Origin of the sequence: Salinisphaera shabanensis E1L3A (assembly GCF_000215955.2) — a bacterium.
Taxonomy (GTDB): domain Bacteria; phylum Pseudomonadota; class Gammaproteobacteria; order Nevskiales; family Salinisphaeraceae; genus Salinisphaera; species Salinisphaera shabanensis.
This window is the reverse complement of the sequence record NZ_AFNV02000013.1, coordinates 1-56,988: the sequence shown is the minus strand read 5'-3', so window position 1 is coordinate 56,988 and position 56,988 is coordinate 1. Positions and strand designations below refer to the sequence as shown.

The window sequence follows — 56,988 nt, the reverse complement described above, 5'->3', positions numbered from 1 at the left end:
AACAAGAACCTCGCGGTCGACTTCTATGTGAAGTGGCGGATCAACGATACCGTCGACTATTATCTGTCGACGCAGGGTCAGGAGCAGCGCACGCGCGACCTGCTGACTGAAATCGTCGAGAACGATCTGCTGGCTGAATTCTCCAAGCGCACGATTCGTCAGGCGGTGGGCGACGATCGCAACGAAATCGTCGCGGCGGTCCAGGTTCAGGCCAATCAGGACGCCAAGGAACTCGGCGTCGAGATCGAGGATGTACGCATCATGCGTCTCGATCTGCCGGAAGAAGTCAGCGAGTCCGTTTACGAGCGTATGCGCTCGGAGCGTCAGGAAGTCATTCGTACATTACGCGCCCAGGGTGACGCGGCGGCCCAGGAGATTCGTTCGGACGCCGAGCGCGAACGCACGATCATCCTGGCCGATGCCTACAGCCAGGGTCAGGTGATTCGTGGTGAGGGCGATGCACGTGCCGCAGAACTCTATGCCAATGCGTATCAGGCGAATCCGACGTTCTACAGCTTCTATCGGAGTCTGCAGCTCTATCGTGATGCGTTGGGCAGCGACGATCTGATGCTATTGCGTCCGGACGGCCAGCTGTTCCGCTACTTCAACCCGAGCGCGTCGAACGCCGCTTCGAGCCCGTAGCCGCTGGCATGTGGCCGGACTTGTTGCGCGCGCTGGCGCTGGTGCTGGTGATAGAAGGCTTGATGCCATTTCTCGCTCCCGAGCGCTGGCGTGAGATGATGTTGCGGCTGTCGGATGTCGACGGCCGCAGCCTGCGCGTGTTCGGCGGGGTGCTCATCGGTTTGGGCGCGGTGCTACTGCAATTCATTCACTGATTTAAAGACGTCGAAACGCGATGCAATCCAACCGCTGGCTTCTGCCCGAGGGCGTACAGGAAATGGTGCCGCCGGAGTCGTGGCGCCTCGAATCCGCCCGCCGACAACTCCTCGATCTGTACTGGCGCTGGGGCTACGACCTCATCCGGCCACCGCTGATCGAATATCTCGACTCGCTGCTGACCGGCGCAGGTCATGAGCTCGACCTGCAGACCTTCAAGCTCACCGATCAGCTCAATGGCCGCATGATGGGTGTCCGCTCGGACATGACCACGCAGGCCACGCGTATCGATGCGCATCGTCTGGCGGCGACGGGCCCGGCCCGCTACTGCTATATCGGCAGCATTCTGCGTACGCGCCCAGAAGAACCGGGCGGTTCGCGTCAGCCGCTGCAGGTCGGCGCAGAAAAATTCGGCGATGCGCATATCGACAGCGATCTGGAAATCGTGTCGCTCATGCTCGAAACGCTCGGCCTGATGGGTATCGATAATGCCTGCTTGGATCTGGGCCATGTCGCGATCTATCGACGCCTGGTCGCGCACGCAGAAATGCCGAGCGATCTCGAGCCCCAGCTTTTCGATGTGGTGCAGCGCAAGTCGCGGCCGGATCTTGATGCGCTGGCCGCGTCCGGCCGGCTCGACGCGCAGAGCCATGCACGTTTCAGTCATCTGATCGAGCTCAACGGCGCGCCCAGTGTCCTTGCCGACGCGCGGGATGCGCTTGCCGGAATTGACCCCGGTATCGACGCCGCGCTCGATCGGCTGGGCGAAATGATCGAACTGCTCGCCAACCATTATCCGCAGGTGCCGCTGTTTCTCGATCTGGCCGAGCTGCGTGGCTACCGGTACAAGACCGGTCTGCTATATGCCGCCTTTGCGCCGGGGCTCGGCCGCGAGCTGGCCCGCGGCGGGCGCTACGACAACGTCGGTACAGCCTTTGGCCGGCCACGGCCGGCCACCGGTTTTTCGGCCGACCTCAACCTGCTGGCGGCGCTCGGGCATTTCGACGGTGGCGTTCAGGGCGGTGCGATTCATGCGCCGGCCGGCAGCGATCCCGAACTGCTCGCCAGCGTGCGTCGCCTGCGCGCGACCGGCGAACGCGTCATTGTTGCCACCCCCGATACGGGCGATGCCATCGACGATGGCTGTGATCGCACACTCGAATATATCGACGGCCGCTGGGACGTGCGGCCGCTGTCTTCAACGACCTCCCCGAGCAAGGATTAGTCATGGGCAAACGTGTCATCGTCATCGGCAGCCAGTGGGGCGACGAAGGCAAGGGCAAGATCGTCGATCTGCTTACCGACCGCACGCGTCACGTGGTTCGCTTTCAAGGTGGGCATAACGCCGGTCACACGTTGGTAATCAACGGTGAGAAAACGGTGCTGCACCTGATTCCCTCAGGCATTCTGCATGACGGCGTCACCTGTCACATCGGCAACGGCGTGGTGCTTTCCCCTGAGGCCTTGATGGAGGAAATGGCCACGCTCGAGGCGCGCGGTGTGCCGGTGCGCAGCCGCTTGCGCATCAGCCCGGCCTGCCCGTTGATCCTGCCCAGCCATATTGCCCTGGACAAGGCGCGCGAAGCCGCGCGCGGCAAGACCGCGATCGGTACCACCGGGCGCGGTATCGGCCCGGCGTACGAAGATAAGGTGGCCCGGCGTGCCATCCGTGTGGGGGATCTGTTCCGGCGCGAGATGCTGGCCTCCAAGCTCGGCGAAGCGCTGGATTTCCACAACTTCGTGCTCAAGAACTACTTCAACGTGGCGCCGGTGGATTTTCAGGCCACGCTCGACGATTGCCTGCGCTTCGCCGAGGAAATGACACCGATGGTGGCCGACGTCGCCGAATTGCTGCGCCAAGCCTATGTGGCCGACGAATCGATCCTGTTCGAAGGTGCTCAGGGCGCGCTGCTCGATGTGGATCACGGCACTTATCCGTATGTCACGTCGTCGAACACCACCGCGGGCGGAGCGGCCACGGGCACCGGTGTGGGCCCGGTCTATTTCGACTATGTGATGGGCGTGGTCAAGGCGTACACCACGCGTGTGGGCTCTGGCCCGTTCCCGACCGAGCTCGACGATGCCAACGGTCGGCATCTTGCCTCCAAGGGCGCGGAGTTCGGTGCGACGACCGGCCGTGCACGCCGTTGCGGTTGGTTCGATGCCGTAGGCCTGCGCCGCGCAGCGTTTAATAACAGCCTGTCCGGTTTGTGCATCACCAAGCTGGATGTGCTCGATGGCCTGGACGCGATCCAGCTGTGTACCGGCTATCGCTGCGATGACCAAATCATCACGGTGCCGCCGCTGGGCGCCGATGCGCTCTCGCGCTGCGAACCGGTCTACGAGGAAATGCCGGGCTGGAAAGAGTCCACTGTGGGCGTGCGCGAGTACGACCAGCTGCCGCAAGCCGCCCGCAACTATCTTGACCGTCTGACCGAAATCGTCGGTACGCCGATAGACGTCGTTTCCACTGGTCCGGATCGTGCGGATACGATCGTGTTGCGCGATCCGTTCGCCAGCTAGGTATGGCTATTTGCTGCGGCTGCTGATGATGGCGGCCGCAGTATTAAAACGCATTTAAGCGCGCTGGTCTCAGCTGCACAACCTGAACAGGCATAAAAAAAGCCGCGCTCTCGAGCGCAGCTTTCGATCGATTCGCGGTCGGATATACCGTATCGCGAGTCTTTAATTCGAGCTTGGTGCCCAGGAGAGGACTTGAACCTCCACGACCTTTCGGTCACTAGCACCTGAAGCTAGCGCGTCTACCAATTCCGCCACCTGGGCCCGAAGAGCGCGCAATTTAGCGATTGCCCCGGCGCTTGTCAATCACCGTAATCAATCGTTGCTTGTGCATGCGCGCAGTTGCGGTATCGTGCGCGGATATGGAGCAAAATATTGAATAAGAAAACGAGCGGTAGCGCCGACTGGCGCGACCGCGATCCGCAGTTCAAACACGAAAAAGGCAGTTACGCCAAACCGGTGCCAAGCCGCCAGCTTGTGCTCGACGACCTGGCCGATGCCGGCCGGCCAATGACCTGGGCCGAGCTTACCGAGCTTTATGCGTTGACCGACGACGCCGCCGAGGCGTTCGAGCACCGCCTGCGCGCCATGTTGCGCGACGGCCAGTTGCTGGAAAATCGACGCGGCGCGCTGGGCCCGCTCGACAAGATGGATCTTGTCCGTGGGCGCGTACAGGGCCATCGGGACGGCTTCGGCTTTCTCATCCCCGATGACGGCGAGCAGGACGACGTCTTTCTCAACCCGCGTCAGATGCGCCTGCTCATGCACGGTGATCGTGCGGTCGTACGTATCGTCGGGCGCGACCATCGCGGTCGCCGCGAAGGCCGTATTGCCGAGGTGCTCGAGCGCGTCAACGAAAGCGTGGTCGGCCGGTTTGTCGAAGAGCGCGGCGTATGTCACGTCGTGCCCGATAACGCCCGTATCGCCCACGATATCCGTGTGCCGGACGCCGACCGCAACGGCGCCGAACATAATCAGATGGTGACCGTGCGTATCGTCGAGCCGCCGTCCAAGCGCGTGCAGCCGATTGGCGCGGTGGTGGAAGTGCTGGGCGATCGAATGGCGCCCGGCATGGAGATCGATATCGCCATGCGCTCGCACGCCATTCCGTATGAGTGGCCGAGCGAAGCGCTCTCGGAAGCCGAGGCATTCGGCGATGCCGTCGCCGAGGCCGACAAGAAAGGGCGCACCGACCTGCGTGATCTGCCGCTGGTCACCATCGACGGCGCCGATGCGCGTGATTTCGACGACGCGGTTTATGCGCGCAAGACGCCTCGCGGTTGGCGCCTGTGGGTCGCGATCGCCGATGTCTCCACCTACGTCAAGCCGGGCTCGGCCTTGGACGAAGAAGCCCAGCGCCGCGCGACGTCGGTCTATTTCCCCGATCATGTCGTGCCGATGCTGCCCGAGGCCTTGTCCAACGGGCTGTGTTCGCTCAACCCCGATGTCGACCGTTTGGCACTGGTCTGCGAGATGCGTCTCGACAAACAGGGCCGCATGCGCTCGAGCCGGTTTTATTCGGCGGTGATTCGTTCCCATGCGCGTTTGCTCTACGAGCAGGTGGCCGACTGGCTCGAAAACCCGGAGAACATGCCGGAACGCTATCGCGATCTGGCCAAGCCGCTGGCTAATCTGAATGGTCTCTATGAGGCGTTGCTCGCCGAGCGCCGCGAGCGGGGCGCGATCGAGTTCGAAACCACGGCGACACGCATCATTTTCAACGAGGATCGTAAGATCCAGCGCATCGTGCCGACCGAGCGCAATGTCGCGCACAAGATCATCGAGGAATGCATGATCGCGGCGAACGTCGCCACGGCCACGCATCTGTCGAAAAAACGCATGCCGCTACTTTACCGCGTGCATAGCGGCCCTGCTGCGGATGCGCTTGAAGACTTGCGTGCCTTTCTTGCCGAGCGCGGCTTGTCCTTGCCGGGCGGTAGCGATCCGCAGGCGGCCGACTACGCGACCTTGCTGGCCTCGGTAGCCGATCGCAGCGATGCGCACCTGATTCAGACGGTGATGCTGCGCAGCCTCTCGCGTGCGGTCTATACCCCGCATAACGATGGCCATTTCGGCCTGGCGCTGGAAAACTATGCCCATTTCACGTCGCCGATTCGTCGCTATCCGGATCTGCTGGCGCATCGGGCGATCAAACATCTGGAAGCGCGCGGCAAGCCCAAGACCTTTGACTACGACATCGGCGCCATGGAAAGTCTCGGCACCGTGTGTTCGGAAGCGGAAAAACGTGCCGACGATGCCACCCGCGATGTCGACGACTGGCTCAAGTGCGAATACATGAGCGACTCGTTGGGTCAGACGTTCGAGGGCACGGTCACTGGTGTGACCGCGTTCGGGTTGTTCGTCGAACTCGACGGCATCTACGCCACGGGCCTGGTGCATGTTTCCAGCTTGTCGAACGACTATTACCATTTCGATGCCCAGTCGCGCTGTCTGCGCGGTGAGCGTTCAGGCGTGGTACACCGATTGGCCGACAAAATGAAAGTCAAGGTTGCGCGAGTCGATCTCGACGAGCGCAAGATCGATTTCGAACTGGTCGAGCCGGATAGCGCGGCCAGCAAACGCGGCAAACCGGCGTCCAAGCCCAATGCCGGCAAGTCCGACAAGAGCAAGTCGTCTGGCAAGTCGCGCCGTCAAAGTAAGCGAGGTAAACGTTGATGAACCGGTCCATGACCCGAAAGAATTCCGCAATCATGTTGGTCGCACTGTTGTGCACGGCCCTGTTCGTGACCGCTTGTGCAGGCGATCCGAACCGCAAGACCAAGATTGGCGCCGGTGTGGGCGCTGTGCTGGGCGGAATCGCCGGCTCGCAGCTGGGTGACAAGTCCGGCACCAACGCCGCGATCGGCGCTGCGGTCGGTGCGCTGGCCGGCGGCGCGACCGGTCGGTATATGGATAACCAGAAAAAAGAACTCGACCAGAAGCTGTCGGCCGAGCAGGCACGCGACATGCTCGATGTCACCCGTCTCGATGGCGATGCGCTCAAGATCGGTGTGGCCAGCGATGCCTCGTTCGCGGTCGATAGCTCGACGTTGTCGGGCAATGCCCAGACGACGTTCAACAAGATCGCCGAAACCCTGAAAGACTATGACAAGACCGCGATTCACGTGGTGGGTCATACCGACAGCACCGGCAGCGAGCAGTACAACATGAAGCTCTCGCAGCAGCGCGCTCAGGCTGTGGCGCAGTTCCTGACCGGTCGCGGCGTCGATTCCCAGCGCGTGTTGACGTGGGGCCGCGGCGAATCGCAACCGATTGCGACCAACGACACCGAGGCCGGCCGTGCCGAGAATCGTCGTGTGGACGTCGTGATCAAGCCGATCGTGGAAGGCCAGGAATCGCAGGCCTTCTCCGAGCCGCCGTATCTGGGCTCGTAATCGAATCGGATTGGCTGGTGCCCGTGATTGAAGAAGCCCGGTACTGCCGGGCTTCTTCAGTTCTGGCCTGAGTTTGTTGAATCGTGACGAAGAGGGTGGCCGGATGACGGACGCGCAGGACCAGGGTTTGATCGGTGGCTTTCACGCGGTGATGAGCGCGCTCGAAAAAGAGCGCGCCTTGAAATGCATCTGGCTGGCCAGCGGGCGCCGGGACGGTCGCGCGGATGCATTGCGACAGGCTGCCGGTGCGCGTGGTGTGGCGATTGCAAGCGCCGACATGGGCAAGCTGGATGCGATGCTGCCAAACGTACGACATCAGGGCTGTATCGCCGAACAGGCGCTCGCACAGGAACAACGCGAATCCGATCTGCCGGCGCTGCTGGCCAGCGTCGAGCGCCCCTGGGTGCTCGCCCTCGACCAGGTTCAGGATCCGCACAACCTCGGCGCCTGTCTACGCAGCGCGGCCGCAGCCGGGGTCACTGCCGTGATTGCACCGCGCAAACGCGCAGCTGGATTGACCGCTGCGGTGCGCAAGGTCGCCGCCGGCGCGGCAGAGCGGGTCGCCTTCGTGCCGGTTACCAACCTCACGCGCGCGATCGCGCGTTTGCAGGAAGAGGGCTTCTGGGCTGTCGGCCTCGACGGCGAAGCCGACCATTCTCTTTATGACGAAGCGCTGCCGGAGCGCCTCGTGCTGGTGGCCGGCGGGGAAGAGAAAGGCATTCGCGAACTCACCGCCCGTCAGTGCGATGCTTTGGTTTCGATTCCCATGGCAGGGGATGTGGAAAGTCTGAACGTATCGGTGGCGACCGGCGTCGCCCTGTTCGAAGCGCTGCGCCAGCGCCGCGCCATATCAAAGGTCTGATATCCGCGAGGCCCCGCGTTGCGTTAGGCGGGCCAAGCCCTTAGACTACCGCGCCTCGCGGCGTTCTCGCCGCAGTCCTTGCTCCACGGCAGATCGAAGTCGATCGTACCGGGGGCTGCAACCCGAAAGGAAACACAATGCGACACTATGAAATCGTGTTTCTGGTTCATCCGGACCAGAGCGAACAAGTGCCGGCGATGGTTGAAAAATATCGCGGCATGATCGAAAACGATGGCGGTACGATTCATCGTCATGAAGACTGGGGCCGTCGTCAGCTGGCCTACCCGATCACCAAGATCCATAAGGCGCATTACGTTCTGATGAACGTCGAGTGCTCGCAGGCGGCCCGTGAGGAACTCGAAGACGCGTTCCGTTTCAACGACGCCGTGTTGCGTCATCTGGTGATCGCCCGTCATAAGGCCGATACCGACCCGTCACCGCTTGCCAAGAACGCCGAAGATCGCGGCGAACGCAAGCCTGCTGCCAACGCCAGCTAAGGAGTTTCGAACATGGCCCGTTTTTTCCGTCGCCGTCGCTTTTGTAAATTCACCGCCGAAGGCGTAGAGGAAATCGATTACAAGGATATCGAGACCCTCAAGCAGTACGTCACCGAAACCGGCAAGATCGTTCCCAGTCGTATCACCGGTACCGCAGCGCGCTATCAGCGCCAGCTGTCCACCGCGGTCAAGCGTGCGCGTTTCCTCGCGCTGCTGCCGTACACCGATCGGCATTCGTCCTAGGAGGCACCCGTGGAAGTCATTCTGCTACAGAAAGTCCGCAACCTCGGCGACCTGGGCGATACCGTCAGCGTTCGTCCGGGTTACGGCCGTAACTACCTGATGCCGCGTGGCATTGCGCTGCCGGCCACCAAGGCCAACCTGGCTGTCTTCGAAGAGCGTCGCTCCGAGTTGCAGGCCGCGTCCCAAGAGCGTGAAGACCGGGCCCAGGCGCGTGCCGATCAGCTCAAGGGCAAGGAATACGTCATTGCCATGCGTGCGAGTGACGAAGGCAAGCTCTTCGGCTCGGTTGGCCCGCAGGAAATCTCGGACGCCATCACGGAAGACGGCGTCGAGGTCAATCCGAAGGAAGTCACACTTACGGAAGGCACCATTCGTGTCGTCGGTGAGTACACGGCGCTTCTGCAGTTGCATGCCGAGGTCGAGGTCGAGGTCACCGTGATCGTCGCCCAGAAGACCGACATGGGCATCAACATGCCGCCGCGTCGTGCGGCTGATGAAGCCGCCGAAGATGCCGATCTGGATGCGAGCGCCGACGAAATGGAAGGCGAACGTGTTGAAGATGCCGGCGAGCCGGCTGACGAAACCGGTACCGAAGCCGATGCGCCGCTGGGCGAGCGCGAAGACTGATCGCAGCGATCAGTCGAGGCATTCTGTGCCTGATCGAAAACGCCGCCCTTGGGCGGCGTTTTTTTTGGTCGGTGCCTTGCGTAAACTCCAGCTTCACTCTCGCCGCGCGCGCGCCGGCGAGTCTTTCTTCGTTAGCGTAAACAGGCGATAAGCCATGGCCGAAGCCAAGCTGCCCCCGCATTCCATCGAGGCCGAACAATCGGTGATCGGCGGATTGTTGCTGTCCGAGCGCGCCTGGGACGAGGTCGCCGGGCGTATCAACGAAGAGGATTTCTATCGCGAAGACCATCGTCTGCTGTTTCGCGGCCTGGCAGACCTGGCCGATACCGGTCAGCCGCGCGATCTGGTCACGTTGACCGAATGGCTGCGTAGCCGTGGTCTGCTCGACAAGGCCGGTGGTGCGAGCTATCTCGGCAATCTCGCAGCGGATATCCCTGGGGCGGCCAATATCAGGGCGTACGCAGACATCGTTCGCGAACGATCGATCATGCGTCAGCTGATACGCGCCGGCGACATGATTACCGGTATGGGTTTTGATACCCAGGGGCTGACTGCGGCCGATCTGCTTGAGTCGGCCGAGAAGGAAATTTTCGCAATCGCCGAGCGAGGGCGTCGTGGCGGCGAAGGCCCCCAGGGTTTGAACTCGATTCTCACCAAGGCGGTCAATCGGATCGAGAAGCTTGTCGCCAACGAGGGCTCCTTCTCGGGGCTGCCGACCGGACTGCATAACTTCGACAAAATGACCAACGGCCTACAGCCCGCCGATCTGTTGATCCTGGCCGGGCGTCCATCGATGGGCAAGACCAGTTTCGCGATGAACATCGTCGAGAATGTGGCCATCAAGGAGAAGGTGCCGGTGGCCGTGTTTTCACTGGAAATGTCGGCCGAGCAGCTGGTGATTCGTATGATTTCGTCCTGGGGGCGTATCGATCAAACACGTCTGCGCTCGGGCCAGCTCACCGAAGACGACTGGCCCAAGATCACCTCGGCGATTGGCATCATGAACGAGAATGCGCGGCTGTTCATCGATGACACGCCGGCGTTGTCACCATCCGAGTTGCGCGCTCGCGCGCGGCGTCTCAAGCGTGAGCATGATATCGGCCTGGTCATGGTCGACTATCTGCAGCTCATGCAGGTGCCGGGCACGAGTGAAAACCGAACCAACGAAATCTCCGAGATCTCGCGCTCGCTCAAGGCGCTGGCCAAGGAGCTGGACGTACCGGTGATCGCGTTGTCTCAGCTCAACCGTCAGGTCGAGCAGCGCGACAACAAGCGTCCACGCATGTCGGATCTGCGTGAATCGGGTGGTATCGAGCAGGACGCCGACGTGATCATGTTCGTCTACCGCGACGAGGTCTACAACGAGGATACGGCCGACAAGGGTGTGGCGGAGATCATTATTGGCAAGCAGCGTAATGGCCCGCTGGGCACCGCGCGCACCGCATTCTTGTCGCACTTCACGCGCTTCGAGAACCTCCAGGAACACTACGACGACGATTTCATGGAATGATGATGCTTCTCGATTCGAACAAAGCCACGTCATGATTCGGGCCCGCGCGATAATCGATCGCGATGCGCTTGCGCACAACCTCTCGCGTGTACGTGCGCTCGCGCCGCACAGCCGCGTGTATGCCGCGGTCAAGGCCGACGGATACGGCCACGGCGCGGTGACCGTGGCCGGCGCGCTCGCGGCGGCAGACGGCTTTGCCGTATCCAGTCTCGATGAAGCGTTGCAGCTGCGCTGGGCCGGTATCGACAAGCCGGTGGCCATGCTCTCGCAGCAGCTCGATGCCACCGTCTGCGAGCAGGCGGGCGAATATGGCCTCGAGCCCGTCGTATTCCACGAAACCCAGATCGAAGCGCTGGAACGCTATGTCGGCCCGGCGCTCAAGATATGGGTGAAGCTCGATAGCGGCATGCATCGGCTGGGCTTTGCGCCGGACCGGGTGGATGCGATTGTGACCCGTCTGGCGGCGCTCGAACGTATCGAGATCAATGGCTGGCTGACTCATCTGGCCTGCGCCGATGATCCGTCGCGCCCCGAGACCCAGGCCCAGCTCGATGTGTTTGCGCAGGTCACCGCAGGCCGTCCCGGACTGCGCTCGATTGCCAATTCCGCCGGCGTACTGGGCTGGCCGGCTGCGCACGCGGATGTCGTGCGGCCCGGCATCATGCTCTACGGCAGTTCGCCGATGAGCGATCGCGATGCATCCAGCTACGACCTCAAACCGGCCATGCATTTGAGTGCGCCGCTAATCGCCCGCAACCCTATCGCTGCGGGGGAGACTATCGGTTACGGTGCGACCTGGCGTACGCCAGAGGCGATGGACATCGGCGTGATCGGCATTGGCTATGGTGATGGCTATCCGCGCCATGCGCCGTCGGGTACACCGGTGCTCATCGACGGTGTGCGTGTGCCGCTGGTCGGGCGTGTTTCGATGGATATGATCACCGTCGATCTGCGCAATGCGCCGAATGCCAAGGTCGGCGACCGGGCGACGCTCTGGGGCGGCGGCCTCGACCCGGACGAGGTCGCCCGGCATGCCGATACGATTGCCTATGAGCTGTTTTGTCGGCTGACGCCTCGGGTACGGTTTGAGGTGATTTGAGCTAGTCGGCTGCGGTGCTTGGCTATGAGGCATTTTTCGCATGTTGTGTGGCGAACCTCAGTACGAAACCCCAAGCCCAAATGAGCCTTAGCGTTTATCGAGCCTCCAGTTCCAAGGCCGCGAGGTTCGACGCTAGAGCGCTGCGCACGCCGCGACTATATCAACGCAAATCCCAAGCTACGGCTCAACGCAGACTAATCGGACTCCGACCGCGTTCTTCGCGTTTCGCCCGACCGCGTTCGCGGCGGCGTTGGTCGAGCGCTCCGGGCGTGAGATGTTCGTGGAAGAACGCGATCTGGTCGGCGCTGGACTGGCGAAAGCCGGCGCCGCGGTAGATATCGAAATGGCCGATCTTGTAATGGCGCTCGCGGCCGTAATCGCCGGCGTGCTGCACAGTCGCCTCGGCGGCCCAGGGCGGGGCCACGCTGTCCTCGTCGCAGATCTGGATCAGCGCCGGACAGGGAAGCCGATTGGCGCGTTTGCCGGGCCGATAGAATGCGAGCGTGAGTGCAAAACGTGCGGCGATTTCGTTGCGCCAGTCGTCCGGCGTGATCGCCATATAGCCGTCGTATGCGTCCGCGCTGCTCATGGCTGCCAGTGTGCCCGGCCGGCCGACGATCGGAATCATGTACGGATCGGCGCCGGCGAGGTTGTTGATTGCGTCGCGAATGCCGGCCCAGGTGAGCTTGAGCAGCTGCACGATGCCGGCATAGGACGCGAGGTTGGTCACAGCGGTCAGACCATCCATCATCGGCCCCTGGGCGGTAACCGCGGCCACTTGCCCGTCGCGCGCGGCCGCGGCGATGACGTGGCCGCCCGAAAACGAACTGCCCCATAGCGCGATGCGCTCGGGATCGACGTCTTCCTGACGTCGGGCAACGGCAATCGCAATCTTCCAGTCGTATAGCTGGCTACGCACCGAGAGCAGCTGCCGGGGCTCGCCGTCGCTGGCGCCAAAGTGGCGGTAGTCGAACAGGAATACGGCAAGACCGGCGCTCGCAAAGCGCTCGGCATAGGGTTCCAGCCCGGCGTCGCGGGTGCCGCCGAGACCGTGAGCCATCACGACACACGGCACGCCTTCCGCTGTTCGAAGGGCATCGGTACGCGCGGGATAGAACCAGGCACGGCAGGTGGTACTGCGGCTTATGAAATCGATATCCAGGCGTTCGTGCATCGAAACCTCTCTGCATGGCGCGCGCGAAGAACACAAACCGCTCGCGACGCGTGCATCCGTTGAAAGCAGGCCCTAGTATGCCGGTTTGTTTTCGGGCGTCGGAAGTCTGTTCAGACTTCGCGACAAGGGATTCGTGCGATTAAGCATCGCGCACCGCGCGGATCGGAACGCTTTACAAGCGCTTTTGCGTAGCCCGCGCCGCCACGATTTTCGAGGTATTAATGGCTCGCAACAAGACGGTTTTCATTTGTGAGTCCTGCGGGGCCAGCCATGCGAAGTGGGCAGGCCAGTGCAGCGATTGCGGCGCGTGGAACACGCTGGTGGAAAGCGTGGCGGCTGCCCCAGCCAAACCGGGCGCGAGCGCACCGACGAACTTCGGAAATGCTGCCCCCCAAGTCGAGCGCCTCAACGCGATTCGTCCCGCGGAAACCGCGCGTACACCCACGGGATTGTCCGAACTGGATCGCGTGCTCGGCGGCGGCCTCGTGCCAGGCTCGGTGATTCTGATTGGTGGCGACCCCGGTATCGGCAAATCGACCTTGTTGTTGCAAGTGCTCGCCCAGCTCTCGGCCGCGATTCCCGCCCTGTATGTCACAGGGGAGGAATCGCTGGAACAAGTACACCTGCGCGCCCAACGCCTGGGCGTGGATCAGGCGGAACTCGCGGTGCTGGCCGAAACCTGCGTCGAGCGTGTGCTGGCCCTGGCCAAGCCGCAGGCGCCCAGACTCGTGGTAATCGATTCGGTACAGACGGTATTTTCGCAGGCGGTGACGTCCGCGCCGGGCAGTGTGTCGCAAGTGCGCGAGTCGGCGTCCATGCTGGTGCGCTTTGCCAAAGCGACCGGCACGGCGCTGATTCTGGTCGGCCATGTGACCAAGGAAGGCACCATCGCCGGCCCGCGCGTGCTCGAGCATATGGTCGATACCGTGCTTTACTTTGAAGCCGAGGCGTCCAGCCGTTTTCGGGTGATTCGTGCGGTGAAGAATCGTTTCGGCGCCGTCAACGAGCTGGGCGTGTTCGCAATGTCCAGCGCCGGACTCAAACAGGTTACCAATCCAAGCGCGATCTTTTTGTCGCGTCATGAAACCGCCGTGCCGGGCAGCGCGGTGATGGTCACGCGTGAGGGGTCCAGGCCGATGCTTGTCGAGGTACAAGCGCTGGTAGACGAGTCACAGCTGCACAACCCACGCCGTGTCGCCCTGGGCCCGGATAGCCAGCGTTTGGCCATGCTGTTGGCTGTTTTGCATCGCCATGGCGGTATTCCACTGGGCGATCAGGATGTGTTCGTGAACGTGGTCGGCGGCATGCGCGTCACGGAGACCGCGGCTGATCTGGCCGTCGTTCTGGCAGCCTTGTCGAGTTTTCGCGACCGCGCGCTGGGCGAGCGGCTGGTCATCTTCGGTGAGATTGGCCTCGCCGGCGAAATCCGGCCGGTGCCGGGCGGCGAAGAGCGGCTGTCCGAAGCCGCGAAGCACGGCTTTACCCGCGCGATCGTGCCCAAGGCCAACATGCCGCGCAGCAAGCGTGTTGGGGATATGGAAGTCGTCGGCGTGGCGCGTTTGAGCGAGGCGATCGACGCGATCAGCTAGGGCCGGTTGCCGACTAACGCTCGGTGTCAGCTTTGCTGGCTTTGTCGTCTGAATTCAAATCCTCGCCCGGTGCGCGCCGCACACGGCGCTTGGGCGGTTTTACACGCACGGTCTGAACCAGATTTGCGCGCGTCTGTGCGATTTCGAGTATGTACTTGCCGACCTTGAGCTTGGTGCCGGGCTGAGGAATGGTTTCCAGATGCTCGGTGATCAGACCGTTCATCGTCTTCGGTCCGTCCACCGGCAGCTTCCAGCCCATGGCACGGTTGATCGAGCGCAGCGTGACCGTGCCATCGACCAGATAGCTGTCGTCACCGTCCATATAGACGTTTTTTACGCGCGTGGCAGGATCGGTCGTGAACTCGCCCACGATCTCTTCGAGGATATCCTCAAGCGTGACCAGGCCCTGGATATCGCCGTATTCGTCCACCACAAAACCAATTCGACGCTGCTGGTTCTGGAAATTCAGCAGCTGTTGATTGAGCGGCGTGCCTTCGGGCACGAAGTACGGTTCACGCGCGAGGCCAAGCAGGGCGTCCTTGTCGAGGTTGTCATCCGAGACCAATGCAAGCACACGGCGCATATGTACGATGCCAGCCAGCTCGTCGATGGAACCGTCGAAGATCGGCAGGCGCGTGTGCTGGTTGTGTACGAGTTGCTCGAGAATCTCCGGCCACGACTTGCTGATATCGATGCCCACAATTTCGTTGCGCGGCACCATGATGTCTTCGACCGTGGCGTTTTCCATGTCCAGGATCGACAACAGCATCTGCTGATGTCGGCGCGGAATCATTGCGCCTGCCTCGGTCACCACGGTGCGTAGTTCCTCGGAGGACAGGGAATGCGCGGCGGCATCGTCGGCCGAGACACCGAACAGGCGCAGGATGCCGTTGCCGGCCAGATTGATCACCATGACCAGCGGCCATGCCACACGCAGCAGGGGCGTGTAGACATACGAAGCCGGGTAGGCCACACGCTCGGGGTGCAATGCGGCCAGCGTTTTCGGCGTGACTTCGGAAAAGATCAGCACGAACACCGTGAGCGTGACGGTTGCTACGAGCACGCCCACGTTGCCGAACAAGCGGATGCCGATCACCGTAGCGACCGCGGATGCCGCAATATTGACCAGATTGTTGCCCAACAGGATCAGGCCGATGAGTCGGTCCGGCCGATCGAGCAAGTGTGCGGCCCGCGATGCGCCCCCATGGCCGGTTTTGGCCAGGTGCTTCATGCGGTAGCGGTTGAGCGTCATCAACCCGGTCTCGGAGCCCGAGAAAAAGGCCGATAACACAAGCATCAAGAGCAGTATGCCGAATAGCACCGGCAAGGAAATGGCGTCCAAGAAGTCAGCCCTGAATCAAATGAGTACGCGTGGTATTTCTAGACTATCGGCACGAGTGCCGCGCGCGTTACCAATGTTGGCCCAGAATCAGCTCCAGTACCAATTTGCTGCCGAAATAGGCCATAACTAGCAAGCCATAGCCGGCCAGTGCGCCGCGCACCGCCACACGCCCGCGCCAGCCATAGCGCCGGCGCCCGTATAACAGCACCGCGAAGAAGGCCCAGGCGAACAGTGACAGTACGGTCTTGTGTACCAGATGTTGCGCAAACAGGTCGTCGATGAACAGCGCGCCGGTAGCGATGGCGAGACTCAACAGGAAAAAACCCGCGCCAATCAGGCGAAACAGCAGCATCTCCATGGTTTGGAGTGCAGGCAGGCGCGTGAACAACCCCGACGGCGGCCGGCGGCGCAGTTGCCGGTGCTGTAAGGCGAGCACGATCGCTTGGACTGCGCCGAGGGTCAGCAGCCCGTAGGCAAGTATCGACAAGAGAATATGTAGCTGCAGTGGCCAGGCCAGTGCTTCTGTCGCGCTGTGCGCGTCCGGTACGAGCAGGGCGGTAATCGCACACAGGCCCGCGAACGGATAGATGACCAGCCCAAGTGCGCCGACCGACTCTCGCAGCGAGAACAGCCACAATAAAAGTGCCGCCTGCCAGGCGAACAGCGACAGCGCCGTGCCCAGCCCGATCACGAGCATGCCGGATTGCAGGCTCAGATGAACCAGCGAGCCGATCTGGGCGACAAGGCCCAGCCCGGCGAGTGCGGTCACATGCCAATAGGCCGCGCCTCGGGCCAGATGTCGCCATACGGCGGCAGTAGCACCGGCATAGGCCAGCGCCGTGAAGAGCACTTCAATTACGACCAGCGCCATTTATGATGCAAGGGACTCGAAAGCCATAACCGCCATTGTGCCGTATTTCGCGCGCCTGGCGAGCCGCGATAAGCCGTGTTGGGAATGCAGCGACGCGATGCGACGTTATACTGGGCGCCTTCACAGTTTCATCGATCGAGCGCCTGCATGTTCGACAGTCTGAGTGATCGGCTCAATCGCAGCTTCCAGACCATCCGCGGTCGTGGACGTCTGACCGAAGACAATATCAAGGCAACCCTGCGCGAAGTGCGCATGGCGCTGCTCGAGGCCGACGTGGCGCTGCCCGTGGTCAAGCAGTTCGTCGAGGATATTCGCGCCCGCGCGGTTGGTAACGAGGTGATGACCAGCCTCACGCCCGGGCAGGCGCTGATCAAGATCGTCAAGGATGAGCTCACAGCGCTGCTGGGCGAGGCCAATGAAAGTCTGGATCTGCGCGTCAAGCCGCCGGCCGTGGTGCTTATGGCCGGCCTGCAGGGCGCGGGTAAGACGACGTCCACCGGTAAACTGGCCCGCTACCTCAAGCAGCGCGAGAAGAAATCCGTGCTGGTGGTGTCCACCGACGTGTATCGGCCGGCGGCTATCGATCAGCTCGCCCGCGTGGCCAACGATGTCGGCGTAGATTTCCATCCGAGCCAGTCGAGCGACAAGCCGCTCAAGATTGCCCAGTCGGCCATGGACGCCGCGCGCAAGGGCTTCTACGACGTGCTCATTGTCGATACCGCCGGCCGTCTGGGCATCGATGAAAAGATGATGGCCGAAATCAGCGGCCTCAATGAAGCGCTCAAGCCTGCCGAGACGCTGTTCGTGGTCGACGCCATGACCGGCCAGGACGCGGCCAACACCGCCAAGGCCTTTGGCGACGCGCTGCCGCTGACCGGCGTTGTACTCACCAAGGTCGACGGCGACGCGCGCGGCGGTGCAGCGCTGTCCGTTCGCCAGATCACCGGTAAGCCGATCAAGTTTCTCGGCGTGGGTGAAAAACTTGAAGCGCTCGAGCCGTTTCATCCCGACCGCGTCGCCTCGCGCATTCTGGGTATGGGCGACGTGTTGTCGCTGGTCGAGGAGGCCGAGCAGAAGGTCGACCGGCAGAAGGCCGAGAAGCTGGCCAAGAAGCTGCAGAAGGGCAAGGGCTTCGATCTCAATGATCTGGCTGATCAACTGCGTCAAATGCAGGAGATGGGCGGCCTGGGCGCGCTGATGGAAAAAATGCCGGGCGGCGCACAGATGCCCAAAGGCATGGCCGCGGCAGCCGACGACACCCAGGTCAAGCGCATGCTCGCGATCGTCGACTCCATGACGCCGCAGGAACGGGCGTTTCCGGATGTCATCAAGGCCTCGCGCAAGCGCCGGATCGCCGGTGGCTCGGGGACCCAGGTTCAGGATATCAACCGCCTGCTCAAGCAGCATCTGCAGATGCGCAAGATGATGAAGAAGTTCAAGGGCGGCGGTATGAAGAAGATGATGCGCGCCATGCAAGGCATGGGCGGCGGTGGTGGCGGTATGCCCCCCGGCATGGGCGGTGGCGGCACGTTGCCGCCGGGCATGGGGCGCTAGGCGAGGATCGATTCCGCCGGCGCCGGCGAAGTCTGGCGGTTTCGGTGCTTTCCTTTTTCAGCTATTGGCGTACAATGCGCGATCTTTGTACGAGCTTGAGCGGAGAATTCATTCCCGCTTTCTGCATCGTTCATTCATATCAACGGCATAAATAAACGGCTATGGTCAAAATTCGGCTGCAGCGCGGCGGCGCTAAGAAGCGTCCCTTCTATCACATCGTAGTGACCGACATGCGCAATGGGCGCGACGGCCGCTATATCGAACGCCTGGGTTTCTTCAACCCGGTCGCGATCGGTGGCGAAGTGCCGCTGCGTCTCGATATCGAGCGTATCGAGTACTGGAAGGGCCATGGTGCACAGCTTTCCGAGCGTGTAACGAACCTGGTCAAGAGCTTCAATCGGCACGGTGAAGGTCAGGCTCCGGCCCGCGCCGCACCGCCGGTGAGCAAGGCCAAGGAAGCGCCGAACCAGACCGTGCCGGCCGGTGCGACGGGCGATCAGTCCGCCGAAGCCGCCCCGCAGGCTGACGAGAACCAGGCCGGCGCCGCGGAATAACTCCGCAGGCCTGCTCGCATGGCGGATCGACCTGTCGTTCTCGGCCATGTGAGCGGGCTGTTCGGTGTCAAGGGATGGATCAAGGTCTATTCCTATACCCGACCGGCTGCCAATCTTCTTGAATACGATGATTGGCTGATAGGCCGTCAAGATGATTCTTGGCGGCCTTTTCGCGTTCTGGATGCGCGCGAGCAAGGTAAGACGCTGGTCGCGCAGATCGCGGACGGCGAGGCGCCGCTGGCGGATCGCGACGATGCTGCGGCGCTTATCGATCTCCAGATCGCTGTCCAACGAGACCAGTTGCCCGAGCCCGAAGAGGGCGAATATTACTGGTTCGATCTGGTTGGCCTCGATGTGGTAACGCTGGATGGCAAGCCGCTCGGTCGCGTCAAGGCGATGATGGAGACCGGCGCCAACGATGTGCTCGTGCTGCAAGGCGAGCGCGAACGGCTGGTGCCTTTCGTGGTCGGTGAAATCATCGACGATGTGGACCTCGATGCCGGCAGAATTGTTGCGGACTGGGATCCGGATTTCTGATCGTCCATGCGTATCGACGTCGTCACGCTGTTCCCGGAATGGGTCGGCCAGCTCGAACAGTTCGGCGTAGTCGGACGCGGTTTGCGCGAATCGCGTCTTGAGCTGGCCTGTTGGAATCCGCGTGAGGATGCCGACAATGCCAGTGGCCGTATCGACGATCGGCCTTATGGTGGCGGTCCGGGCATGGTCATGCAGGGGCCGCCGTTGGCAGCGACGCTCGAGCGCGTTCGCGCCGCGCGCCAGGATCGCGTTCCCGTGATCATGCCGTCGCCGCAAGGCGAAGCGTTCGACCAGCGCCGAGCGCAGAGCCTGGCGGAAAGCGACGGCTTCATACTGGTATGCGGTCGCTATGAAGGTATCGACCAGCGTTTTGTCGACGCCTATGTCGATATCGAACTGTCGGTGGGTGATGTGGTGCTTTCCGGCGGCGAATTGCCCGCGATGATGATCATCGACGCCGTGGCGCGGCTTTTGTCTGGCGTGCTTGGCGACAGTCGTTCGGCAGTACAGGATTCGTTCGTGAACGGTCTGCTCGATCATCCGCACTACACGCGCCCGCCGATGTTCGCCGGGCACGCCGTGCCTGAGGTATTGCTCAGCGGTGACCACGCCCGTATCGAACGCTGGCGCGAGAAGCAGGCACTGGGGATGACATGGCGGCGTCGCCCGGACTTATTGGCGCGCTGCGATCTGAGTATGGCGCAAAAGGCCCTGCTGGAAGAGTACATTGCGCAGCGGCGGGATGAGCATCACGGCCCGTTCGAATAGAAATTAACGAAAACCTCGCCACGGGTGGCGAAAAACACGACGAGTTCCGGTATACTGCCGCGTCTTTCAACGCCCCCGTGGCCTCCAAGAACGCTACTAGAGACTGACCATGAGCAACATCATCGACGAACTGGAAGCCGAGCAGCAGAGCGGCAAGAATATTCCGGATTTCTCGGCCGGCGATATGGTGGTCGTGCAAGTGCGCGTGAAGGAAGGCGAGCGCGAGCGCCTGCAGGCCTTCGAAGGTATCGTCATCGCCAAGCGCAACCGCGGCCTGAACTCGGCGTTCACGGTTCGCAAGGTTTCGCACGGTGAAGGCGTGGAGCGCGTCTTCCAGACATTTTCCCCGAACGTCGCCGAGATCAAGGTGCTGCGCCGTGGTGACGTGCGTCGCGCCAAGCTGTACTACCTGCGCGAGCGCAGCGGCAAGTCGGCCCGAATCAAGGAAAAGCTCTAAGCACTTTTCCAAAGCGCGATGCGTTCGGTCGCATCGGTGCAATAAAAACGGCGCCCGCGAGGCGCCGTTTTTGTGTCTGTTATCGGGGTAAAACGCGGGAGTCAGGGAAGCTGTCGAATTACGCCAATCAACCGCTGTTCCCAGAACTCGTCGTCGGTATTGAATAGCGCCACGCCGCTTTTGCCGCCAAACCCGGGATTGGCCATGAGCATCTCGCCTGGCTGGGTATAGAGACCCACCACCAGCCGGTCGCCGCCCTGGCTATCCTCGACCCGGAAAAACAACAGATCAGCAGGCTCGGCCTGGGCCAACTCGATTGGCTTACCCGTATCGAGCTGGGCCTGGATATCGCGGGGCAGGGCTGCGCCCACGCTGCGGTACGCAGCATAAACCAGGCCGCTGTCGTCATAGGCACGCGGTCCGGTCGCGCCGCCGCGATAGGCGCTTCCCAGCGATTGCATCGCTGCATCGGCGACAGCGGTACGTGTGCCTGTTGTCGGGGCGATCTCGTGTTCACTGCTGCGCGGCGCGCTGCTGCAGCCGGCCCCGGCCAGCGAAGCGACGGCGATCAGCACGAGGGCACCAGCGCGTCGTGCACGCGCCATAGCGGTTAGGGCTGTCATGCTTTAATCATGCCTCAGGCACGGCACGCCCGGCCAGTGCCGTATACGTGCCGTGCTTTCGAGTCAGACTTCGCGATGTGCAACTTGGCTCTCGACATGCGCTTCGCGCACGCTTTCGTCTTCGGTAAGCGCATCCAGATATTTTTCGGCGTCGAGCGCAGCCATGCAGCCGGTACCTGCCGACGTGATCGCCTGGCGATAGACGTGGTCCATGACGTCGCCGGCCGCGAATACGCCCGGTTTGCTGGTGGCCGTGGCATTACCCTGCGTACCGCTCTGGACCTTGATATAGCCGCCGGCCATATCGAGCTGGCCTTCGAAGATATCCGTATTGGGCTTGTGGCCGATCGCGATGAAAATGCCGTCGACGTCGAGCTGCTGGGTCGCGCCGCTGTCGCGGTGCTTGATACGCCCGCCGGTTACGCCCATTTCGTCGCCGAGCACCTCTTCGAGTTCGTGGTCCCAGATGATGGATACATTGCCGTTGGCCACCTTGTCGAAGAGTTTGTCCGCCAGAATCTTTTCGCCGCGGAACTTGTCGCGCCGATGCACAACGGTCACGTGGGCGGCGATATTGGACAGGTACAGCGCTTCTTCCAGCGCCGTGTTGCCGCCGCCGATGACCGCGACGTTCTTGTTGCGATAGAAGAAGCCGTCGCAGGTGGCGCAGGCGGAAATTCCTTTGCCCATGAATGCGGTTTCCGATTCCAGACCCAGATAACGCGCAGTCGCGCCCGTGGCGATAATCAGTGCATCGCAGGTATAGATGCCGCGATCACCTTCGAGCCGATAGGGTGGCTTGGACAGATCGGTCGTATGAATATGATCGAACAGGATCTCGGTATCGAAGCGCTTGGCGTGTTCTTCCATGCGCTGCATGAGGCCAGGGCCCTGCAGCCCGTCGGGATCCCCGGGCCAGTTGTCCACGTCGGTCGTGGTCATGAGTTGGCCTCCTTGCTCCATACCGGTGAGCAGTACGGGGTTGAGGTTGGCGCGCGCGGCATAGACCGCTGCGGTATAACCGGCGGGGCCGGACCCGAGAATGATCAGGCGGTGATGAATCACGGGTTTGCTGTCGTCTTTGCTCATGGTCGATCCTGGCGCAGAATTGGCGTTCTAGATTCACCTTCATGTGGCGCCTGGGCGCCCGATTCAAGTCGCGAAGGGCAATGCGAGCGGCTACACTGCCACGCGTCGCGCGCGTTTGCATCCAGCATTGTCGTTCATCGATCGGACCGTTGACAGATCTTCGGGCTGATCCTCCGGAGTTGTTGTGGCCAAGAAACCCTCGCTCATTCGTCGTCTTTTTCGTGGCATCTGGCGCACGATTCTGCTGTTCTATGCGTTACTGCTAATCCTGACACTGGTCCTGATCCCGGTGGGCGTGTATTTCGCGTTTTTCAGCACGCCCAACGTGACGGTAGAGCAAGACACGGCGCTGGTCTGGGCGCCGAGCGGCGATCTGGTCGAACAGCGCAACCACGGTGTCGGCTCGCTCGTAGGCGCCGTGGTTTCACAGCCGCAGCCGCAGTCGGTTGTGCGTGATCTGATCGAGTCGCTGGATCGTGCCGCCGACGATGGCCGCATCAAGCTCGCTTTTCTCAAGCTCGATGAACTGGGCGGTGCTCAGCCTGGGCAGCTACAGGATCTGGTCGCCGCGATAGACCGCTTCAAGCGCTCCGGCAAACCGGTATACGCCTGGGCGCCGTCTTACGATCAGGCCCAGTACGCACTGGCAAGCCATGCCGACACCATCCATATGGATCCGCTGGGCTACGTGCTGCTTCCCGGCTACGGTGTGTATCGCAACTACTACAAGGACGCGATCGATAAGCTCGGCGTGGAGATCAACGTGTTTCGCGTGGGTGAATACAAGTCCTATGTTGAGCCGTATACCCGCAACGACATGTCGCCTCAGGCGCGTGCCGCGAACCAGTCCTGGATGAATTCGCTTTGGCAGACTTATCGGGACGAAGTCAGTGCCGATCGTGATTTCGCCGCTGACGATATCAACCGCTATACCGAGACGTACGCGGACGCGCTCGTGCGCGCCGGCGGCGATGCCGCGGCCGTGGCCCGCGATGCCGGTCTGGTCGACGATGTGGCGCCGCTGTCGGATATTCGAGCCGCGGTGAGCGATCAGGTCGGCACGGATGAAACCCATGGCAGTTTCCGTCAGATTCACTATGTCGATTATCTGAATGCAACCGATGCGGAACAGACCGCGCCAGCGACCGAAAGCCGTATCGCGGTAGTCGTGGTCGAAGGCGGCATTGTCGATGGCGAAAGCGTGCCGGGTTCGGCCGGCGGCGATACGGTTGCCCGCATGATCGCCGATGCACGTCGCGACGATCATGTGGCCGCGCTGTTGCTGCGTGTGAATTCGCCCGGTGGCTCAGTAACAGCCTCCGAGCGCATTCGCCGCGAAGTGGAACTGACCCGCGATGCGGGCAAACCGGTAGTCGTTTCGATGGCCGGGGTGGCGGCGTCGGGCGGCTACTGGATTTCCATGAACGCCGACCAGATATGGGCCGAGCCGGCCACGATCACCGGTTCCATCGGCATATTTGGCATCGTACCGACGTTTGCCAAACCGCTTAACGAGCTGGGCATTCATACCGACGGTATCGGCACCACGCCGCTGTCGGGCGCGCTTCGTCTCGACCAGCCACTGTCCGAACCGGTCAAGGCGATGTTGCAGGCCGGCGTGGAGCACGGCTACGACCAGTTTGTGTCACGCGTCGCGAATGCCCGTGACATGCAGGAAGACGCCGTGCGCAAGATTGCGCAGGGTCGGGTCTGGAGCGGTATCGATGCCGAGCGTATCGGGCTGGTCGACCAGCTGGGCGGGTATCTCGACGCCGAACAGGCCACTGCGAAGCTCGCGGGGCTTGGCGTCGATGACTACACGCTGCAACCGATGCAGCCACCGGCGGACTGGCGTGCAGCGATCCGCGAATTTCTGAGTTCGAACGTGCAATCGGCGGTCGTGCCCGCCTGGTTGTCCGAGGTGACTGATGCACCGGCACTTGATTGGCTGCGTACAGGTCTCAATGATCCGCGACATCTGTATGCACATTGTTTCTGTGCGCTCGACGGCGAGGCGCAATCGGTGTCGCAAGCCTCTATACCTCAAAAACGCGTGGAGTGACTCATGGGATTGCTCGTCGATGGCCAATGGAAAGACCAGTGGTATGACACCGATTCCACGGGCGGTAAGTTCGTGCGTGAATCGGCCGGCTTTCGCGACTGGGTAAGCGCCGATCCGGACTCGCGTTTTACCGCCGAAGCGGGACGCTATCACCTCTACGTCTCGCTGGCCTGCCCGTGGGCGCATCGCACGCTGATCCTGCGAAAGTTGAAAGGCCTCGAATCGGCGATCGATGTATCGATCGTCGATCCGTACATGGGCGAGTGGGGATGGAGCTTTTCTGATGCGCCGGGCACGATCCGGGATCCGCTCTATGGGCTCGATCATCTGTTCGAGCTGTATCAGAAGGCGGCCAGCGGTTATACCGGACGTGTGACCACGCCGACGCTATGGGATCGCCAATATGAAACCATCGTGTCGAACGAATCCGCGGATATCGTGCGCATGTTCAATAGCGCCTTTGACTCGGTCGCGACGCATCCCGAACGCGACTATTACCCGAGCGAGTTGCGCGACGAGATTGATGCCGTTAACGAACGCGTCTATCACGATGTGAACAACGGCGTGTACAAGGCTGGGTTTGCCACCACGCAGGATGCGTACGAACAGGCTTTCGAACAGCTGTTTGCAACCCTCGACTGGCTTGACGCACGTTTGGCCGAACAGCGCTATGTCGCGGGCAGCCGAATCACGGAAGCCGATTGGCGGCTGTTTGTCACGCTAGTCCGTTTCGACGCGGTGTACGTTGGCCATTTCAAGTGTAACCTGCGCCGCATCGCGGACTATCCGAATCTTTCGGGCTATTTGCGCGAGCTGTACCAGGTGCCGGGTATCGCCGAAACCACCAACTTCGACCATATCAAGCAACACTATTACCGTAGTCACCCGACCATCAACCCGACCGGTATCGTGCCAGTCGGGCCGGAGCTCGATTTGTATGCGCCGCACGGGCGCGCCGCGCTGAGCCCGACACTATAAGTCCAGGTCGGAAAGCGGGACGAACCGAATATCTTCGACGAACGCGGAGTCGCACTTGGCCTCCCAGGTGTCGCATTCGGCCTTGATCTCGAGAATGCGATCGAAAATCGAATCGAAGACGGTGATCATGTCGGGATCGAAATGCTTGCCGGCTTCACGCAGCATCGTTTCGTGCGCGCGGTCGACGGGCCAGGCCTCCTTGTAGGATCGGGTGACGGTCAGTGCATCGAATACGTCGGCGATTGCGGTGAGTCGGGAGGCTACTGAAATCTGCTCGCCGGCCAGTCCATCGGGGTAGCCGTTTCCATCCCATTTCTCGTGATGATGCAGCGCGATTCTGCGGCGACCTTGAAGCCCGGTGCATGACTTTTCGCGAGGATGTCGTAGCCGATCCGGGTATGGGGCTGGATGATTCGCCACTCTTCACGGGTGAGTTTTCCCGGTTTGCGCAGCAGCGAGTCGGGGATGCCGATCTTGCCGGTGTCGTGTAACGGGGAGGCGGTTTCGATTAGATGTATCTGGTCGGCATCCAGGCCATAGGCTCGGGCCAGCTCCGTCGCATAATACGCCATGCGCCAGATATGTACGCCCGTATCGGTATCGTTGTAGTGGCCGGCGTGGCCGAGCATGTGCAGTGCATCACGGTAGCTCTGGTCGAGACGCGTTGCCTGCACGAGCGACAGGTGGGTGCGTACACGGGCCAGTACGATCGGGGGCGACAGCGGTTTGATGATGTAGTCGACGACCCCCACGGCAAAGCCTTGGGCCTCGTTGCCCACATCCGCCATGCTCGTCGCGAAGATCACGGGAATGTTCGCGGTCTCCGGATCGCTTTTCAGCGACCGGCAGACGTCATAACCGTTCATGCCCGGCATCTGGATGTCGAGCAGGACCAGGGCCGGCTTGTGTTTTTTTACCATTGCCAGCGCTTGCTCGCCGCCGCGCGAAGATCAATCGGCGCTCGTCGCTGAGAATCCGGCGTAACGCCGCCAGATTTTCGGGCTGATCGTCGACAATGAGAATAGGTTGCATCGGCTTCAATCGTCCTCTATCGCGATGCCCAGATCACCTGCCATTGCTATGGTTCTTTGCCGCCCGGTGGCAAAGTCGAAGTCTTCCAGGGCGAGCGTGAGTGGCTCGAGTGTTTCCGGCGACAGACGCCCCCGTAGCCGCTGCAGTACCGGTTCCACTTCACTTGGGTCGTCGGAATCGAACGCGCTGTATGCCTCGCGCAGTAACGGCTCCAGCCGCTGCGGATCCGCGTCGGGCTGTGGCTGTCTTTCGCGGGGGCTGGTCTTTGTATAAAGCTCGATCGACCGTAGCGCTCGCCGCAATGCGCGGGCGAGCTCGCGCAGGTTTCGGGCACGCAGGCTGTCGTTGGCGGCTTCGGCCTCGATTCGACTGGCGGCCTCTGCAACGTCGGGCAATGCAAGATTGGCAGCGACGCCCTTGATTTTGTGGGCGCGCTCCCGAACCTGGGCGATATCGGATGCCTGATGAATCTGGCGTGCGGCGTTGCCGTGCTCGCGTGCGAACCGAACCAGGTATTGACGATAAACCGCGCTATCGCGCCAAGTCTTGAGCCCGCTTTCCACATCGAGCCCGGGGAGGGCGCTTTGGGGATTGCGATCCGGCTTTGGCCGGGAAACTTGCGTGATCGAAGGCCTCTCGTTGGTCCACCGATTGACCACCCTGAAGAGCTCGTCCGGATCGAGCGGTTTGGCCAGGTATTCGGCGAACTCTGCCGCGGGCGCATGTTCGTCGCGCGCCACGAACGCATCTGCCGTGACCGCGATAACCGGCAGTTCGGCGCAGCCCTCAAGTGCGTGAATCTGGCGAGTCGCCTCGATACCGTCCATATGCGGCATCTGCACATCCATGAGCACGATGTCGACCTCGTCCCGAAACCGCGCGACCCAGTTGACCGCCTTTTCGCCATGTTCGGCCAGCGATACCACAGCGCCTTCCTCCGTGAGCAGGCGTTGTGCGACCTCCCGGTTGATGTCGCTATCGTCGACCACGAGGATTCGTACGCCGGTGAGCGTGTCCACGCTTTGGGTTCTGCGCTTCGTACGGGTCTCGACGCCCAGCGACGGTGCCAGCGCATCGTAGAGCGACGATGGCGTAATCGGTTTGCCAGTACCGCGTCGGCCATCTCGGTCGCTGGCATCGCGATCAGGTCAGCCCGTGCGGCTGCTGTTATCATCACGACGGTCGGGCGCCGCTCGTCATCGCGCGCATATCGTTCATCGAGTTTTTTCAGTACGGCGACGCCGTCCATCTCCGGCATATGCCAGTCGAGACGTATCGCGCGTTTTCGCACCGGCGCGTTGGCATCGTCGGCGTCGAGACGGGCGAGCAAGTCGGCGCCCGACGGGAATGTTGTGGCAGTAAAGCCGAGGCTCGATACGGTATGTGTCAGTGCTTCGAGCGCGAGCTCGTTGTCGTCGACGACCAGCACGTCGAGATCGCCCGTCAAACGTCGTTCAGTTGACGGCGCGCGGGCAAGCACGAGTTCGAACCAGAATTCGCTGCCCCAGCCGGGCGCGCTTTCCACGTTCAGCGAGCCGCCCATAAGCCCGACCAGATGGCGCGAGATCGCGAGCCCCAGCCCGGTTCCGCCGAAACGGCGTGTCGTCGAGGTATCCGCCTGTGTGAATTCGGCAAAGATTTCTGCCTGCTGCGCCGGGGCAATCCCGATACCGCTGTCGCGAACCGTAAATCGAAGCGTCGTGTAGTCGTCCTCGATTTCGAGGGGCGTGATACGTACGCTGACGTATCCTTGCTTGGTGAACTTGATAGCGTTGCTGGCGAGATTGATGAGCACCTGCTCAAGACGCAAGCCGTCGCCGCGTAGCGGATCAACAGGCGGATTCGGTGGCGTGATCGCCAACTCCCGGGGCTTATCGCCAATATTGAGGGTCATGATCGTGGCGACATTGTCGAGTATGTCCACGACAGAGAAACGCTCGTGTTCGAGCTCGACCCGGCCAGCCTCGATCTTGGAAAAATCGAGGATGTCGTTGATCAGATTCTGCAGCGACGCGCTCGCGCGCTTCATCTTCAGTGCGAGTTGGCGCAGATTGTCGTCAGGCGCGTGGCGCTCGATCAAATGGGTTAACCCGGCAATCGCGTTCATGGGCGTGCGGATTTCGTGACTCATGTTCGCGACGAAAGCCGTCTTCGCGCGGTTTGCCGATTCCGCGAGGGCGGCGCGGTGATCGAGAGATCTGTTGAGCCGGGCGATGGTGGCTTGATAGCGCGATACCGCCAAGGCAACCAACAGGGCTAGAAGTAGCATGGCAAGCATGAGCGGCGCGGCCTGCTTCCATACGATTTGTTGCCGAATCGCTTCAAAACGAGCGCGAGGAAGATAGGCTATGGCATGCCATAGCTAATCGTCGCGACTGAGTATTCTCACAGTACTGGACTCGTGAAGCTCGCTTGCACCCTTACACACCACCGCGAGTGGGTCGATGGTGCGCCAGGACCAAAGCCCGCCGGCGGTAACGGCACTGCCGTTATCGTGTTCACGAATCGCCTGCCACCCGAACGGGTATTGGCGGGCGACCGTGGCATCGTGACCGAGCGCAAAGCCCCACTCGTCGCGCTCGCTCGGGCCGATCAACCAGTAGCCCCGTTGATTGAACAGCATCAGCTCACCCGCCATATTGAGCGGTGAGTCGTGGAAAGCGTCCAGCCAGTGTGCCGCTAGGAAGTTCACGACCAGAAGCCGCAAGGGCCGGTCTTGAATATCATGCAGCCCAAGGGCAAAGCGCATCACGGGTTTGTGGGGCGTTTCGATACGGCCGTTTTCTATGTTCAACTCCATGGGTGAGACATAGAGGTCGTTCGAATCCAGGCTGAGCGCTTCCTGAACATAGGGTTGAGCCGATTTGTCCTGGAGCGCGTTGCCGGTGCGCTGGACCGGTGCATCACCGTCCCTTTCGACGCGGATTTGTTCCATACCGTCGGGGGTGATCCAGCGAATCTGGCGCACGGTTCGATGGGTTTTTATATAGGCCGCGAACTGGCGGGCGACGCTATCCCGGGTCGTGGCCGAGTCACGCAAGCAAACCGGTTATACGCATCTGTTCACGCAAGAGCAGAATGTCATCGAGCGCGTCCCGTAAGCGTTCGACCACGCGCTCCGAGCTTGTCGAAAGCGCTTCCCTTTGTTGATTTTTCAGATAGCCCATCTCGGCGCTCATCTGGCTGGCCACGTAAATGTAGCCGGCGCCCCCGATGAGCAAAACGAAGAACAGCAAGAGCACGACAAACGTTATAACAGGCGATTTCACGCCAAATACCCACCCCAAAATGCATCTGTTCCTAGTGCGCGATTGGAAAGTTCGCCAACGAGTTTTTTGCCGGGGAGAAACTAGTTTTGAGAACAAAATAGCGTCTACACAGCCTCTTGGGATGGAGATAGAATGGGTATGCAGGGGTGATAATTTCAGATAAATTAAAAAATAATGCTTAAAATAATTAATCGATAATAATCTTGTTTATAAAAATATTTCTCGACGCAAAACGACGTCTGAGGCGCTCGTATTTCGATTTGTATGCGTGTGGCCATAGATTGCAAACCATTATGGGCTGATGGACCTTGGCGCTATATCCCTAGCAAAGCATGGGCAATAGGCCCGACTAACAGAATTCGTGGTGGTGGGGCGGGGGTAGGCTATTTCGGTCGGTCATGACGCAACGAGTCATGACCTACGGCTTGGCGCGTTCGCGTGCGCGATCAAGCCCCCGTTGCAGGCGCACCGCATGGTTGGAGAATACCCAGTTCACCCCGCGTGCTATTTCGCGCAGGCACATCGCGGGGCTTTGGATGAAGCCGCTGCCGACCAGCGTTCGTTTTTCGTCCAGTGCCTGAATATGGCGCGATCGCAACAACGCAAACGGTCCGGCCAGGCCCGCACATTCATGGGCTAATGTCCAACTGTACAACTGATTCAGATTGAACTTGGCTACCGGTAACCGACAGTTCGCCGGCAGTTCCGAGATGGCATCGAATAGGTTCGTATCCAGCGACAGCACATGAAAGTCGCGTCGCGGGGTCAGACCCGACAACAAGTCGACCAGACGCCGTTCTGCGTGATGCGAGCCGCGGGTTTTGATTTCGAGCATCAGATGCGCATGCGATGCATAGCGCTCGAGGAAGCTACGCAAATGAGGCACTTGCGGTGCCCGGCGGCGCAAGGTCTGCCAAGGGGTATCGGCGATGACATCGCTTAAACCAAAAACACGTTTCAAGTCGGCATCGTGAACGACGACCGGTTCGTCATCGCGGGTATAGCGCACGTCGAATTCAATGCCGGCTACGCCGGCAGCGATGACCGGGTCGAACGCGGCGAACGTGTTTTCTTGCACGTGTCGCCCGTCGCGCTCCCCGCGGTGAGACACAATACGGGCATTGGCCAGTGCACGGTGGCCGGGCGACGGGTGGGGCAGCCGCGCAAGAATAGCCTCGGCGGTATGGGACAATACAGATTCAAGATGTCGATTCACGGCGCGCGATGATTCAAACCGAAGGGTTCGAGCGAGTATAGAGCGCCCGATCCCGCCCGGGCCGTATCGGCGAACACAAAAAAACCGAGCTACGCATGAAAACCGCTACCCGACTTGTTCACGCTGGACGTAATCCGGCTGCTCAGCAGGGCATGGTCAACCCGCCCGTCTACCATGCTTCTACGGTGTTGTTCGAATCGCTGGACGCGCTTGAGCGCGCAGCGGCGAACCCGTTCGAAGGCGTTTACTACGGCCGCAACGGCACGCCGGTACAGTTTGCGTTTGAAGATGCGGTGGCCGAGATGGAAGGCGCGTTCGGCGCAGTGACTACCTGCTCCGGATTGGCGGCGATCACCGCGGCCTTGATGAGCGAAGCTGAGCAAGGCGCACATTTTCTGGTCACCGACAATGTCTATGGGCCGACGCGCAAACTCTGCGACGGACTGCTCAAGCGCTTGGGTGTGACGACCGAGTACTTCGATCCGACGATCTCCGCCGAGGCGTTGGAAGCGCGCATCACCGACGCTACGCGCATGTTGTTCGTAGAAGCGCCGGGCTCCTTGACCTTCGAAATCAGCGATATCCCGGCACTGGCCGACGCAGCGCATCGCCACGATGCCACGGTAATGGCCGACAACACCTGGGCGACACCGCTGTATTTCAATGCGTTTGAGCACGGCGTCGATATCTCGATCCATGCGGCGACCAAGTATTTGGTCGGCCATGCGGACGCCATGCTTGGCGTGATCAACTGTAACGAAACGCACTATATGAACGTGCGCAAAACGGCCGCCGGCATGGGCTATTGCGCCGGCCCGGATGATATCTATCTGGGTCTGCGCGGCCTGCGCACGCTCGGTCAGCGCTTGCCGACGCATCAAGCCAATGCCATCGCGCTGGCGGACTGGCTGGCCGAGCAGCCTGAAGTTGCGCGCGTGATTCATCCGGCGCGTGCCGATCACCCGCAGCATGCGCTGTTTGCCCGCGATTTCACGGGTTCCAGCGGTCTGTTTTCGATCGTGCTGGAACCGGTCGCACGCGATCGCCTGGCGGCTATGCTCGATCATCTCGAACTGTTCGGCATGGGGTTTTCCTGGGGCGGCTATGAAAGCCTGATCCTTTCGGTCGACCCGAATCGCAGCCGAACCGCGACACGCTGGGAACACGACGGGCCGACATTGCGTATTCATGCCGGCCTCGAAGCGGTGGACGATCTGATCGACGACCTTGCCGCCGGTTTAAAGAGACTGCGCGCTTAGCCGATATCGCCCCAGACACGCGCCGCAGTCGGCAGCGCGGATACACGAGGGCGATTCGATGAAGAAAATACAGTGGCTGGCAGCGGCTGGCCTCGTGGGGATGGCTTGCGGTGCCCAGGCCGGCAATGTGGGCGTCGGTGCCGTGGCCGGCACGCTCGGGGTGGGCGGGCAGGTTTCTTATGCATGGACTGAGCGTGTCCAGACACGTGTGATGGTTGCCGGCGCCAGCGCCGACGTGGATTTCGATGCCGATGGCGGCAGCGATCTCGAATACAGCGGCAACGTCGATTTGTTGCACGGTGCGTTGCTGGTCGACTACCACCCCTTCGGTGGGGTATTCCGCCTCACTGGCGGCGTCATGCTCAACGATGACAAGATCGACGGCAGCGCGACCTGTGAGCAGCTGGCCTGTGATCTAGGCGACAACGAAGGCATTCTCGTGCGCGGCGACCGGCTGGACGCGACGGCGCGCTACGATTCGGTCTCGCCCTATGTGGGTATCGGTTGGGGCAAGTCGCCCAGTGCCGAGGGCGGCTTGGGCTTCAGTGCCGATATCGGCGTGTTCTATCTGGGCGATCCCGACGTGAACGTTGAACTGCGCGGCGCGTCGAGTACCAACCCGGTCGTGCGCGATGCGGTTGAAGAAGAACAGGACGGCATTCGGGAAGACCTGGACAAGCTGCCCCTGTATCCGGTCGTCATGTTGGGCGTGGACTACCGCTTCTGACCCGTGAAAAGGCAGCGCAGGGCGCTGTCTTTTTTCGACCTAAGGGGCGAGGGCGGCTTGTGGCCGGCCTCGGCCCCCAACGCCGAAGTGTTCAGTCAGTGTGCATGCGCATGGAAAAATCGGTGGCCCGGAGGTGCTTGGTCAGGCCGCCGATCGAAATGCGGTCGACGCCGGTATCGGCGATCTCGCGCACGTTGCGCAGATTGATATCGCCCGAAGCTTCGATGACGATATCGCGCCGAAAGCGGCGCCGATGCGCATCGGCCATATTGACCGCACGGGCGAGTACATGACTGGCGAGGTTGTCGAGTAATACCCCGTCGCAGCCCGCTTCCAGGGCCTGTTCGAGTTCTTCCAGTGTCTCGATCTCGACCTGAACGAACTGGCCGGCGGCGCTGTCGCGCGCTCGGCTAACGGCGGTTTCGATCGAACCGGCCGCCATGATGTGGTTTTCCTTGATCAGTATCGCGTCGAATAGTCCGAAGCGATGGTTCATGCCGCCGCCGCAGCGCACGGCATAGCGCTGCGCGCTACGCAGACCGGGTAGGGTCTTGCGCGTATCGATGATCTGCGTATTCGTGCCCTTGACCCGTTCGACGAACTCGAAGGTGGATGTTGCAACGCCCGAGAGTAGCTGCAGGAAATTCAAAGCCGTGCGCTCGCCGGTGAGTAGTGCCCGTACGGGCCCGCGAATTTCGCAGACGGTGGTATTGGAACGGATGCGTTCGCCGTCGTTCGAAAGCCACTCGATCTGTACCCGCTCATCCAGGGCTTTGAAGCTGCGTTCGAACCAGGGCGCGCCGGATAGAATCGCGTTCTCGCGCACTACCACGCGCGCACTGGCCTGTAGGGTTTCGTCGACTAGAGCCGCGTTGCGATCCCCGTCGCCGATATCCTCTGCCAGCGCTCGTTCGACAACATCCTGGATGTCATCCGGCAGGGTGAGATCTTTTTCCGGCATGGCTTATCTCGGGTGCAAACACCGGCGCGCAGTATAAGTCATTCCAGGGTGTCAACGAGCGCTCGGGCGATCACGTATAGGCCAGTCGCAAGCCCGCGTGGATATGTCGATGAGTGGGCGGATAGAAATTGCGAAAGCCGGGCCGGCGTATTTCGATTTCGCTATGCAGGCTGGCGCCACGGGCCACGAAATGGCCGCCATCGAACCACGGCATCGAATAGCCGTCGTAGGGAAAGGCGCAAAAGCCGGGATAGGGGTAGAAGGCATCGGCGCACCACTCCCAGACCTGTCCGACGCCGCTCAATACACCGGCGCGGCGTGCCGCTTCCCATTCCAATTCGCGCGGCAGACGGGCGCCGGCATACCGGGCATAGGCGCGGGCTTCATACCAGCCGATGCCGTGTACGGGCGCCTGAGCGATATCAGCGAATTCCGGCGTCGGTATGAACCAGCCATTCTCGAGCGCGTGCCAGTGTTGCGGGTGTTCGACCTGCGCGCTTTCGCGCCATGCCCAGCCGGCATCATCCCACCAGTCGGCATTCTGGTAGCCACCGGCGTCGATGAACCCGAGCCACTGCGCGTTGGTTACACAGCGCGCTGCGATGGCAAACGTCTCCGGATAGGCCGTGAATACCGGCTGTTCGTTGTCGTAGGCGTCGATCGTTGCCGTACCGATATCGACGACATGCGCGCCCACCGTTTCAAAGACGGTATCGGGCGACTCGGCTTCGATGGCGGTCGGCGCGGGTGTGTATTCGGCCAGCGCCAGCTGTGTGCGCACCAAGCGCATGGTTTCTAGATGCTGAGCGTAGTGCTGGCGCACAAAGGCGGCGAGATAGCCGTCTGCAAGCAACGGATGGTCGACGTTGCGCGCGTGCTGCCAATTAGCGTCGTTCTGTTCGGCGATCTGACTCGCCCACCGGCGCAAATCCGGCGCTTCGGGCAGGCGTGCGCTGCGCTCGTCCTTGGCCGCGAGTTCCGGCACGTACAGATCGCGCCAGGCGTTCGTGACCGAGGTATCGCCAAACACGCGCTCGGCCAGCCAATAGGTCTCCATGAACAGCACGTGCCCGACGTGCCAGAGCATGGGGCTGAGTTCGGGGTGACTCTGGCAGCGCTGCTGCGCAGGCGTCAGCCCGTCGAGCATGGCGACACTCGCCTGTCGCAGCTGGGCGATACGAGAGGGCGGGTTGGCGGTCATAGCGATTCTCTTCGCGGCGCGTCGCCGGGTTCTGCAATGATCATTTCGTCAGACGCTACGTATGTCCAGCCCGATTGGTTGTCGAACGCTTCCGAGCCGATGGCTATGCCGCCGTGCCAGTCAGGGTGGAAATACATCGACGGGGCATCGCCATTCACGGCAGCGCGTACTGCAACCATCTGTTGTCCATCGCTTACGATCACGTTGAGCAGCGCTCTTACGTCGGGCGTATCGGCCAGCCATGTGCGAATCAGGCCGATTATGGCGCGCAGACGCTCGGTCAGCGGGCCCGTTTGTTGGCGCAACAGCGCAAACAGATATTCGGAGTCGGTGTTGCCGTTGATCGTGGTCTCGATCTCGGGCGCAACCTGTGCGCGCAGCCGGGCACGCAGCGTATGTGCGAAACGATCGATGAAACCGTTATGGGTGAATAACAGCCCCTCATCGTAGAAAGGTTGGGTATTGGCATAGTCGGTGCCCAACCCGGCGGTGGCACTGCGGACATTGGCCAGCCATACCGGTGAGCGCAGGCTGCGCCCCAGGGAATCGAGATTTGCGTCCGCCCAGATCGGCAGAATCTGGCGATAGCCGGCCGGCTTTCCGGCGTCGTCGAACCAGGCCGCGCCCCAGCCGTCGGCATTGACGGTGGCGCTGACCATTTCCTGGGCCGCCCAGGATTGATGGCTCAGTCCGTGGGGCGGGTCGCATATCAATGTACGTAGCGGCAGCGGGTCGGTGCCGATGAAGCCGGCGATTCGGCACATCCGTATAAGTCCGGGATATGAGGATTACTGCCCGATGATAACCTTCGAAAATCAACACGCCCAACGATCCGCAATGCGGATGATTGCTCTATGGCCATTACCCAGACCGGGGCGCGACTGTCCAGTAGCGAAGTCGCGCCCGAGCAGCCGCTGGCCTCGCTGGCCGACGACGTGCGCACGGGGCTTCTTTCGCGGCCACGCTGGTTGTCGCCCAAGTATTTTTACGACGACCGTGGCTCGGCGTTGTTCGAGGCTATCTGTGCCACGCCCGAGTATTACCCCTCGCGCACCGAAGCCGCGCTGCTTGAAGCGCATGGGCAAGAGATCATTGAACACGCCGCGCCCGATCATATGCTGGAGCTGGGCAGCGGTAGCTCCCGCAAGACCCGGCATCTGCTCGACGCCTGCGATGCGCTGGATCAGTCGTGCCAGTACTGGCCGTTCGATGTCAGCGCGCAGATGATGCTGGATGCAGGCGCACAACTGGTCGCCGACTACGACTGGCTCGCGCTCCATGCGCTTATCGGCGACTACACGGGCGGACTGACCAATGTACCGTTGCCTGAAGATGGCCGTCGCCTGATAGTGTTTCTCGGCGGCACGCTCGGCAATTTCGAGCCGGGCGAAGCGCGGGCCATGCTCGAGCAGATCGCCGGTCTCATGCGCGGCGACGATCAGCTTCTGCTAGGCGTCGACCGGGTCAAGGACACGGCCACACTTGAAGCCGCTTACGACGACGCCGAAGGTGTCACTGCGGATTTCAATCGCAACGTGTTACGCGTGCTCAACCGCGAACTCGAGGCGGATTTCCCGGTCGACGATTATCGGCACCGCGCGCTGTTCGATCGCGACAAGGCGCGCATCGAGATGCGTCTGGGCGCGGGCCATGCCCACAGGGTGACGCTGGCAACCTTGGACACCGCGATCGATATCGATGCCGGCGAAGAGATCGTGACCGAGTTCAGCCACAAGTTCACGCCGGACACCCTGGCCGCGCTGCTCGAATCGGCAGGTCTGGCTATGGATCGCCACTTCGAGGCCGAGGGCGGTGCCTACTCGCTGGTGCTGGCACGCCGGGCGTAGGAAAGCCCGGCCCCGTGCGACGCGGTTTGTCAGCCTGCGTCGAGCAAATCGAGCAAGAGCGCTTTCTGGGCATGCAGGCGGTTTTCCGCTTCGTCCCAGACCACGCTGTTCGGCCCGTCGATGACTTCGGCGCTGACTTCCTCGCCGCGGTGCGCGGGCAGGCAGTGCATGAACAGCGCATCGTCCTTGGCCCAGCTCATCAGTGCCTTGTTCACCTGGAAGTTGGCGAAGTCGGCGAGACGCACTTCTCGGTCGGCTTCGTCGCCCATGCTCGCCCACACGTCCGTGACCACCAGATCGGCGCCATCGGCCGCCTGCGGCGCATCCTCGCAGATCACGGCGCGTTCGCCGCAGGTTTTGAGAATCTGCGCGTTCGGTCCGTAGCCTTCGGGCGTGGCGATACGCAGCTCGAAACCCAGTAGGCGCGCCGCCAGCAGATATGAATGGCACATATTATTGCCATCGCCGATCCAGGCCACCGTTTTGCCGGCGATATCGCCGCGATGTTCCTGGTAGGTCTGCAGATCGGCTAGCAGCTGACACGGATGCAGCCGATCGGTCAGACCGTTGATCACCGGCACGCTGGAATAAGCGGCAAAGCGCTCCAGCACATCGTGCGAGTGGTTGCGGATCATCACCACATCGACCATGCGCGAAAGCACACGGGCGGTGTCCTCGACCGGCTCGCCGCGCCCGATCTGGGTGTCGCCGGGCGACAGGAAGATTGCATGGCCGCCGAGCTGAGTCATGCCGGCCTCGAACGATACGCGCGTGCGTGTCGAGGCCTTCTCGAACAGCATGCCGAGCGTACGGCCCACGAAAGGCTGTTTCTTCAGCGGCTTTTGCTTGAGCGCGATGGCGTTGTCGATAACACGGCGAATGCCGTCGGCGCCCAGATCATCCAGGCTGAGAAAGTGGCGCAGGGTCATGGTCAGCTTGCTTTGTTGGAACCAGTGGAATTCGTTGTCGGTGCGGCGACGCTCTCGATGAGATAGCACACGCCATCGACGAGCCGCTCGACTTCGGCCGGGCCGATAATTAATGGCGGCAGCAGGCGAATGACATTGCCCGCGGTGACATTGAGCAGAATGCCCTGTTCGCGCGCGGCATCCACGAGATGCGCACAGGGCTCGGCGAGTTCGATGCCGATCATCAAGCCCGCGCCGCGTATGTCTTTGACATGGTCGAGCCCGTCGACGCGCGCCTCGATCTGGCTGCGAATCGAATCGCCCATGGCTTGTACATGCGCGAGCAATCCGTCGGCCTCGATGGTTTCGAGTACAGCCAGCGCAGCCCGGCAGGCCAGCGGGTTGCCGCCGAACGTCGAACCGTGGCTGCCGGGACCGAACAAGGGCGTAGCCTTGCCGGCGACCAATGCGGCACCGATCGGCACGCCGCCGCCCAGGCCTTTCGCCAGGCCCATGACGTCGGGTTTGATGCCGGCAGCCTGATGCGCGAACCAATGTCCGCTGCGACCAACGCCGGTTTGAACTTCGTCGACCATCATCAGCCAGTCGCGTTCGTCGCAGAGCTTGCGCACGCCGGCGAGAAAGTCGGCCGGCGGCACGCGTACGCCGCCTTCACCCTGGATCGGCTCGACTAGAACGGCTGCGATATTGTCGTCGGTGAGTTCGGCAATCGCGTCGAAATCGCCATAGGGCACGCGTAAAAAACCTTCCGGCATCGGCTCGAAGCCCTTTTGTGCGCTCGCGTTGCCGGTGGCGGCGAGCGCGGCCAGGGTGCGCCCATGAAAAGAGCCTTCCATCACCACGACCACCGGCGTGTCGATGCCGCGATTATGGCCGTGTAGTCGGGCGAGCTTGATTGCGGCTTCGTTGGCTTCGCTGCCGCTGTTGCCAAAGAACACGGCGTCCATGCCGGAGATGTCGCAGAGCCGGTCGGCCAGTCGCGTCTGTACGTCGATCTCGTAGAGATTCGAGGTGTGCAGCAGCCGCTTGGCCTGATCGGCGATCGCCTCGACCAGCGCCGGATGGGCGTGCCCGAGCGTATTGACCGCAATGCCGGACAAGGCATCGAGATAGCGATTGCCATCGCTATCGAACAGCCAGGCGCCTTCGCCGCGTTCGAATGCGATGGGCTGGCGCTTGTAAGTCGGAATCAGATGCGAAATGGCCATAGGGCGTCCTGATGGGGTGGTTGTCGACGGCCGAAACCGGCTAGCCGTTACACCGATCCCCCAAACGAAAAACGACCCCGCCGCATCGCGACGGGGCCGTATTCTAGCGCAAACTGCGGATCGTTCTAGCCGACCTGCTCGTCGTAGCGCTTGGCGATGCCGTCCCAGTTGACGACGTTCCACCACGCATCCACGTATTCCGGCTTGCGGTTCTGGTACTTCAGATAGAAGGCGTGCTCCCAGACGTCCAGGCCCATCACCGGCTTACCGGACTCGGACACCACGTCCATGATCGGGTTGTCCTGGTTCTGGGTGGACACGATCTTGAGCTGGTTGCCCTGCGGCACCAACCACACGAAGCCCGAACCGAACAGGCCGGTGGCCGCGTTCGTGAACTCTTCCTTGAAGGAATCGAAGGAGCCGAAGCTGGAATCGATCGCGGTACCCAGGCCGCCGGTCGGCTTGCCGCCGCCGGAGGGCGACATGCTGTCCCAGAACAGGATGTGGTTGTAGAAACCGCCACCCTGGTTGCGAACGCCCGGGCCGTGCTGGCCGGCTTTCGACAGGATCGTTTCCAGATCCTGATCTTCAAGCTCGGTGCCTTCGATAGCCTTCTTGAACTTGGTCAGATAAGCGTTGTGATGCTTCTCGTAGTGAATCTCCATCGTACGACCGTCGATATACGGCTCGAGCGCGTCGTAGTCATAAGGTAGATCGGGCAGTTCAAATGCCATGACGTATCCCTTGTATTGAGATGAGTGAATCAACGCCGACTAGTTATATAGGGTTTACTCGCCATTTTTCAAAGCGCCGGCAAGCCTCGCCGATACGTAAGGCACGTCGAGCGCGGCATTGCTAGACTCGACGCATGAACGACAAAGCGATATCCAAGCCCGCCGACGCCATCGAACTGGCGATCTTCGCCAGCCGGATTACCGCGGTCTGCGAGGAGATGGGCGCGAGTCTCGCGCAGGCGGCGTTCTCGCCCAACATCCGCGATCGGCTCGATTATTCCTGCGCGGTTTTCGATGCGCGCGGGCGCCTGTGTGCGCAGGCCGCGCATATTCCGGTGCATCTGGGCAGTATGGCCTATGCAATGGCCGATATCGTCGCCGCGCGCGACTGGGCGCCAGGCCAGATGATCGCGCTCAACGACCCCTATCTGGGCGGCACGCATTTGCCGGATGTGACCCTCATTGCGCCCCTGTTCGTGGACGACGAGCTGGTCGCCTTCGTGGCCAATCGTGCGCATCATGCGGACATCGGCGCCGACTCGCCGGGGTCCATGCCGCTATCCAGAAGTCTCGACGACGAGGGGCTGGTGATCGCGCCGGTTGCCCTGGTCGACGAGGACCGCATCGATGAGTCGGTGCTCGGTGGCTGGCTCGACCATTTGCGCAACCCGCCGATCGCGCGCGGTGATTTCAGCGCCCAGATTGCGGCCAACCGGATCGGCTTGAAACGGCTGTCTGCGTTGATCGGCGATGGCGAATCTGCGGATGTGGGTGCGTTCGAGACGCGTCTGGCTGAATATAACGACTATGCGCGCGAGCTCGCGGCCAGCGCTCTGCGTGAGTTGCCCGACGGGCGTTACGAATTCAGCGATGTGCTCGATGACGATGGCCAGGGCAATACCGACTTGGCGATTGCCTGTTGTGTCGATATCGACAACGGGCGTATCGCCGTCGATTTCTCCGGCAGCGCCGATGAAACGGCGGGCAACGTCAACTGCCCGCTTTCGGTGACCGCCGCCGGCACGTTGTATGTGTTTCGCTGCTTGATGCCAGGACAGGTACCGGCCTGTGCCGGGGCTTTCGACGATATCGAAATCAGCGCGCCGGCGGGTTCGCTGCTCAATGCCCGTCATCCGCGCGCTGTCGCTGCCGGCAACGTGGAAACCAGCCAGCGCGTGGTCGATGCCGTGCTCGGTGCGCTGGCCGAGGCGATCGGCGATCGCATACCTGCAGCCAGCCACGGCAGTATGAACAACGTCGCGCTGGGTTCGCATCGGTCGGATACGCCCTGGGACTATTATGAAACCATGGGCGGCGGGCTCGGCGCCGGGCCGAATCGCGCTGGCGCAAGCGGCGTTCAGGCCCATATGACCAACACGTTGAATACGCCTGTGGAAGTGCTCGAGCGGCATTTTCCGCTGCGTATGTGTCGCTATGCGCTACGCCGCGGCAGCGGCGGGGCCGGCGCGCAACGCGGCGGCGACGGTTTGATTCGCGAGATCGAGTTTCTCGAACAGGCGAGCTACACCGTGCTCGCCGAGCGTCGTCGGCATGCGCCATGGGGGCGCGACGGTGGCGGCGATGGCGCAGTTGGCGAGAATCACCTCGACGGCGAATCACTCGCGCCCAAATGCACGGGCGCGGCTGATGCCGGGCAACGACTGGCCGTGGCCTCGGCCGGCGGCGGCGGTTACGGCACTTCGTCGTAACGAGGCCTCGACAGGCGCGTTATAATCGCGATCAGCTAAACAGATTTTCGAATCAGAGGATAACGCCATGAGCGCGAAAGCAATGGAAGTCATCAAGAACGAGGTCGAGAACAATCCGATCGTGCTGTACATGAAAGGCACGCCGGACTTCCCGCAGTGCGGCTTCTCCGCACGCAGCGCCGAGGCGCTCAAGGCCTGTGGCGTACCGTTCAAGGCGGTCAACGTATTCGACGACGAAGAGATCTATCGCCAGGGCGTGAAGATCTACTCGAACTGGCCGACCATCCCGCAGCTGTTCGTCGACGGCGAGCTGGTGGGCGGCTCGGATATTGTCATCGACATGTTCCAGTCCGGCGAGCTCAAGACGATGCTCGAAAACGCAGCCAACAAGGGCTGATACGAATTCCAGCGCCGCCGGCAATCGCCGGCGGCGTGCTTTTTGTCGCGAGATATACAAGGAGTAGTGGCCCATGGCCTACAAGCACGTGCGCTTGCCCGAAGACGGTCAGAAGATCACCGTCGAAAACGATCAGATGAATGTGCCGGACAACCCCATTCTCGGCTATGTCGAGGGCGACGGGATCGGCCCCGATATCACCAAGGCCTGTCTGCGCATCTGGGACGCGGCAGTCGAGAAAGCCTATGGCGGCAAGCGCAAGATCCATTGGGCCGAGCTTTTCATGGGCGAAAAGGCGGCCAAGGTCTACGACGGCGACTACTTCCCGGCCGAAACGCTGGAAGCGATCAAGGACTTGTGGGTCGCGATCAAGGGCCCGCTGACCACGCCGGTGGGCGAGGGCTTTCGTTCGCTCAACGTCTCCCTGCGTCAGGAGCTGGACCTATACGCTTGCGTGCGCCCCGTACGCCACTACGCCGGCGTGCCGTCTCCGCTCAAGGACCCGGGCAAGGTCGATGTGGTGATCTTTCGCGAGAACACCGAAGACGTCTACTGCGGTATCGAGTACCAGTCGGGCACCGACGAGAACAAGAAGCTCGCCAAGTTCCTCAAGGAGGAAATGAAGGCCGACTTTTTCGACGATGCCGGCCTGGGCATCAAGCCCATTTCCGAATTCGGCACCAAGCGACTTGTGCGCAAGGCCATCCAGTACGCGATCGACAACGGCCGCGAATCGGTGACGCTGGTGCACAAGGGCAACATCATGAAGTTCACCGAGGGCGCCTTCCGTGCCTGGGGTTATGAAGTCGCCCGCGAGGAATTCGGCCACTGCACGATCACCGAGGACCAGCTCTACTCCGAGTACAACGGTCGTCAGCCGGAAGGCAAGATCGTGATCAAGGATCGCATCGCCGACATCATCTTCCAGCTCATGCTGCTGCGCCCGGATGATTTCGACGTGCTGGCCACCATGAACCTCAACGGCGACTATCTCTCGGACGCCGCGGCGGCCGAGGTCGGCGGTATCGGTATCGCACCCGGTGCGAACATGTCCGACAACATCGCCGTGTTCGAGGCGACCCATGGCACCGCACCCAAGTACGCCGACAAGAACAAGGTCAACCCGGGTTCGTTGCTGTTCTCGGGTGTGAACATGCTCGAATACATCGGCTGGCAGGAAGCTGCCGACCTGATTTCGCTGGCCTATCCGGAAGTGCTCGCGGACAAGATCGTGACCTACGATTTCGCCCGCAACATGGAAGGCGCCACCGAAGTCGGCACCAAGGAATTCGCCGATGCGCTGATCGAGCAGATCAACGGCGGTATCGACCTGGAAACCAAGCGCAAGCAGCGCAGCGAAAAACTCGCCCGCGAGCGCAAGCAGCGTGAAATCCGTCGTCTGCTGCAGCCCATGGAAGAGATGATCGCCAGCGGACGCACGCCCACGAGCGTGTCGGATGTGATGACGCGTACGCTGATTACCGTCACCGACGACACCAGCGTGCACGACGCCATGCACGAGATGCGCAAGAACGAGGTGTCTTCGCTGGTGGTTGAGCCGAACGATTCCGGCGAGTGGGGCATCATGACCCGTCGCGATATCGTCACCAAGATCGTGCGCGAAGGTAAATCGCCGACCGATATTACCGTTGGCGAGATTGCTTCGCGTCCGGTGGTGACCGTCGCCCCGGAAACGCATCTGCGGGAAGCGGCCAATACCATCGCCGAGAAAAATATCAGTCGTCTGTTGGTAGCGGGCAAGGATGGCGAGCCGATGGGCATCACCACCGAAACCGATATTTTCGGTGCCATCGAGCAGTCCGGCTGGCTGCCCGAGGCCTGATGTCGGCATGACATGAAGTGATACGAACGGGCCACGTTTTTACGTGGCCTGTTTGTTTGTATCTATCGAATATTCAAGAGGCTTCGTACCGAGTGGATCACAGGCCATGTTCTGCGCCGGAGCGTATCGGCATCGTGCTGATTGGCGATGAGCTGCTGTCCGGCAAGCGCAGCGACAAGCATATGCCCCGCGTTATCGAGATTCTCGACGCGCGCGGTATGGAACTGTCGTGGGCACGTATGGTGGGCGACGATGCCGGCCTTCTCGAACAGACTCTGCGCGAAACGATGCGCAGCAGCGATATCGTGTTCAGCTTCGGCGGTATCGGTGCAACGCCCGATGACCGAACCCGCCAATGCGCAGCCTCTGCTGCTGGTGTCGCCCTCGAATTCAATGCCGAAGGGCGGGCCTTACTGGAAGCCCGATTTGGCGACGAAGCCTATCCCAAACGTATTCATATGGTGGAATGGCCGGTGGGCGCCCGGGTAATTCCTAATCCGGTCAATCAGGTGCCGGGGTTTTCGTTTGGCCACCATCATTTCGTGCCGGGGTTCCCGAATATGGCCTGGCCCATGGTCGAGTGGGTTCTGGATACGCACTACGCGCATCTTCAGCGCGAGGAGCGCAACGTCGAGCGGCTGTTGGAAGTGCTCGACACCCCCGAAAGCGCGCTCATCGATCTTATGCAACACGTCATGGATGCGCACCCCGATGTTCGTATCGCCTGTTTGCCCAGCGCCAGCGGTAAACGATCTATCGAATTTGGGGTACGGGGAAGCCCGGTCGCGGCCGATAATGCGTTCAGAGCGCTCGTGAACGCGCTGGAAGCCGATGGTGTGCCGATCGGCCGTGGCCGGCCATGATCGGTTCATCGAATCGGGTAGCGCGGTTCAACGAGTTGAAACTGGATATGTTTTTGAGCTGCCGGTGCTAGAGTCGAACCACTCGCCCCGGGGGAGGCCGTTTTGCAGCAGTCGAGTGCAGTGTATTTGTCGCGTTTGAAATCGGTCTTTCGTGGTGGTATTTCAAGCTACGCGATCTACGGATTTGCAATCGCTTTGTTCGCGGTACTGCTGGCGACGGCCGCTGCGGTCATGTTGTCGGGCGCGCCACTGACCTTTGCCAATCTATTGGCGGCGCAGCTCCACAACCCGATGCTGCTTGCGCTGGATGTGATGCCGTTTGTCTTCGCGCTCTGGGGGCAGGGCGTCGCCGCTATGTCTGCTGACGAGTCCGGCAATGCCTCTCGCAAGAAGTCGGAGCATGAGCAAAGCGAAAAACTCGCTCTGCAGGCCGAGGCACGCCGTCTCGAGCAGGAAGATGCGCTGACCGGTCTGGCCAATAGAGCCTATTTTCTGCAGCAGCTCGAGGCCAGCCTCGGTACTGCCCAGCTCAACCGCACACGCGTCGGCGTAATCGTGCTCGATCTGGACGGCTTTTCCGAGGTCAACGACCAATTCGGCGCGGCCAACGGCGACCGTGTGCTCAAAAGTGTCGCGCGCCGTTTATCCAATGCGGTCGAAAATACCGGGGCGGTACTTGCGCGGCTTGGCGGTAACAGTTTCGGATTATCCATCGGCGCACTGCAGTCGACCAAGGCGCTGGAGGAGCTGGCCGAACGTATGCAGGATGTGCTCGCGCCGCCGTGTACGCTCGACAAGCTCTCCTTGAACCTCGCCGCCAGTATTGGCGGCGCCGTCTATCCCGATAACGCCAGCGATTCCTACGGGCTCGTCAACGCTGCCGATGGTGCGATGCAGCATGCAAAGGCAAGCGGCGGTGGTTTCGAGCTTGTGCAAAGCGCGATGCCAATCGAAGACGCGGAGATGCATAGTCTCAGCGCCGAGTTACGGGCGGCGATCGACGAAGACCAGCTCGTACTTTATCTGCAACCGTTGATCGATATTCAGGCCGATGAAGTCCACGGTGTAGAAGCGCTGGTGCGCTGGCAGCACCCGCGCCGCGGTTTTCTGCCGCCGGGCGAATTCATTCCACGGGCCGAACGTGCTGGATTGATGCACGACCTGTCCAAATGGGTGTTGCGCCGAGCCCTCGAGTACAACGCCGCATTGCGCAAGGAAGGATGGTCGATCGGTGTATCGGTGAATCTCTCTGCGCGTTCGCTTCTCGACCCGGAATTTCCCGATCTACTGGCTGCCCTGCTGGCCGAGTATGACGTGCCCTCCGAAGTGCTGACCATCGAGATCACCGAGGACACCCTGATGTCCGACCAGCGGCGCACCATGGACGTGGTGACGCGGGTATCGAATATGGGCATTCATATCTCGATCGACGATTTCGGTACCGGCTATTCGCAGCTTACTTATCTCAAACGCTTACCGGCGAGCGAGATCAAGATCGATCGCTCGTTCGTGACCGATATGCTCGAATCCGATACCGACCTCGCGATCGTCAAGGGCACCATCGAACTCGGGCATGCACTCGGGTTGCGCGCTGTCGCGGAAGGTATCGAGTACGAAAACCAGAGCATACGGTTGCGTGAACTGGGCTGCGATATCATTCAGGGCTACTACATGGGCCGGCCGATGCCGTTCGATAAGCTGCGCGAATGGCTCGCGGAATGGCAGTTGCACCATCAGGCACGTGTGGTTGCCGTCGCCGAGGCCGGCGGCCGTCATTAGACGAGCCGGCGGCGATTGATCTGTCGTTGCCGCTAAGACGCCTCTGGCGGCAGATAGCCGTTCATCTCCGTGGCAACGTCCACGGCTTCGCCGAACTCCGGCACGATAAATCGTTTTGGATCCAGGCCGGCGGCAGCACGCGCGACTGCCAGTGCTTCAGCCGGTGCATGTTGTCCCTCGTCGGTCAGCTTGAAGGTGGCAAAGTGAATGCCGATGCTCTGTTGAGCGTCCAGAATCCGATGGGCGTCGACCGCATCGGCAGGATTCATATGTTGTTGTGCCATGAACCAGCGAGGCTCATAGGCGCCGATCGGCAATAAGGCGACACGGGGCGCGCCCAGTCTTTGGCGTATGTCGTTGAAATGGGTTGCCATACCGGTATCACCGGCGAAATAGACGGCGCCCCCGGGGGTGTCCAGCCAGTAGCCGGCCCACAGCGTTGTGTTGTGATCGAATACGCCGCGCCGGGACCAGTGCTGGGCCGGCGTCAGAGTCAGCCGTACGTTGTCGCTCAACGCCATGCTTTGCCACCAGTCGCGACTCTCCACTCGCTGAACGCCAATGCGCTGGAGCCGCTCATCGAGGCCCAGCGGTACAACAAACAGTGGATCGAAACCCGCGACAAGACGTTTGACCGATTGCCGGTCGAGATGATCGTAGTGGGCATGGCTGATCAAAACGATATCGATCGTCGGCAGATCGTCGAACGCGACACCCGGCGGGTGGTAACGCCGCGGACCCGCCCACGGGACAGGGCCGGCACGCTCTGCAAAGATCGGGTCGGTGAGTATGTTCAGGCCTGCGGTCTGAATGAGTACCGTGGCATGATTGATCCAGGTGATTCGCAGACCGTAGTCGACCCGCTCCGGCGGCGGTGGCGGCGGGTCGAAGTGTTCCACCCGTTGCCATGGCTGATTGTCGCGGGTGCGCCACCAGCGCACCACGTCGCCCAGCTTGTGTTCGATCGGGCGGGCATTATGAAAACGCGTGCCATCGAAATGATCGCTGACCGGGCCCCGATAGCCGCCTGAGCTGAAAATGCGGCGCGTGCCGGCAGCCAAGTTCCCGAAGAGGCTGTCAACGAAGGTGCGGGCCGTCTGTTTCATGGGCTGTGGTTAGGTGCGTTGGCGACGAGTCACGACCACGATCAGCGCCGCGCAGATTACCGCGGTGGCACCGATCGCACTCAATAAATCTGGCGTTTCCTGCCATACGATCCAGCCAATCAATGCAGCGAAGAGCACGGTGGTATAGATCAGGGCACCGATATGCGCCGCGGGGGCCAGGCTGTAGGCTCTTGTCAGCAGCAGCTGGCCTGCGGTGGCGATACCGCCTGCGCCAAACAGAGCCCACCACTGGGCCGGCGTCGGCGTTTGCCATACCGCGATCGCCGGAAACGCCGACACGAGCGTGCCGAGCACGCTGAAGTACATCACGATTCGCACGGTCGGTTCAGTATCCGACATGCGGCGAATCGCAGCCATCGAGGTCGCCGCGAGTATGCCGGCCGCCAGACCGGCCAACCCGGCCCATCCGGCTTGGCCCTGCCAACCCAAGCCTGGTTTGAGAATAAGCAGTACGCCTAAAAAACCGATGATCACGGCCGGAAAAATGCGGGCTGCCGGGCGTTCCCCGAGCCAGATCCAGGCAATGAACGGCAGAAACAGCGGCTGGCTGTAATTCAACAAGACCGCGCTTGCCAATTGCATCTGCGATATCGCGTAAAAAAAAACAATACATGGCGCCAAGCCCGGTCGCCGCGCGCAGCAGATGCATGCCGGGCCGTGCGGTACGCATCGATACAGCCGCCGGTCCGCGTTTGGCGAGCCAGGGCAGAAGTACCGCCAGTGCGAACAGATTGCGAAAGAATACGACCACGGGGTTGGGCAGGTCGCTGCCGACCAGCTTTACGCAGGCGCTGACCATGGCGAAAGCCGCCGCGCCCGAAACCGCCAACAAAGCGCCGCGGCGCAGGTTAGTCACAGCGCCGGTCACAGCGGGCATTGATCGAGCACAGTGGGCATTCTGGCTGGCGTTTGCCTTGGCCCGAGCGTGCCGAGGGTGACTAGAACAGGTTCATCATAGCGGCGGTCCGTGGAAACGAGGCGGGCGCTGTCGTTATTTACACCCCGCGTTTCGCCGCCGGGCATGTTCAGCTTGCGTCGCGCGTGTCGCTGACCGGCGTATCGGTTGCATTGCCCCAGTCGGACCAAGCGCCCGGGTAGCCGCGCACCTTGTCGAAGCCGAGATGCTTGAGCACAAGATAGGTATACGAAGAGCGCATATGACTCTGGCAGTAATTGACGATATCCCGCTCGCTTTCGATATCGTGATCCGCGACGATCTTGAGCAATTCGCTGCGCGGACGCAGGCGGCCATCGTCGCCTTTGAGCAGGTTCCAGTCGAGATTGATTGCGCCGGGGATATGGCCGCCGCGGGCGCTGCGTACGTCGGTACCCACGTATTCGGGCGCGCTGCGCACATCGAGAAACGCGACGTCGTCGTCGTTCAGATGGGCCCGAATCCATTCACGGTCGGCGATACCGTCGGCCTGACGTTCGACCTTGAACGAGCTTGCACCGTGCTGCGGCGGGCCGTTTTCCAGCGCCAGACCGGCCTGGTGCCAGGCGGCGAGCCCGCCGTCGAGCAGCGAGATCGCGCTGTGGCCCATGACATCGAGCGTATACAAAAGGCGTGCCGCCTGAGAGTCACCGGCGCGGTCGTAGGCCACGATATGCGCGTCGTTACGAAGCCCGGCATCGGAAAAGGCCTCGGCGAGCCGTTCTGTATCCGGCAATAACCCGGCAACCGGCGGTGCGCTGGTGGTGAAATCGGTCATCGCGATCTGCAGCGCACCGGGGATATGCACCTGCGCATAATCACGCGGGCTATCGACGGCGACAATCTGAACATCCGGGTCGCCGATCACGGCGTTCAGACTGTCGGCATCGACGAATACAGGCAACTTGGCGGACATACGCTCTCCCGACGACGCAGAACTAAACGCTTTCGCCGGCCAAATAGAGCCAGGTGCTGACCACGGTATCGGGGTTCAGCGACATGCTCTCGATTTCCTGCTCGAGCAGCCATTTCGCCAGATCCGGATAGTCGGACGGGCCCTGGCCACAGATGCCCACGTACTTATTGTTGCGCTTGCAGGCGGAGATCGCTTTTTCCAACATGACCTTGACGGCCGGGTCGCGTTCGTCGAACAGGTGCGAGATCAGCCCCGAGTCACGATCCAGACCGAGCGAGAGCTGGGTCATGTCGTTCGACCCGATCGAGAAGCCGTCGAAGTACTCGAGAAACTGGTCTGCGAGAATGGCGTTCGACGGCAGCTCGCACATCATGATGATCTTGAGATCGTCTTTGCCACGTTCGAGTCCGTGCGCGGCGAGCAGGTCGGATACACCCTTGGCTTCGCCGAGCGTGCGTACGAACGGAATCATGATCTGAACGTTCTTCAGGCCCATGTCGTCGCGTACACGCTTGACCGCGGCCAGCTCCAGCTCGAAGCAGGGGGTGAAATCCTCGGCCAGATAGCGCGAAGCGCCGCGCCAGCCGATCATCGGATTTTCTTCGTCCGGCTCGAAACGTTCGCCACCGATGAGGTTGGCGTATTCGTTGGACTTGAAGTCGGACAGGCGCACGATCACCGGCTTGGGCGCGAAAGCGGCCGCGATGGTGGCAATGCCTTCGACCAGGCGATCGATATAGAACTCGACCGGGCTCGAATAACCGGCGATATGGGCGTCGATGGTTTTCTTCAGATCATCCGGCTGATCGGCGTATTCGAGCAGCGCACGCGGATGCACGCCGATCTGACGGTTGATGATGAATTCCAGCCGCGCCAGGCCCACACCCGCATTCGGGCTCATGGCGAAGTCGAAGGCACGCTCGGGGTTACCTACGTTCATCATGATCTTGGTCGCGATCTCGGGCATCTTGTCGAGCGAGACCTCGTCGACGTTGAAGTCGATCTCGCCGTCGTAGACATAACCCGTGTCGCCCTCAGCACAGGACACGGTGACCGCCATCCCGTCGGTGAGCTTTTCGGTCGCGTCACCCGAGCCGACCACGGCCGGAATGCCCAGTTCACGCGCGATGATCGCCGCATGGCAGGTACGCCCGCCACGGTTCGTGACGATGGCCGAAGCCCGCTTCATGACGGGTTCCCAGTCCGGATCGGTCATGTCGGTGACCAGGATATCGCCGGCCTGGACCTTGTTCATTTCCTTGATGGACTTGACGTTGCGTACCTTGCCGGCACCCACGCGCTGACCGATCGAACGGCCTTCCACCAGAATATCGCGGCCGGCGGAGTTGAGCTGGTAGCGCTCCAGCGTGCCGCCGCTGTTGGATTTCACCGTCTCCGGGCGGGCCTGCAGGATATATAGCTCGCCGGTCTCACCGTCCTTGCCCCATTCGATATCCATCGGGCGACCGTAGTGGCGCTCGATGATCAGCGCCTGGGCGGCCAGCGCTTCGGCGTCGGCATCACCGATCGAGAACTGGCTCTGGTCGGCAGCGTCCACGTCCACGAATTCGGTGGTCTTGCCATGGCTGCGGTCGGCCGTATAGACCATCTTGACCGCCTTGCCGCCGTTTACACGACGCAGGATTGCCGGACGCTTGGCATCGACGTTGGGTTTGTAGACATAGAATTCGTCGGGGTTCACCGCACCCTGAACCACGGCTTCGCCGAGGCCCCAGGAACTGGTGATGAATACCACCTGATCGAAACCGGATTCGGTATCGATGGTGAACATCACGCCGGAAGAGCCGGTATCCGAACGCACCATGCGCTGAATGCCGGCCGATAGCGCGACCTGGCTGTGTTCAAAGCCCTTGTGTACGCGATAGGAGATCGCACGGTCGTTGAACAGCGAGGCGAACACGTCCTTGATCGCGAGCATGACGTTGTCGAGCCCGCGCACGTTCAGGAAGGTTTCCTGCTGGCCGGCGAACGAGGCGTCGGGCAGATCTTCCGCTGTGGCCGATGAACGCACGGCGACGGAAATATCGTGGTTGTCGCCGGCCAGCGTTTCGAACGACTCGCGGATTGCGTCTTCGAGCTCGGGCGGGAACGGGTGGTCGATCACCCACGTACGGATCTTTTCGCCGGTTTCGGCCAAGGCATCGACATCATCGACGTCCAACGCATCGAGCGCGGCGTTGATGCGATCGGCCAGACCATCGTGGGCGAGAAACTGGCGATAGGCATCGGCGGTGGTGGCGAAACCGTCGGGCACATTCACGCCCGCATCGGCCAGATGGCTGATCATTTCGCCAAGAGATGCGTTCTTGCCGCCGACGGTCTCGACGTCGTTCATTCCCAACTGGCTGAACCAGGCCACGTGCTCGCTTTGCAAGATTCCGTCCTCGCAGGTAAACGTTTGAAAGCGCGATTTTACACATTCGAGCGTCTGGCCGGGTCGAAAAACGTATTGCGCATCACTGGTCGAGCGCCAAGCGCTGGTGCACGATAGCGACCATGACGACGAACGACAGTCCCAAACGCTCCATATTCTTCCTGTCCGATCGGACCGGCATCACGGCCGAAACGCTCGGCGCCACGCTGTTGACGCAGTTTGACGAAGGCTCGTTTCGCCAGTCGACGTTGCCCTTTGTCAATACGCCCGACAAGGCGCGTTCGACGCTTGCATACATGGAGCACACGGGGGCCGCGAGCGGCATGAAACCGATCGTGTTCTCGACCACGGTCAGCGAGGAAGTGCGCGAGATCCTGCGCGAAGGCGACGTGGTGTTTCTGGATCTGTTCGATCAGTTCGTGCCCGCGCTCGAAGGCGCGCTCGACACCAAGTCGACCCATCGCGAGGGGCGCGCGCACGGCATCGCCGACGAGGACATCTACGAATCGCGTATCGATGCAATGAACTTTGCGCTGACCCACGATGATGGTGTCGGCGAAAACGGGTATCGCAAGGCGCAGGTCATTCTGGTTGCGCCGTCACGTTGCGGCAAGACACCGGTGTGTATCTATCTGGCCATGCAGCATGGCGTGTATGCCGCAAATTATCCGCTGACCGAAGAGGATCTCGAGCGACGCACGTTGCCGCCGGCACTCGCCGAGCATAAGGACAAGCTTTACGGCTTGTGGATCGATGCCGAGCGTCTGCACCAGATTCGTAGCGAGCGCCGCAAGGGCAGCCAGTATGCCGCGCTGCCCCAGGTGTCCTATGAGCTGCGCCAGGCGGAAAGCCTGTACAAGCGCCACGGGCTGTCTTATTCGGAGACGACCAACAAGTCGATCGAAGAGATCGCGACGATGATCATGCAGGACAAGAACATCCGGCGTCGCTCGTTCTAGGCGCGTTGGGCGCTGGTCCGGTCGACTTGAAAAGCGCCGGCCCTGCCGTATAGTCCGACAGATGCCCACACTACAACGCAATCACTGGCTGGCCGCGGCGCAGCCCCGCAGCTTTACGGGCCTGATGGGGCTCTACGAGAGCAACTATCGGCGCTTCGAACGGTTGGTGCCAGAACTGGATCTGCCCTTCGACGCGGCCGAATCGCATGGCGCGGATGCAACGCTGTACCTGCGCGTGGTCGAGCGTTGTCGCTACACCACGACCGTGCATCTGACCTATTGGTTCGGGGCGGACGAAAACCCGCACGCCGACCCGGACCTGTTGCTGCGTATCTATCAGGATGCGCAGCTTGCCGAAGCGATTTCATGCGATGCGCGCTCGCGTTATGTCGCGCTCGCTGGCGTGCCCGAGATCGACGACGAAGTGCTCAAAAGCCAATGGCCGCGCAATCTGCTGCTCAACAAGTGGTTGGCTTATTGCCTGGCCCAGGGGCACGGCTTCGGCGGCGCCCATCGCCCGCGCCAGCCACGCTAGCCGGTCATCAATGACGCCGGTTCCGGCGCTTGTGCGACTTGTGGTCGCCCTCGGCCTCCTCGGGTTCTCGCAGCTGCAGGCCGACCGTTTCGATGATGCCGGCATGTAGCGAACGTACGGTCAGGCGCAGGCTGTCGATATCGACCACATCACCCTCGACCGGGCGGCGCTTGAGACGGCGGCGCATGTAATCCGCAATCGAAAGATCCCAGTCCCGTTCGGCCAGGCCGAGGTCGTAAATGCCGGCCAGTTCGGATATCGGCGCATCCCCACGCAAGGTGAAGCTGCCGAAAAAGCGGCGCGCTTGCGGCGCATGTTTCGTATCACCGCGAAATAGTTTGCCGAGTTCATCGCTATGATGCGCCGGTGTGATCAGATACAGCAGATCACCTACCGCGTATACGAAATGCTCTTTGGGGAAAAGCAGGTGCGCCGCTCGTGTTACGGCGATGCAGCGCAAGCCCTCAAAGCGGTGTAGCGCGTCGCCCTGGGTAGCCGCGAGACTCGATGCGGTCTGGATACGAAAAGCCAGCAATACATAACTGTGCCCGCGTTGGCCTAGAAAGCCGAAACTGGCGGTCGGGCCCGGTTCTCGGGGCACCTGTAGCTTGAGTTGGCGCGCGGTCCAGGCCAGCGAGCTGCCCTGGACGATAAGCGATACCAGTACCACCGCGAAGGTAATATCGAACAGAAACTGGGCGCCCTCGAGTTCTGCCATGAGCGGGAACAGCGACAGCACAATTGGCACGGCACCGCGCAAGCCGACCCAGGCAATGAAACCCTGTTCACGGGACGGGAAATTAAAGGGCAGAAGGCTTAACCAGACGGCCAGCGGACGGGCGACGAACATCAGAAAGGCGGCCACCAGGATCGCCGATCCGGCGTGCGCCCAGAGTTGGTGCGGATTGACCAGCAACCCGAGCACCAGAAACATGCCGGCCTGCGCGAGCCATGCCAGGCCGTCCATCACGCGGAAGACATGCTCCGACGCGTGGTTGCGCCGGTTGCCGACGATGAGGCCCACCAGATAGATGCCCAGGAAGCCGCTGCCGCCGAGTTGATTGATCGCCGTGAACGCCATCAGACCGCCGGAGGCGACCAGCAGTGCATAGAGACCTTCCACCAAGCGCATGCGCGAGGCCAGAAAAGACAGGCCATAGCCCAGCAACAGGCCGCCCGCGATACCGATACCGAACTGCGATACGATTTCGCTGGCGATGCTCGAGGCGTTGAAGCCCTTGCTCGCATCGATTGTGGCCAGCAGGAAAGTGACCATGAAAATGGCCATCGGATCGTTCGTGCCCGACTCGATTTCGAGTGTGGCACTGACACGCTGGTTGAGCGTGACGCCCGAACTGCGCAGCTGCGAGAACACGGCTGCCGCGTCGGTACTGGCTACGATCGAGCCCAGCAGCAGTCCATAGCGCCAGTCGAGGTCCAGCCACACGGCGATGAATGCGCCCGCCAGCGATGCCGATATCAGTACACCGAAGGTGGCCAGCGACAAGGCCGGCCACAGCGCAACGCGGAACGTCTGCAGGTGGGTCCGCAACCCGCCGTCGAGCAGAATGATGGCAAGGGCCAGATTGGCGATGAAAAACGCCAGCGGCACGTTGTCGAAATCGATCTGGCCAGGGCCGTCCTGGCCCGCCAGCATGCCCACTATCAGAAAGATAAGCAGCAACGGCGGCCCGAAGCGCGATAACGAACTGGCGACCACACTCAGAAAAAGTAGCAGGCCGACAAAAAAGAGAATGACGTTGGTATCGGTCATTGAATCCGAACAAGCAATCGATCGAACAGGTGTGGCTCACCAGGTAGATTCCGCGCTAACGCTGCGTTAAGGGATGGTTACGACCGGCGGGCTTCCATTACTATGCCACGGGGCGTGCATTGTTCGTGCGCGAACCGCGCCGGCGTATCGACCGAGTAACCGCCAGTTCGGGGATAGGGTGGTGACTCAGGCTGAAGTCGTTGGCGCGCCCTGATCGAGCCATTGGTGCTGGCTCACGCCACGACGCGCCAAGGCATTACAAGACGGGTTACCCGGATGCCATCCAGGCCTCGGCATCGATCTCGATAAGCGTGACACGCGGTGTTTTTACAAACGCGAGCAGCGCGGCTTCCAACGCGCCCGTATCGCCAACTGCTGCGTAGGCCGACCCGAATGCGTCGGCCAGGCTTTCGAAGTCAGGCGGCACGGGGTCGACCCCGCAACGTGCGACGCCTGCGGCATCCATCGCAGCGCGTATCTCCTCGAAGCCGACGTTGTTCCAGACGATCACCATAATGGGCGTTTGTGCGTCCACCGCGGTGGCCAGTTCGGAGAGCGTGAACATCAGGCCACCGTCGCCGACCAGCGCAACTACGGGTTGACCGGGGCAGGCACGCCGCGCACCAACGGCGGCCGGCAGCGCATAGCCGAGCGTGCCGTAACCGGTAGAGGCGTTGAACCAGCGGCGAACCCGCGGGCGTTGAACGAAATGGTTGCCCGCGTAGACCGGCGTCGTGGAATCCCCGACCAGGATGGCCTCGGGGAGAATACGGTCGATCGTGTCGTAGAAACGTACGAATGGCGCGAGGTCGGGTTTGTCTTCGAGCCCGATCGCGCGACTCAGCGCGGCGGTGGTGACGGCGCCGTGGCGCGATCGCTGTTCGATCAGCGGCGTCAGGCCGGCGATCGCGAGCGTCGCCACAGTAATGCTTCTCGGCGAGTCGGGCGTCGGCAAGACGTCGCTAGCGCGACGGGTACATCACGTCAGTCCACGCGCCGACGGCCCGTTCGTCGAGGTGAGCTGCGGCGCAATTCCGGCCACGTTGTTCGAATCGGAGATGTTCGGCTGTGTCGCGGGTGCATTCACGGGGGCGCCGGCTGACGGCCGGCCGGGCTATCTCGAACAGGCTGATGGCGGCACGCTCTTTCTCGACGAAGTCGCCGAACTGCCTTTGGCCCTGCAGCCCAAACTGCTTAGCGTGCTCCAATCCGGCGAGTTCAGTCGGTTGGGCGACGATCGCGTACGGCGTGTGGATATACGCCTTGTCGCGGCGACCAATCGGGATCTAGCGGCATCTGTCGAGCGCGGCTCGTTTCGCGCCGATCTTTTTAACCGGCTCAACGTGCCAATCACGGTTCCGCCCTTGCGCGAACGACGGGCCGAGATACCGCATCTCGTCGAAACCATTATGCGGCGTTTGGCCGATCGCCACGGCGAGCCGCCGTTGCTCCACGATCAGCACTGGGGTTATCTGATGAGACACGATTGGCCGGGCAATATTCGCGAACTCGAAAACCATCTCGAGCGCCTGTGGTTCGTCGTGCCTGAAGACCAACCGACCGAGAGCACTGCGCAAGCGGGACGCTCGCCCACGTCCGAGAGCCGGGAAGCGCCGCTCGCGAACGCGCTCGCGGCAACCGAATATCGATGTCTGGAACAGGCGCTACGACAATGTTCGACCACCTATGAGATAGCGCGCTATTTGGGTATAAGCCATATATGGATCCGCTCCGGTAAGCAACCTCGATCATCAACAGAGCAGGCGGCGTCCGTATATTCGGCCTCGGAGTTGGCACATCCTTGGGTGCCGGGCCTTGATGAGTATTCGTACGCCCGAGCGCGCAATCGACCTATCGGCCTCGCAGGCCTACGGATTAGTCGGCGTTTCAAGGGCGTCGGTTTGACCTGTTGTTCATCAGTCGCGATTGCCGACACGTGGCGGTGACCAGATTCAGGGCACCGCGTGATCGGGTGTCAGTGCATACACAGACCTTGGCTATTGCTATGTGTGGCTTTGATGTTCGTCTGTACACGCATGGCTCAGGCCGCGCGATAGCGGTCGCCGCTGTACATCAGCGCCCAGAGAATGCGGGCGTTCTTGTTCGCCAGCGCCACGGCCGCCTTGTTGCGCCCGTTGCGGGCCACGCGTTGACGTAGCCAGTCGCCACGTCGGCCCGGCAAATGC

53 protein-coding genes, 1 tRNA gene and 4 pseudogenes (1 of these 58 only partly in view) are annotated in these 56,988 nt (G+C 61.5%); 31 read left to right on the top strand and 27 right to left on the bottom strand.

What is annotated here, in order from left to right:
- The 4 genes in view from hflC to SSPSH_RS09640 are tightly spaced (at most 20 nt apart) and all read left to right on the top strand, a layout consistent with a single transcriptional unit that may run on beyond the window.
- Positions 1–642 carry the 3' portion of a protease modulator HflC gene (gene hflC, locus SSPSH_RS09655; protein WP_006914313.1) on the top strand. Its footprint begins 240 nt before the window's first position, so 642 of the gene's 882 nt are visible here — the last part of the coding sequence; the start codon falls outside the window, past its left edge; the stop codon is at positions 640–642.
- Between the two features lie 8 nt (positions 643–650).
- Positions 651–836, top strand: a complete 186-nt coding sequence (locus SSPSH_RS09650) for a DUF2065 domain-containing protein (RefSeq protein WP_006914314.1) — start codon at positions 651–653, stop codon at positions 834–836.
- A 20-nt stretch (positions 837–856) separates the two neighbouring features.
- Positions 857–2,062 (top strand): ATP phosphoribosyltransferase regulatory subunit, encoded by a 1,206-nt coding sequence (locus SSPSH_RS09645; protein ID WP_006914315.1) that lies wholly within the window; start codon positions 857–859, stop codon positions 2,060–2,062.
- 2 nt (positions 2,063–2,064) lie between these two features.
- The gene (locus SSPSH_RS09640; protein ID WP_006914316.1) at positions 2,065–3,360 is read left to right on the top strand and encodes an adenylosuccinate synthase; all 1,296 of its coding nucleotides are present in this window, start codon (positions 2,065–2,067) and stop codon (positions 3,358–3,360) included.
- Positions 3,361–3,534: 174 nt separating this feature from the next.
- Here SSPSH_RS09640 and SSPSH_RS09635 read toward each other — a convergent pair.
- Positions 3,535–3,621, bottom strand: a tRNA-Leu gene (locus SSPSH_RS09635).
- 111 nt (positions 3,622–3,732) lie between these two features.
- On the opposite strand from SSPSH_RS09635, the gene rnr reads away from it, so the two are divergent.
- The 8 genes and pseudogenes from rnr to alr all read left to right on the top strand — a co-directional run bounded on the left by rnr (position 3,733) and on the right by alr (position 11,590).
- On the top strand, positions 3,733–6,033 hold the full coding sequence (gene rnr, locus SSPSH_RS09630; RefSeq protein ID WP_006914317.1) for a ribonuclease R: 2,301 nt from the start codon (positions 3,733–3,735) through the stop codon (positions 6,031–6,033).
- Between the two features lie 11 nt (positions 6,034–6,044).
- On the top strand, positions 6,045–6,752 hold the full coding sequence (locus tag SSPSH_RS09625) for a YiaD family glycine zipper/OmpA-like lipoprotein (protein ID WP_040607906.1): 708 nt from the start codon (positions 6,045–6,047) through the stop codon (positions 6,750–6,752).
- A 103-nt stretch (positions 6,753–6,855) separates the two neighbouring features.
- Entirely contained in the window at positions 6,856–7,614 is a 759-nt protein-coding gene (gene rlmB, locus SSPSH_RS09620; RefSeq protein WP_006914319.1) for a 23S rRNA (guanosine(2251)-2'-O)-methyltransferase RlmB, read from the top strand.
- Positions 7,615–7,751: 137 nt separating this feature from the next.
- On the top strand, positions 7,752–8,111 hold the full coding sequence (gene rpsF / locus SSPSH_RS09615; protein WP_006914320.1) for a 30S ribosomal protein S6: 360 nt from the start codon (positions 7,752–7,754) through the stop codon (positions 8,109–8,111).
- Positions 8,112–8,123: 12 nt separating this feature from the next.
- The gene (gene rpsR, locus SSPSH_RS09610; RefSeq protein ID WP_006914321.1) at positions 8,124–8,354 is read left to right on the top strand and encodes a 30S ribosomal protein S18; all 231 of its coding nucleotides are present in this window, start codon (positions 8,124–8,126) and stop codon (positions 8,352–8,354) included.
- Positions 8,355–8,363: 9 nt separating this feature from the next.
- Positions 8,364–8,798, top strand: a pseudogene (gene rplI, locus SSPSH_RS09605) (50S ribosomal protein L9); the annotation flags it as partial.
- A 337-nt stretch (positions 8,799–9,135) separates the two neighbouring features.
- Positions 9,136–10,491, top strand: coding sequence for a replicative DNA helicase (gene dnaB / locus SSPSH_RS09600; RefSeq protein WP_006914323.1), 1,356 nt, complete (start codon positions 9,136–9,138; stop codon positions 10,489–10,491).
- A 31-nt stretch (positions 10,492–10,522) separates the two neighbouring features.
- Positions 10,523–11,590: an alanine racemase gene (gene alr / locus SSPSH_RS09595; protein WP_006914324.1), complete on the top strand. Its 1,068-nt coding sequence runs from the start codon at positions 10,523–10,525 to the stop codon at positions 11,588–11,590.
- A gap of 184 nt (positions 11,591–11,774) precedes the next feature.
- Here the strand turns inward: alr and SSPSH_RS09590 are convergent, their stop codons facing one another.
- Positions 11,775–12,764 (bottom strand): alpha/beta hydrolase, encoded by a 990-nt coding sequence (locus SSPSH_RS09590; protein WP_006914325.1) that lies wholly within the window; start codon positions 12,762–12,764, stop codon positions 11,775–11,777.
- A gap of 221 nt (positions 12,765–12,985) precedes the next feature.
- On the opposite strand from SSPSH_RS09590, the gene radA reads away from it, so the two are divergent.
- The gene (gene radA / locus SSPSH_RS09585; protein WP_006914326.1) at positions 12,986–14,353 is read left to right on the top strand and encodes a DNA repair protein RadA; all 1,368 of its coding nucleotides are present in this window, start codon (positions 12,986–12,988) and stop codon (positions 14,351–14,353) included.
- Between the two features lie 13 nt (positions 14,354–14,366).
- On the opposite strand, the gene SSPSH_RS09580 is transcribed toward radA, so the two are convergent.
- Both SSPSH_RS09580 and SSPSH_RS09575 read right to left on the bottom strand, forming a co-directional pair.
- Positions 14,367–15,695: an HlyC/CorC family transporter gene (locus SSPSH_RS09580; RefSeq protein WP_006914327.1), complete on the bottom strand. Its 1,329-nt coding sequence runs from the start codon at positions 15,693–15,695 to the stop codon at positions 14,367–14,369.
- 67 nt (positions 15,696–15,762) lie between these two features.
- Positions 15,763–16,566, bottom strand: a complete 804-nt coding sequence (locus SSPSH_RS09575; RefSeq protein ID WP_006914328.1) for a cytochrome C assembly family protein — start codon at positions 16,564–16,566, stop codon at positions 15,763–15,765.
- 147 nt (positions 16,567–16,713) lie between these two features.
- On the opposite strand from SSPSH_RS09575, the gene ffh reads away from it, so the two are divergent.
- The 5 genes and pseudogenes from ffh to rplS all read left to right on the top strand — a co-directional run bounded on the left by ffh (position 16,714) and on the right by rplS (position 20,436).
- A complete protein-coding gene (ffh, locus tag SSPSH_RS09570) occupies positions 16,714–18,120 on the top strand; it encodes a signal recognition particle protein (RefSeq protein ID WP_006914329.1) in 1,407 nt (468 codons plus the stop codon).
- 161 nt (positions 18,121–18,281) lie between these two features.
- Positions 18,282–18,518 (top strand): annotated as a pseudogene (rpsP, locus tag SSPSH_RS19455) (30S ribosomal protein S16); the annotation flags it as partial.
- A 174-nt stretch (positions 18,519–18,692) separates the two neighbouring features.
- Positions 18,693–19,211 (top strand): ribosome maturation factor RimM, encoded by a 519-nt coding sequence (rimM, locus tag SSPSH_RS09560; RefSeq protein WP_006914331.1) that lies wholly within the window; start codon positions 18,693–18,695, stop codon positions 19,209–19,211.
- 6 nt (positions 19,212–19,217) lie between these two features.
- Positions 19,218–19,979 carry a tRNA (guanosine(37)-N1)-methyltransferase TrmD gene (trmD, locus tag SSPSH_RS09555; RefSeq protein ID WP_006914332.1) on the top strand — a complete coding sequence of 254 codons (762 nt, stop codon included), beginning with the start codon at positions 19,218–19,220 and terminating at the stop codon, positions 19,977–19,979.
- Between the two features lie 109 nt (positions 19,980–20,088).
- Positions 20,089–20,436 (top strand): 50S ribosomal protein L19, encoded by a 348-nt coding sequence (gene rplS / locus SSPSH_RS09550; RefSeq protein WP_006914333.1) that lies wholly within the window; start codon positions 20,089–20,091, stop codon positions 20,434–20,436.
- 101 nt (positions 20,437–20,537) lie between these two features.
- Here the strand turns inward: rplS and SSPSH_RS09545 are convergent, their stop codons facing one another.
- Positions 20,538–21,059 carry a C40 family peptidase gene (locus SSPSH_RS09545; protein ID WP_021031647.1) on the bottom strand — a complete coding sequence of 174 codons (522 nt, stop codon included), beginning with the start codon at positions 21,057–21,059 and terminating at the stop codon, positions 20,538–20,540.
- A 63-nt stretch (positions 21,060–21,122) separates the two neighbouring features.
- Entirely contained in the window at positions 21,123–22,148 is a 1,026-nt protein-coding gene (gene trxB, locus SSPSH_RS09540; protein ID WP_006914335.1) for a thioredoxin-disulfide reductase, read from the bottom strand.
- A 184-nt stretch (positions 22,149–22,332) separates the two neighbouring features.
- Between trxB and sppA the strand changes: the two genes are divergently transcribed.
- Together sppA and SSPSH_RS09530 are read left to right on the top strand one after the other, a co-directional pair.
- Positions 22,333–24,210 (top strand): signal peptide peptidase SppA, encoded by a 1,878-nt coding sequence (gene sppA / locus SSPSH_RS09535; protein ID WP_006914336.1) that lies wholly within the window; start codon positions 22,333–22,335, stop codon positions 24,208–24,210.
- 3 nt (positions 24,211–24,213) lie between these two features.
- Complete coding sequence (locus SSPSH_RS09530; protein WP_006914337.1) at positions 24,214–25,188, top strand: glutathione S-transferase family protein; 975 nt, start codon at positions 24,214–24,216, stop codon at positions 25,186–25,188.
- Here SSPSH_RS09530 and SSPSH_RS19195 read toward each other — a convergent pair.
- The 9 genes and pseudogenes from SSPSH_RS19195 to SSPSH_RS09505 all read right to left on the bottom strand — a co-directional run bounded on the left by SSPSH_RS19195 (position 25,183) and on the right by SSPSH_RS09505 (position 30,600).
- Positions 25,183–25,353, bottom strand: coding sequence for a hypothetical protein (locus tag SSPSH_RS19195; protein WP_006914338.1), 171 nt, complete (start codon positions 25,351–25,353; stop codon positions 25,183–25,185). The two genes, SSPSH_RS09530 and SSPSH_RS19195, sit on opposite strands and share 6 nt — an antisense overlap.
- Before the next feature lie 24 nt (positions 25,354–25,377).
- Positions 25,378–25,473, bottom strand: a pseudogene (locus tag SSPSH_RS19770) (hypothetical protein); the annotation flags it as partial.
- Entirely contained in the window at positions 25,449–26,108 is a 660-nt protein-coding gene (locus tag SSPSH_RS19900; protein ID WP_006914339.1) for a response regulator, read from the bottom strand. The gene SSPSH_RS19900 and the pseudogene SSPSH_RS19770, both read right to left, overlap by 25 nt.
- 117 nt (positions 26,109–26,225) lie before the next feature.
- The gene (locus tag SSPSH_RS17950; RefSeq protein WP_021031646.1) at positions 26,226–27,239 is read right to left on the bottom strand and encodes an Hpt domain-containing response regulator; all 1,014 of its coding nucleotides are present in this window, start codon (positions 27,237–27,239) and stop codon (positions 26,226–26,228) included.
- 134 nt (positions 27,240–27,373) lie between these two features.
- A pseudogene (locus SSPSH_RS19895) lies at positions 27,374–28,327 on the bottom strand (ATP-binding protein); the annotation flags it as partial.
- Between the two features lie 255 nt (positions 28,328–28,582).
- Positions 28,583–29,260 (bottom strand): hypothetical protein, encoded by a 678-nt coding sequence (locus SSPSH_RS09515; RefSeq protein ID WP_006914340.1) that lies wholly within the window; start codon positions 29,258–29,260, stop codon positions 28,583–28,585.
- On the bottom strand, positions 29,253–29,489 hold the full coding sequence (locus SSPSH_RS09510) for a hypothetical protein (RefSeq protein ID WP_152522784.1): 237 nt from the start codon (positions 29,487–29,489) through the stop codon (positions 29,253–29,255). Before SSPSH_RS09510 ends, SSPSH_RS09515 begins: the two co-directional genes overlap by 8 nt.
- Positions 29,490–29,676: 187 nt before the next feature.
- The gene (locus tag SSPSH_RS19890; RefSeq protein WP_420852598.1) at positions 29,677–29,781 is read right to left on the bottom strand and encodes a hypothetical protein; all 105 of its coding nucleotides are present in this window, start codon (positions 29,779–29,781) and stop codon (positions 29,677–29,679) included.
- A gap of 126 nt (positions 29,782–29,907) precedes the next feature.
- Complete coding sequence (locus SSPSH_RS09505) at positions 29,908–30,600, bottom strand: glycerophosphodiester phosphodiesterase (protein WP_275450708.1); 693 nt, start codon at positions 30,598–30,600, stop codon at positions 29,908–29,910.
- A gap of 200 nt (positions 30,601–30,800) precedes the next feature.
- On the opposite strand from SSPSH_RS09505, the gene metC reads away from it, so the two are divergent.
- Positions 30,801–31,964: a cystathionine beta-lyase gene (gene metC, locus SSPSH_RS09500; protein ID WP_021031642.1), complete on the top strand. Its 1,164-nt coding sequence runs from the start codon at positions 30,801–30,803 to the stop codon at positions 31,962–31,964.
- A 58-nt stretch (positions 31,965–32,022) separates the two neighbouring features.
- Positions 32,023–32,691: a hypothetical protein gene (locus SSPSH_RS09495; protein ID WP_006914344.1), complete on the top strand. Its 669-nt coding sequence runs from the start codon at positions 32,023–32,025 to the stop codon at positions 32,689–32,691.
- Between the two features lie 91 nt (positions 32,692–32,782).
- On the opposite strand, the gene nadC is transcribed toward SSPSH_RS09495, so the two are convergent.
- The 3 genes from nadC to SSPSH_RS09480 form a co-directional block, all read right to left on the bottom strand.
- Positions 32,783–33,652 carry a carboxylating nicotinate-nucleotide diphosphorylase gene (gene nadC, locus SSPSH_RS09490; RefSeq protein ID WP_006914345.1) on the bottom strand — a complete coding sequence of 290 codons (870 nt, stop codon included), beginning with the start codon at positions 33,650–33,652 and terminating at the stop codon, positions 32,783–32,785.
- 70 nt (positions 33,653–33,722) lie between these two features.
- A complete protein-coding gene (locus SSPSH_RS09485; RefSeq protein ID WP_006914346.1) occupies positions 33,723–34,853 on the bottom strand; it encodes an SUMF1/EgtB/PvdO family nonheme iron enzyme in 1,131 nt (376 codons plus the stop codon).
- A complete protein-coding gene (locus tag SSPSH_RS09480; RefSeq protein WP_006914347.1) occupies positions 34,850–35,617 on the bottom strand; it encodes a class II glutamine amidotransferase in 768 nt (255 codons plus the stop codon). Before SSPSH_RS09480 ends, SSPSH_RS09485 begins: the two co-directional genes overlap by 4 nt.
- A gap of 90 nt (positions 35,618–35,707) precedes the next feature.
- On the opposite strand from SSPSH_RS09480, the gene egtD reads away from it, so the two are divergent.
- Positions 35,708–36,700 carry an L-histidine N(alpha)-methyltransferase gene (egtD, locus tag SSPSH_RS09475; protein WP_006914348.1) on the top strand — a complete coding sequence of 331 codons (993 nt, stop codon included), beginning with the start codon at positions 35,708–35,710 and terminating at the stop codon, positions 36,698–36,700.
- 29 nt (positions 36,701–36,729) lie between these two features.
- On the opposite strand, the gene argF is transcribed toward egtD, so the two are convergent.
- The 3 genes from argF to SSPSH_RS09460 all read right to left on the bottom strand — a co-directional run bounded on the left by argF (position 36,730) and on the right by SSPSH_RS09460 (position 39,571).
- Positions 36,730–37,629: an ornithine carbamoyltransferase gene (gene argF, locus SSPSH_RS09470; RefSeq protein WP_006914349.1), complete on the bottom strand. Its 900-nt coding sequence runs from the start codon at positions 37,627–37,629 to the stop codon at positions 36,730–36,732.
- A 2-nt stretch (positions 37,630–37,631) separates the two neighbouring features.
- Positions 37,632–38,837, bottom strand: a complete 1,206-nt coding sequence (locus SSPSH_RS09465) for an acetylornithine transaminase (RefSeq protein WP_006914350.1) — start codon at positions 38,835–38,837, stop codon at positions 37,632–37,634.
- A gap of 125 nt (positions 38,838–38,962) precedes the next feature.
- A complete protein-coding gene (locus SSPSH_RS09460; RefSeq protein ID WP_006914351.1) occupies positions 38,963–39,571 on the bottom strand; it encodes a superoxide dismutase in 609 nt (202 codons plus the stop codon).
- A 134-nt stretch (positions 39,572–39,705) separates the two neighbouring features.
- On the opposite strand from SSPSH_RS09460, the gene SSPSH_RS09455 reads away from it, so the two are divergent.
- From SSPSH_RS09455 to SSPSH_RS09435, 5 genes are all read left to right on the top strand, one after another.
- Positions 39,706–41,280, top strand: coding sequence for a hydantoinase B/oxoprolinase family protein (locus tag SSPSH_RS09455; RefSeq protein ID WP_006914352.1), 1,575 nt, complete (start codon positions 39,706–39,708; stop codon positions 41,278–41,280).
- Positions 41,281–41,347: 67 nt separating this feature from the next.
- A complete protein-coding gene (grxD, locus tag SSPSH_RS09450) occupies positions 41,348–41,677 on the top strand; it encodes a Grx4 family monothiol glutaredoxin (protein WP_021031641.1) in 330 nt (109 codons plus the stop codon).
- A 73-nt stretch (positions 41,678–41,750) separates the two neighbouring features.
- On the top strand, positions 41,751–43,520 hold the full coding sequence (gene icd / locus SSPSH_RS09445; protein ID WP_006914354.1) for an isocitrate dehydrogenase (NADP(+)): 1,770 nt from the start codon (positions 41,751–41,753) through the stop codon (positions 43,518–43,520).
- Positions 43,521–43,612: 92 nt separating this feature from the next.
- On the top strand, positions 43,613–44,383 hold the full coding sequence (locus SSPSH_RS09440) for a competence/damage-inducible protein A (protein ID WP_006914355.1): 771 nt from the start codon (positions 43,613–43,615) through the stop codon (positions 44,381–44,383).
- Positions 44,384–44,509: 126 nt separating this feature from the next.
- Positions 44,510–46,162 (top strand): putative bifunctional diguanylate cyclase/phosphodiesterase, encoded by a 1,653-nt coding sequence (locus SSPSH_RS09435; RefSeq protein ID WP_152522783.1) that lies wholly within the window; start codon positions 44,510–44,512, stop codon positions 46,160–46,162.
- 32 nt (positions 46,163–46,194) lie between these two features.
- Here SSPSH_RS09435 and SSPSH_RS09430 read toward each other — a convergent pair whose 3' ends face one another.
- The 4 genes from SSPSH_RS09430 to ppsA form a co-directional block, all read right to left on the bottom strand.
- Complete coding sequence (locus SSPSH_RS09430) at positions 46,195–47,268, bottom strand: MBL fold metallo-hydrolase (protein ID WP_006914357.1); 1,074 nt, start codon at positions 47,266–47,268, stop codon at positions 46,195–46,197.
- Positions 47,269–47,277: 9 nt separating this feature from the next.
- Positions 47,278–47,910: a DMT family transporter gene (locus tag SSPSH_RS09425; RefSeq protein ID WP_275450707.1), complete on the bottom strand. Its 633-nt coding sequence runs from the start codon at positions 47,908–47,910 to the stop codon at positions 47,278–47,280.
- A gap of 404 nt (positions 47,911–48,314) precedes the next feature.
- A complete protein-coding gene (locus SSPSH_RS09420; protein WP_006914359.1) occupies positions 48,315–49,139 on the bottom strand; it encodes a sulfurtransferase in 825 nt (274 codons plus the stop codon).
- Positions 49,140–49,161: 22 nt separating this feature from the next.
- Entirely contained in the window at positions 49,162–51,534 is a 2,373-nt protein-coding gene (gene ppsA, locus SSPSH_RS09415; RefSeq protein ID WP_006914360.1) for a phosphoenolpyruvate synthase, read from the bottom strand.
- A gap of 122 nt (positions 51,535–51,656) precedes the next feature.
- Here ppsA and ppsR point away from each other — a divergent pair, with 122 nt between their 5' ends.
- Together ppsR and SSPSH_RS09405 are read left to right on the top strand one after the other, a co-directional pair.
- A complete protein-coding gene (ppsR, locus tag SSPSH_RS09410; protein ID WP_006914361.1) occupies positions 51,657–52,493 on the top strand; it encodes a posphoenolpyruvate synthetase regulatory kinase/phosphorylase PpsR in 837 nt (278 codons plus the stop codon).
- Between the two features lie 61 nt (positions 52,494–52,554).
- Positions 52,555–53,028, top strand: coding sequence for a DUF1249 domain-containing protein (locus SSPSH_RS09405; RefSeq protein WP_006914362.1), 474 nt, complete (start codon positions 52,555–52,557; stop codon positions 53,026–53,028).
- A gap of 7 nt (positions 53,029–53,035) precedes the next feature.
- Here SSPSH_RS09405 and SSPSH_RS09400 read toward each other — a convergent pair whose 3' ends face one another.
- Together SSPSH_RS09400 and SSPSH_RS09395 are read right to left on the bottom strand one after the other, a co-directional pair.
- Positions 53,036–54,802, bottom strand: a complete 1,767-nt coding sequence (locus SSPSH_RS09400) for a potassium/proton antiporter (protein WP_006914363.1) — start codon at positions 54,800–54,802, stop codon at positions 53,036–53,038.
- A gap of 268 nt (positions 54,803–55,070) precedes the next feature.
- Positions 55,071–55,724, bottom strand: a complete 654-nt coding sequence (locus SSPSH_RS09395; RefSeq protein WP_006914364.1) for a thiamine pyrophosphate-dependent enzyme — start codon at positions 55,722–55,724, stop codon at positions 55,071–55,073.
- Positions 55,725–55,728: 4 nt separating this feature from the next.
- Here SSPSH_RS09395 and SSPSH_RS17935 point away from each other — a divergent pair, with 4 nt between their 5' ends.
- Complete coding sequence (locus SSPSH_RS17935) at positions 55,729–56,748, top strand: sigma 54-interacting transcriptional regulator (RefSeq protein ID WP_021031639.1); 1,020 nt, start codon at positions 55,729–55,731, stop codon at positions 56,746–56,748.
- Positions 56,749–56,988: the final 240 nt, after the last annotated feature.

Bases quoted from the DNA above. Each gene is read 5' to 3' on its own strand.
- SSPSH_RS09590 (WP_006914325.1), bottom strand. From the start codon at position 12,764: ATGCACGAACGCCTGGATATCGATTTCATAAGCCGCAGTACCACCTGC.
- SSPSH_RS09650 (WP_006914314.1), top strand. From the start codon at position 651: ATGTGGCCGGACTTGTTGCGCGCGCTGGCGCTGGTGCTGGTGATAGAA.
- trxB (WP_006914335.1), bottom strand. From the start codon at position 22,148: ATGAGCAAAGACGACAGCAAACCCGTGATTCATCACCGCCTGATCATT.
- SSPSH_RS19890 (WP_420852598.1), bottom strand. From the start codon at position 29,781: ATGGTTTGCAATCTATGGCCACACGCATACAAATCGAAATACGAGCGC.
- SSPSH_RS09545 (WP_021031647.1), bottom strand. From the start codon at position 21,059: ATGACAGCCCTAACCGCTATGGCGCGTGCACGACGCGCTGGTGCCCTC.
- ffh (WP_006914329.1), top strand. From the start codon at position 16,714: ATGTTCGACAGTCTGAGTGATCGGCTCAATCGCAGCTTCCAGACCATC.
- SSPSH_RS17935 (WP_021031639.1), top strand. From the start codon at position 55,729: ATGCTTCTCGGCGAGTCGGGCGTCGGCAAGACGTCGCTAGCGCGACGG.
- SSPSH_RS19900 (WP_006914339.1), bottom strand. From the start codon at position 26,108: ATGGTAAAAAAACACAAGCCGGCCCTGGTCCTGCTCGACATCCAGATG.
- SSPSH_RS09645 (WP_006914315.1), top strand. From the start codon at position 857: ATGCAATCCAACCGCTGGCTTCTGCCCGAGGGCGTACAGGAAATGGTG.
- dnaB (WP_006914323.1), top strand. From the start codon at position 9,136: ATGGCCGAAGCCAAGCTGCCCCCGCATTCCATCGAGGCCGAACAATCG.
- rplS (WP_006914333.1), top strand. From the start codon at position 20,089: ATGAGCAACATCATCGACGAACTGGAAGCCGAGCAGCAGAGCGGCAAG.
- grxD (WP_021031641.1), top strand. From the start codon at position 41,348: ATGAGCGCGAAAGCAATGGAAGTCATCAAGAACGAGGTCGAGAACAAT.
- SSPSH_RS09480 (WP_006914347.1), bottom strand. From the start codon at position 35,617: ATGTGCCGAATCGCCGGCTTCATCGGCACCGACCCGCTGCCGCTACGT.
- rimM (WP_006914331.1), top strand. From the start codon at position 18,693: ATGGCGGATCGACCTGTCGTTCTCGGCCATGTGAGCGGGCTGTTCGGT.
- egtD (WP_006914348.1), top strand. From the start codon at position 35,708: ATGGCCATTACCCAGACCGGGGCGCGACTGTCCAGTAGCGAAGTCGCG.
- rlmB (WP_006914319.1), top strand. From the start codon at position 6,856: ATGACGGACGCGCAGGACCAGGGTTTGATCGGTGGCTTTCACGCGGTG.
- SSPSH_RS09640 (WP_006914316.1), top strand. From the start codon at position 2,065: ATGGGCAAACGTGTCATCGTCATCGGCAGCCAGTGGGGCGACGAAGGC.
- ppsR (WP_006914361.1), top strand. From the start codon at position 51,657: ATGACGACGAACGACAGTCCCAAACGCTCCATATTCTTCCTGTCCGAT.
- alr (WP_006914324.1), top strand. From the start codon at position 10,523: ATGATTCGGGCCCGCGCGATAATCGATCGCGATGCGCTTGCGCACAAC.
- SSPSH_RS19195 (WP_006914338.1), bottom strand. From the start codon at position 25,353: ATGCTGCGTGAAGCCGGCAAGCATTTCGATCCCGACATGATCACCGTC.
- rpsR (WP_006914321.1), top strand. From the start codon at position 8,124: ATGGCCCGTTTTTTCCGTCGCCGTCGCTTTTGTAAATTCACCGCCGAA.
- nadC (WP_006914345.1), bottom strand. From the start codon at position 33,652: ATGCCGGAAAAAGATCTCACCCTGCCGGATGACATCCAGGATGTTGTC.
- metC (WP_021031642.1), top strand. From the start codon at position 30,801: ATGAAAACCGCTACCCGACTTGTTCACGCTGGACGTAATCCGGCTGCT.
- SSPSH_RS09400 (WP_006914363.1), bottom strand. From the start codon at position 54,802: ATGACCGATACCAACGTCATTCTCTTTTTTGTCGGCCTGCTACTTTTT.
- SSPSH_RS09465 (WP_006914350.1), bottom strand. From the start codon at position 38,837: ATGGCCATTTCGCATCTGATTCCGACTTACAAGCGCCAGCCCATCGCA.
- SSPSH_RS09530 (WP_006914337.1), top strand. From the start codon at position 24,214: ATGGGATTGCTCGTCGATGGCCAATGGAAAGACCAGTGGTATGACACC.
- SSPSH_RS09460 (WP_006914351.1), bottom strand. From the start codon at position 39,571: ATGGCATTTGAACTGCCCGATCTACCTTATGACTACGACGCGCTCGAG.
- SSPSH_RS09455 (WP_006914352.1), top strand. From the start codon at position 39,706: ATGAACGACAAAGCGATATCCAAGCCCGCCGACGCCATCGAACTGGCG.
- SSPSH_RS09405 (WP_006914362.1), top strand. From the start codon at position 52,555: ATGCCCACACTACAACGCAATCACTGGCTGGCCGCGGCGCAGCCCCGC.
- trmD (WP_006914332.1), top strand. From the start codon at position 19,218: ATGCGTATCGACGTCGTCACGCTGTTCCCGGAATGGGTCGGCCAGCTC.
- rpsF (WP_006914320.1), top strand. From the start codon at position 7,752: ATGCGACACTATGAAATCGTGTTTCTGGTTCATCCGGACCAGAGCGAA.
- SSPSH_RS09420 (WP_006914359.1), bottom strand. From the start codon at position 49,139: ATGTCCGCCAAGTTGCCTGTATTCGTCGATGCCGACAGTCTGAACGCC.
- SSPSH_RS09625 (WP_040607906.1), top strand. From the start codon at position 6,045: ATGACCCGAAAGAATTCCGCAATCATGTTGGTCGCACTGTTGTGCACG.
- SSPSH_RS09495 (WP_006914344.1), top strand. From the start codon at position 32,023: ATGAAGAAAATACAGTGGCTGGCAGCGGCTGGCCTCGTGGGGATGGCT.
- SSPSH_RS09485 (WP_006914346.1), bottom strand. From the start codon at position 34,853: ATGACCGCCAACCCGCCCTCTCGTATCGCCCAGCTGCGACAGGCGAGT.
- icd (WP_006914354.1), top strand. From the start codon at position 41,751: ATGGCCTACAAGCACGTGCGCTTGCCCGAAGACGGTCAGAAGATCACC.
- argF (WP_006914349.1), bottom strand. From the start codon at position 37,629: ATGACCCTGCGCCACTTTCTCAGCCTGGATGATCTGGGCGCCGACGGC.
- SSPSH_RS09575 (WP_006914328.1), bottom strand. From the start codon at position 16,566: ATGGCGCTGGTCGTAATTGAAGTGCTCTTCACGGCGCTGGCCTATGCC.
- SSPSH_RS09430 (WP_006914357.1), bottom strand. From the start codon at position 47,268: ATGAAACAGACGGCCCGCACCTTCGTTGACAGCCTCTTCGGGAACTTG.
- radA (WP_006914326.1), top strand. From the start codon at position 12,986: ATGGCTCGCAACAAGACGGTTTTCATTTGTGAGTCCTGCGGGGCCAGC.